Genomic DNA, 56,363 nt, shown 5'->3' on the forward strand with positions numbered 1-56,363 from the left:
CCCCCGCCGAGGGGCCGCGGCTCCCTCATGCGCCGCCCGGCCAGAGCCCGTCGTCCGTCAGCCCCAGCAGCTCGATCGCGTTGCGCCGTACGATCCGGTCGACCACGTCGGCGTCCAGGTGCCCCATCTGCGCCTCGCCGACCTGGCGGGACTCCGGCCAGGTGGAGTCGGAGTGGGGGTAATCGGTCTCGTAGAGCACGTTGCCGACGCCGATGGAGTCGAGGTTGCGCAGCCCGAAGGCGTCGTCGAAGAAGCAGCCGTAGACATGGTCGGCGAACAGCTCCGACGGCGGCCGGTGCACCTTGTCGGCGACCCCGCCCCAGCCCCGGTTCTCCTCCCAGACGACGTCGGCGCGCTCCAGGATGTACGGGATCCAGCCGATCTGGCCCTCGGCGTACATGACCTTCAGGTTCGGGAAGCGCTCGAACTTTCCGCTCATCAGCCAGTCGACCATCGAGAAGCAGCAGTTGGCGAAGGTGATGGTCGAGCCGACGGCGGGCGGCGCGTCGGCGGAGGTGGAGGGCATCCGGCTGCTGGAGCCGATGTGCATGGCGACGACCGTGCCGGTCTCGTCGCAGGCGGCGAGGAAGGGGTCCCAGGCGTCGGTGTGCACGGAGGGCAGCCCGAGGTGCGGGGGTATCTCGGAGAAGGCGACGGCCCGCACGCCGCGGGCCGCGTTGCGCCGGACCTCGGCGGCGGCCAGCTCGGCGTCCCACAGGGGGATGAGGGTGAGCGGGATCAGCCGCCCGCGCGCATCGGGCCCGCACCACTCCTCCACCATCCAGTCGTTGTACGCCCGCACGCCCAGCAGACCCAGCTCGTGGTCCTGCGCCTCGGTGAAGGTCTGCCCGCAAAAGCGCGGGAAGGTCGGGAAGCAGAGCGCCGACTGGACGTGGTTGACGTCCATGTCGGCGAGCCGGGCGGGCACGTCGTACGATCCCCGCCGCATCTGCTCGTAGGTGATGACCTCCAGTTTGATCTCGTCCCTGCTGTAGCCCACGGCGGTGTCGAGGCGGGTCAGGGGCCGCTGGAGGTCCTCGTACACCCACCAGTCGCCGATCGGACCGTCGTCGCCGGGCCGGCCCATGACGGGTTTGAACCGCCCGCCCAGGAAGGTCATTTCCTTCAGCGGCGCGCGGACTATGCGCGGTCCGATGTCCTGGTACTTCTTCGGGAGCCGGTCCTGCCACACCGTGGGCGGTTCCACCGTGTGGTCGTCGACGGAGATGATCAGGGGAAACGTCGTCTCGGTGTCCATGGCGCCCACGGTAGCGCCGATCTGACGGTCAGTCAGCTATGTCGGTGGGGCCATCGCCTTGCGAAGAGCGCGTGAGGACCTTGTGATATCCCGCGCGCCTGGCTGTGATCACCCCCTCCACGGCTGACGCATCTGCCATGAACAAGGCAAACTGACGGAGTTGTAAACAGGCCCTAGGGGGACGGCGATGGACGGGGACCCGCGAGTGCCGGAGCAGAGGCGTCCCGGTTCCGCGAACGATGCGGCGGAGCCGGCGGCCGCGCTGCGCTTCGGTGTGCTCGGTCCGGTGCGCGCGTGGCGCGGCGAGGAACAGCTGGCCACCGGCTCCCCCCAGCAACGCGCCCTGCTCGCCGCCCTGCTGCTGCGCGAGGGCCGTACGGCGACCGCGGCGGAGCTGATCGACGCCCTGTGGGGCGAGGAGCCGCCCTCGCAGGCGCTGGCGGCGCTGCGCACCTACGCCTCCCGGCTGCGCAAGATCCTCGATGCCGGGGTCCTGGTGAGCGAGTCCGGCGGCTACGCGGTGCGCGGCCTGACCGAGGGCGCGCTGGACCTCGGGGTGGCGCAGGAGCTGGCGGCGGAGGCGGAGAAGGCCCGCGGCGCCGGGGATCTGTGCCAGGCGCGGGAGCAGCTCGCGCGGGCACTGGCGCTGTGGGACGGCGAGGTTCTGGCCGGGGTTCCGGGGCCGTACGCGGAGGCCCAGCGGGTCCGCCTGGAGGAATGGCGCCTGCAACTCCTGGAATCCCGCCTCGACATGGACCTGGAGCAGGGCTGCCACGCGGAGGCGGTCTCGGAGCTGACGGCGCTTACGGCTGAGCACCCGCTGCGCGAGCGGCTGCGGGAGCTGCTGATGCTGGCGCTGTACCGCAGCGGCCGGCAGGCGGAGGCGCTGGCCGTGTACGCGGACACGCGCCGGCTGCTGGCGGACGAGCTCGGCGTCGACCCGCGCCCCGGCCTCAAGGAACTCCAGCAGCGCATCCTCCAGGCCGACCCGGCCCTCGCGGAGCCGTCGGCCCCTGCTGCCGAACCGGCGGCGGCCCCGGTCCGCCCGGCTCAACTGCCCGCCACGGTTCCGGACTTCACCGGCCGCGCCTCCTTCGTCTCGGAGCTCGGCGACGTCCTCGCCTCGGCCGAGGGCCGGGTGATGGCGGTGTCGGCGCTGGCGGGCATCGGCGGCGTGGGCAAGACGACGCTCGCGGTACATGTGGCGCACCGGGCGCGAGCGGCCTTCCCCGACGGGCAGCTCTACGTCGACCTGCAGGGCGCGGGCCCGCGCGCGGCGGAGCCGGAGACGGTGCTGGGCTCCTTCCTGCGGGCCCTCGGCACCGCCGACTCGGCGATCCCGGACTCCCTGGAGGAGCGGGCGGCGCTGTACCGCTCGGTGCTGGACGGCCGGCGGGTGCTGGTCCTGCTCGACAACGCCAAGGACGCGGCGCAGGTACGGCCGCTGCTGCCCGGCATGGAGGGCTGCGCGGCACTGGTGACGTCCCGGGTCCGCATGGTCGACCTCGCGGGCGCCCATCTCGTGGACCTGGACGTGATGTCCCCCGACGAGGCGCTGTCCCTGTTCACGAAGATCGTGGGCGAGGAACGGGTGGCGTCCGAGCGGGAGGCCGCGCTGGACGTGGTCGCCGCGTGCGGCTTCCTGCCGCTGGCGATCCGCATCGCGGCGTCCCGTCTTGCGGCCCGGCGCACGTGGACGGTGTCGGTGCTGGCGGCGAAGCTGGCGGACGAACGGCGCCGCCTCGACGAACTCCAGGCCGGCGACCTCGCGGTGAAGGCCACCTTCGAGCTGGGCTACGGCGCCCTGGACCCCGCCCAGGCCCGCGCGTTCCGGCTGCTGGGCCTGGCCGACGGCCCGGACATCTCGCTGGCCGCGGCGGCCGCGGTGCTGGACCTCCCGCCGGAGGACACCGAGGACCTCCTGGAGTCCCTCGTCGACACCTCCCTCCTGGAGTCGGCGGCCCCCGGCCGGTACCGGTACCACGACCTGGTGCGGCTCTACGCGCGTGCTTGTGCGGAACGGGACGAACAGCCACCGAGTGAGCGGGACGGGGCGTTGTCCAGACTGCTGGACTTCTACCTGTCCACAGCGGCTGCGATCTACGCGATCGAACGGCCCGGGGACCGCCTGGTGGATCATCTGGAGGCGACGGAACGCGAGGGCCTGCGCTTCGAGGAGGGCGCAGCCGCCCTGGACTGGCTCTACACCGAGGGCGAGTCCCTACTCGCCTGCGTACGGCAGTCCGTGGCCACGAAGCGGCTCCGGCGCGGGGTCGACCTGTTGTGGGCGGCGAAGGACCTGGCCGAGTCGGGCGCCAACGCACGGCAGTACGAGGCCACCGCCGTCGCGGTGTGCGAAGCCACGAAGGCCGCGGGGGACACCCGCGCGGAGGGCCGTGCGCGAACGACGCTCACCAACGTCCTGCTGGTTTCCGGCCGAATCCAGCAGGCGGCGGACGAGGCACGACTCGCCATGGACCGGGCGGCCACCGCCCAGGATGTCGCCGCGGGCAGCTGGGCGGCCAATGACCGGGGACTCATCTCGCTGCACCAGCACCGGTACGCAGACGGAAAGGTGTTCTTCGACCAGGCCATCGAGGGCTGGACCGCGGCGGGCAATCAATCGGGCGCGGCCACCACGCTGTTCAACCTCTCGCGGGCCCATCTGGCCATGGGCAACGTCACCAAGGCGGTCGACATCGCCCAGCACGGGCTCACCCTGCTGGCCGCGCTGGGCAGGACCATGCGGCTCGCCAACGGCCATTACGCCCTCGGCATGGCGCTGACCAAAGCCGACCGGCACGCGGACGCGCTCGACCAGTTCGGCGAGGCCCTGACCATCTTCGCGGACCACCGGCAGCGGCTCTGGGAAGGGACCACTCACTTCAGGGTCGCCGAGGCGCACATCGCCGCCCGCCGCCCGGCACAGGCGGCGCTCCACGCCGAACAGGCCCTTGCCATCGGGTGCATCGGTGGTGACCGGATGCGCGGCAATGTCCTCACCCTGCTGGGGCGTGCGCTGTCGACCCTCGGTCAGGTGGACCGGGCCAGGGCCTGCTGGCGCGAGGCGCTGAAACTCTTCGAGGAGAACAGCGTCCCCGAGGCCGACGAGGTACGCGTGCTGCTCAGGCCCGCCACCACGACCTGAACGGCCCACCCGGCGCTCGGCATGCGGGCGTTCAGCGTTCGTTTATCTCCGCCCGGCAGTCTCGTACCCGTCGGACCGTCGCGTCGGGGGGCAGACGGTCTGCAACGGAGCCGGTCACGCTAATGTGCGGCTCCGAACACCCGTCCGGCAACCCTCGGGGGAGTTACCGGGCGGGTGTTTGTCACTCAGCTTTCAGCGTTGCAGAGGAGTACGAGTCGATGAGCGAGCAGAAGGCCAAGCCCGTCAAGCCGACGGACAACCAGATGCCGGTCCCGCCCGCGGACGGGACCGTCGTCGCCGCGAAGGACAACCAGATGCCCGTCCCGCCCAAGGACGAGCAGATCGTCACCATGGACAACCAGATGCCGGCCCCGCCCGCTCTGGACCTGGACAACAAGTAGGCCTCATCGCACGGGGATCGGCCGCGGTGGCTCGGAGGGGGAGCCACCGCGGCCGACGTGTGTCCGGAGACTGCCGCGCGCGGCGCCGTCAGGCCCGCGCAATGGCGTGTCCCCACACCCTCTGCGCGTCGTTCCCCCTCCCGACACCCGGCCGTCGCACCCGGCCGCCACGCTCGGGTGTCATGGCATCCGAGCAGAGCGCGGCGGCGGGCGCCGGACAGCCGTCGGCGCTCGTGAAGTTCGTTCAGTTCGTCCCGCTGGGCGCGGTGGCCGTCGTGCTGCTCGACTCCGCCACGGACTTCTTCCCCGACGACCCGCTCATCGGGATCGTCACGCCGACGCGGCTCGCGCTGCTGCTTGGCATCGTCGCCCTGGTCGTGCCCGTACGGGGCAGGCCGCGGGCTCGGCTGCGGGACTTCCGGACCCGGCTGGATCCGCCCATCGGGCTGCTGGTCGCCGTGTCGGCCGCGACGACGGTCCGCGGCGGACACGCCACCGCTCCCCTGCGCGGCCTGCTCACCGTCATCGCCGGCTACTACCTGGTCGTCGCCGTGCGCCGCACCCAGCCCGAGTCGTGGCGGGCGATCGGCCTGCTCGCCCTGACCGGTGTCGCGGCCGCCGCGACCAGCGCCTTCTCCCAGGTGACCAACGAGACACCGACCGGCTTCTGCCGCACCGGACTGCTCACCGACATCGCCTGCGACGCGGGCGGCGACGGCGCCCTCATCCGCGCCACCGGCACCTTCTCCAACCCGAACCTGCTGGCCGCTTTTCTCGTGCTGCTGCTGCCGTTCGCCCTGCTCGCCACCGTGTGCGTGGACGAGCGCACGGCCCGTACGGCGATCGTCGTGCTCGTGGTCATCGGATACGGCGCCCTGCTGACCACGTTCTCGCGCGCCGGGTACGTCGCCGGCGCCGCCGGTCTCCTCGTCCTGGGCGGCGCCTACTGGCTGGCGCCCAGGATCGCCGACCGCGCGCAACGCCGGCTGTTCGCCGTCCTCGGCACCCTCGCCCTGCTGGGCGCGGCCGGCGTCATCTGGGCCGTGTCCCGGGCCGGCAACTCGCTGGGGGTGCGGGGCCAGGCGTGGGGGGCGGCGCTCGGGCCGGCCGCCGACAACCCGCTCGGCGTGGGACTGGGCCGCTCCGGCGTCGCCATATCCGCCACCGCTCCCGGCGGGCGGACCTTCGTCCACGCCCACAACCTGTGGCTCAACTGGCTGGTGGAGGCGGGCCCGCTCGGGCTTCTCGCCGTCACCGCCGTCGCCGTGGTCGCGGTGTCCTGCGCGGCCCGTGCCGCCCGCGCGAAGTCGGTGCTCGGCACGGTCGGCCTGGCGGCCCTGACCGGCTTCTTCCTGATGAGCATGATGGACCACCCGGCCAATCTGGACCGCATCGACGCCCTGCTCTGGTACGTCCTCGCGGTGGTCATGGCAGAGGCCCCGGCCACCTGGCGCAACCGCGCGGGCACCGTCCCGGCCGTGGTCCCGGCGCAGATCAAGCGCCCCCGCCACGGCCCGCAGCGCGTCGGTGCCACCGGCTGAGCGACCTGCTGAGCGAGGAGGACAGCCCGGCTCCTCAACTCCGCCCCCGCAGTTCCCCCTTGACCACCTTCCCGCCGGCGTTCCGCGGCAGTTCGCCCACGAACTCCACCAGCCGCGGCACCTTGTAGTTCGCCATCTCCCGCCGTGCCCAGGCGATCAGGTCGTCCCCGGTCAGCACGGCCCCCGGACGCCGTACGACGAACGCCTTCCCCGCCTCCCCCAGCCGCGCGTCCGGCACGCCGATCACCGCGACGTCCGCGACATCGGGGTGCAGGCCCAGCATCTGTTCGATCTCCGCCGGGTACGCGTTGAAGCCGCCGACGATGAACATGTCCTTGATGCGGTCGGTGATGCGCAGATTGCCGGTGTCGTCCAGGACGCCCACGTCCCCGGTGCGCAGCCAGCCGTCCTCCGTCAGCACCTCGGCCGTGGCCGCCGCGTCCTCGTAGTAGCCCCGCATGACGTTGAAGCCGCGCACCAGCACCTCGCCGGGTTCGCCGGTCGGTGCCTCGACGCGGACCTCCGTGCCCGGTATCGCGCGGCCCGACGTCGACGCGATGACCGTCGGGTCGTCGCCGCGCCGGCACATCGTCACGATGCCGCTGGCCTCGGAAAGGCCGTACGCCGTCAGGACCGTCTCCACCCCGAGTTCGCCGCGCAGGCGTTCCACCAGCCGCAACGGCACCACCGCCGCGCCGGTCACCACCAGCCGCAGCGCGGACAGGTCGTGCGCGTCGCGGGCCGGGTGGTCCAGCAGCGACTGGTGCAGGGTCGGCGGGCCCGGCAGCACCGAGACCCGTTCCGCCGCGATGTTGGCCAGTGCCGTGCCGACGTTGAAGACCGGCTGAGGGATCATCGTCGCGCCCCGCATCAGACAGGCGATCACCCCGGCCTTGTAGCCGAAGGTGTGGAAGAAGGGGTTCACGATGAGGTAGCGGTCGCCCTGCCTCAGGCCCGCCAGGTCGCTCCACACGTCGTACGCCCGCAGCGTCTGCGCGTGGGTGATCACCGCGCCCTTCGGGCGGCCCGTCGTACCGGACGTGAAGACGATGTCCGAGGCCCAGGAGCCCTCGACGGCCTCCGCACGCGCCCGCACCTCGGCCTCACCGACCCCGTCGCCGCTCGCCAGGAAGTCCTTCCAGGTACGGAAGTCCGCGGGGGCGTCGTCCGACAGCACCACCACCTGCTCCAGATCCGGCAGCCCCGGCCCCTCCGCGACCGCCCGCCGCAGCGACGCCACATACGACGTGCCCAGGAACGTGCCCGTCACGAACAGCAGCCGGGCCCGGCTCCGGCGCAGCACATCGGCCGCCTCCCCGCCCTTGAAGCGGGTGTTCAGCGGCACCAGCACCGCCCCGGCGGACACCGCGCCCAGCGCGGCCGTGATCCAGTCCAGCGTGTTCGGCGCCCAGATGGCGACCCGGTCGCCCGGCTCGATGCCGTTCGCGACACAGGCCGCGGCCGAGCGCTCGACGCGGGCGCCCAGTTCGGCGTACGAGATCCGGCTGCGACCCTCCACCACCGCCTCGACGTCCGCGTACCGTTCGGCGGCGGACCGCACGAGTTCCGGAATGCTGCCCCACTCCAAGTCACCGCGCACCACGGCCTCCAACCCTTCCCCACCTCTCAACTACGTTCGAGCCGGGGACACCCCTTTGCTGACTACCCGTCAGATTAGCTGTAGCCTGACGCCCTGTCAGCAGCCGCTTCAGCATGCGGAGGTGCGCGCAGCATGACCTCAGGCATCGGCCTCAAGGACGCCACCGCGATCGTCGGCATCGGGCAGACACCCTTCGCCAAGAACCTTCCCGACGACGAGAGAACCCTCGCCTGCCGTGCCGTCCTCGCCGCCCTCGACGACGCCGGCATCGCCCCCGGCGAGGTCGACGCCCTCGCCTCCTACACCATGGAGGAGACCGACGAGGTCGAGCTGGCGAAGGCCGTCGGCTTCGGCGACCTCACCTACTTCAGCAAGGTCGGCTACGGCGGCGGCGGTTCGTGCGCCACCGTCGCGCATCTGGCCGGCGCCATCGCCACCGGGCAGGCGTCGGTCGGCGTCGCCTGGCGGTCCCGCAAGCGGGGCAGCGGTCCACGGCCCTGGCGGAACACCACCGCCCAGCTCCCCACCCCGGCCCAGTGGACCAGGCCCTACGGCCTGCTTCGGCCCGTCGACGAGATCGCGATGCTCGCCCGCCGCTATATGCACGAGTACGGCGCGACCCGCGACCATCTGTTCAACGTCGCCCTCGCCTGCCGCAACCGGGCCAACCAGAACCCGGACGCGATCATGTACGAGCGGCCCCTGACCCGCGAGATGTACATGACCTCGCGCTGGATCAGCGAACCGCTCTGCCTCTTCGACAACTGCCTGGAGACGGACGGTGCGCTGGCGTGCGTGGTCGTCAGCCGCGAGCGCGCCCGCGACTGCCGGCACACCCCCGTCTACGTCCACTCCGCCGCCCAGGGCCTGCCCGCCCAGCACCACGGCATGGTCAACTACTGGAACGACGACCCGCTCACCGGCCCCGCCTGGACCGCCGCCCGCCATCTGTGGAAGCACGCCGACCTCACTCCACAGGATGTGGACGTCGCCCAGATCTACGACGCGTTCACCGCGCTCATACCGCTCTCGCTGGAGGGATACGGCTTCTGCGGGCGGGGCGAGGGCGGGGCGTTCACCGAGGGCGGCGCCCTGGAGATCGGCGGGCGGCTGCCGATGAACACCGGGGGCGGCGGGCTCAGCGAGGCCTATGTCCATGGCTTCAACCTCATCAACGAGGGCGTCAAACAGCTCCGCGGCACCAGCACCGCCCAGGTCCCCGGCGCCGCGACCTGTCTCGTCACCGCCGGCGAAGGCGTCCCCACCTCCGCGCTGCTCCTGAGGAGTTGATCGAAGGATGCTCTCCCCCGTCACCGACCCCGACGGCGCCCCCTTCTGGCAGTACGCCGCCCGGGGCGAGCTGCGTGTGCAGTCCTGCGCCGACTGCGGCGAACCCCGCTTCCCGCCCCGCCCGTGCTGCCCGCACTGCCAGTCCTTCGCGAGCGAGTGGCGCCTGATGAGCGGGCACGGCCGGATCTGGTCCTACGTCGTCCCCCACCCGCCCCTGCTGCCCGACTACGCCGCGCAGGCGCCGTACAACGTCGTCGTCGTCGAACTCGCCGACGCCCCCCGCATCCGCCTGGTCGGCAACCTGGTCACCGGCCCCGGCGCGGCCCTCGACTCCTTCGCCCCGGACCGGATCCGGATCGGCGCCAAGGTGCAGGCCGTCTTCGACGGCGCCGGGCTGCCGCAGTGGGTCCTGGAGCGGCCATGAGCCTCGACGTCACGACCGACAAGGACTCGGGTGTCGCCGTCGTCACCCTCGACCGGCCCGACCGGCTCAACGCCATCGACCTGGCCACGCGGGACGAACTCGTCGAGGCGTGGCGTCAATTGCGGTTCGACGACACCGTAAGGGCCGTCATCCTCACCGGTGCCGGGGAGCGGGCCTTCTGCACCGGCCTCGACCGAGACGCCGTCGTTCCCCAGCCCAACTCGCCCTACATGACCGACGATCCGCTGCTGCGGGTCGGGCCGAAGTCCAACGACCTGTGGAAGCCGGTCGTCGCCGCCGTGACCGGCATGGCCTGCGGAGGCGCCTTCTATCTGCTCGGCGAGGCGGACTTCCTGATCGCCGACCCGACCGCCACCTTCTTCGACCCGCACACCACCTACGGCATGGTCAGCGCCTACGAGTCGATGCTCATGGCGCTGCGCATGCCGTACGGAGAGGCCGCGCGGATGGCGCTCATGGGCAGCGCGGAGCGGCTGTCGGCGCGGCGGGCCCACGAGATCGGGCTGGTCTCGGAAGTCACCGCACCCGGCGGCGCGTTGGCCGCCGCCGTCGACTGCGCGGCCGTCCTCGCCGGGTATCCGGCGCAGGGGGTGCAGGGCACCGTGCGGGCGCTGTGGGCGGCCAGGGAGGCCGCCCTCACCCAGGCGTTCGCACAGGCACCGCATCTGATCGCCCTCGGGAACCTGCCGGGTGAGCGGCAGACGGAACTGTTCCGGACCCGGCGCCGCGACCACCGCCTGCGCTGAACTACCGCGCCTCGCGCGTCACGTCGTCCAAGGCGCAGGTGACACCGGCGGTGTTCGCGCCCGAGTCGGCGACGTAGGCGGCGGCCACGTCCAGGGTCTCCGTGGTGTCGGCCGCGACGTACGGGATGGCGGACGAACTGGTGCGCACGGGAGCGCCGTCGGGATCCTTGAAGACCACGTCGAACTCGTAGGTGTAGGTGGTGAGGGTGTCGGTGTTGGCGGCCTCGACGCGGGCGACGATGCCCCGGCTCGGGTCGTACACACAGCTGGTGATCTTCACATCGCTCGTGGGCTCCGCGGACGCGGTCGCGGACGAGCCGCCGCCCGACGACGACCCGGTGTCGTAGTCGTCATCGTCGTCGTAGTGATGCGTGCTGCCGCCCGAACTGCTCGACGAGCTGCTGGAGTTGCTGTCGTCGCACCCGCCGCCGTGCGAGCGCCGGGCTCCGGTCAGGGCGACCAGTACCACGGTGAACACGGCCAGAGCGCGGACATGGCGAAGCTTCACGGTGTTTCATCCCCCGGTGTCGTGATCGTGAGCACGTCACGCTAGCAGCGGTCGCATGGCGGCAAGCGCTCACCCGGCGTAACGTCTCGTGTAAGAGCGGTGAAGATGACCGCTCCCCTGGGACGGCCGCCGTCCGGGTCCCTTCCGTGCACCGGCACGACGGCCGTCACACAGCTCCGCCTAGGCGGTTCGCGCGGTGCCCGTGCCCTTCTCCGCGTCCAGCGCGTACACGCAGCGGTCCTTGCTGCACGCGTACACCACCCCGTCCTTCACCACGGGCGAGCCGGTGATCTCACCCCCCGTGGCGAGCTTCCATCTCAGCCGGCCGTCGTCGGCCTTCAGGGTGTACAGCAGATGGTCGGTGGAGCCGAAGTGGATCCTGCCCTCGGCCACCGACGGGGCGCCCACGAGGTCGCCGCCCGCCTGGAAGCGCCACTTCGGCGTCCCGGTGACCGCGTCCAGCGTGTACAGGCCCTTGCCGCTGCCGACGTGCACATGGCCCCCGGCCACCAGCACCGGTTCGATCGAGGACCGGGACTCGGTGGCGATGCGCCAGCGGTCGCGGCCGTCGGTGGCGTCCAGGGCGTAGACCGTGCCGAGGTAGTCGGCGAGGTACACACCGCCGCCGGTCACCGCCGGGCCCGGCACGAAAGCCGGCGGACACAGGAAGACCGCGGGAGCCTCGAAGTGCCAGCGCACATGCCCGCTCATCACGTCGAGCGCGAGCACGCGCGTGCCGGCGGAGACGTACACATGGCCGTCGTGGGCCTGCGCCACCCGCACCGGCACCCCGCCGCAGGAGGCGGCGTCGCCGATCGGGTACGACCAGCGCTCGTCGCCGGTGCGGGCGTCCAGGGCACGCAGCCGGGCGTCCTGCCACACGTACACCGTGCCGTCGTACAGCGCCGGCCCGGCCTCCGGGGACTCGAAGTCGGTCTGCGCGCCGGTCAGCTCCCAGAGCTTCTGGCCGTTGGACGCCTCCCAGGCCTGGACGCCGCCGCCGCGGGTGCCGGTGACGACGGTGCCGCGCTCGGCCTTCAGGGAGTACACCCAGGCGTCCGTCTGCAGCCGCCACAGGTCCGCGCCCTCGCGGCACTCCAGGGCGAACAGGGTCGGCCCGTCGGAGGCGTGGATACGGCCGTCGGCGACCGCCATGGACCAGGCGACGTCACGGGTCTTGAAACGGCGGCGGCCGGTGGCCACGTCCAGGGCGTGCACCTCGAAGGAGGTGACGTAGACGAGGTCGCCGTCGACGGCCGGGGTGCCCCAGACGTCGTTCGACATACGAAAACGCCAGGGCCGCCAGCCGGCCGCGTTCTCCGGCGGTGCGGGCGGCACGGCGGGGCCGACGGCCGGGTCGGTGCCGTTGACGCCGGGCCGGGGCTTGGACCAGGAGGCGACCAGCCCTGCCTCCGGAGGGGGCGCCTTCATGGCGGCGGCGCGGGCGTCTGCCACGCGCGGGCCGGGGCCGATGGGCACCGCGGCGCCCGCCAGGCGGACCGGGCCGGTGTCGGGGGCGCCGACCGGGACGGGCTGCGGGCCCGGGACCACGGGGTCGTGCGAGGGCGGGGGCGGCAGCGGCGCGGGGGCGACACGGCCACCGCTGCGGCCGGAGGCGGGCGAGGGCTTGGCCGCCGGGCGGCCGCCTCTGCGCGACTCGATCAAACCCACCGCACGCTCGGGCAGCCACGCGGACGCCGTACCGCTGTCGTCGGAGCCGGAGCCGAAGAGGTGGGGTGCGAGCTGGGACTGGAGGTCGGCCGGGTTGGGGCGGGCCGTGGCCTCCATCTGCATACAGGACTCGATCAGCGGACGCAGCTCGTCCGGGAGACCTTCGAGGTCCGGGCCCTCGCGCAGCAGCATGAAGACCGTCTCGACCGGGTTGGCGCCGTGGAACGGGGGGTGTCCGGTGGCGGCGAACACCAGCATCGAGCCCAGCGAGAAGACATCGCTCGCACCGGTCACGCTGCGGGAGTCCTTCGCCTGCTCCGGCGACATATAGGCGGGTGTGCCGACGGCGACGTTGGTCATCGTCAAACGCGTGTTCGACACACCGGATGCGATACCGAAGTCGATGACGCGGGGACCGTCCTCGACCACGAGCACATTGGACGGCTTCAGGTCGCGGTGCACGAGCCCGGCGCCGTGGATCGACTGGAGGGCCTCCGCCACGCCCGCCGCCAGCCAGCGCACCGCCTGGGCCGGCAGCGGCCCGCACTCGTTCACTATCTCTTCGAGCGAGGGCGCGGGTACGTACGCGGTGGCCAGCCACGGCACGGCGGCGCGCGGGTCCGCGTCGACGACCGCGGCCGTGTAGAAACCGGAGACCGCCCGCGCCGCCTCCACCTCACGCGTGAAGCGGACGCGGAACAGCTGGTCCTCGGCGAGCTCCGTACGGACCGTCTTGATCGCCACCCGCCGGCCCGAAGCCGAGCGCGCGAGATAGACCAGCCCCATGCCGCCGGCACCCAGCCGTCCGAGCACCTCGAACGGCCCGATCCTGCGCGGATCGTGCTGCGTCAGCTGATCCACCACTCTGCCTGCCACCTCCCCGTACGGGCCCCGTCCACCCACATATGTACGCGACCCCGTGCAGCGTCTCACCACCGCACCGCCTTGGCGGCACGCACCCCGATTCTTCCTGTCCGAGGGCGTGGTTGCGAACCCGAGGGCGGAACGGGGTGTCTTGGGACAAAACCACACTCCGGCGTCCACGGACAGCGCCGGTTCGCATAGTGGGACGCCGGATGCGGGCGTGCGGTCAGCGTTCCAGGACCGCGAACGAGGCCCCCTGGTCGTCGGTGACCACGGCCACCGTCCCGTACGACGTTTCGAAGGGCGGCACCTGCACCCGCCCGCCGAGCCTGTTCACCGTGCCGAGGATCCCAGCACAGTCCGCCACCCGGAAGTGGACCACGAAATGAGGCGGCATCATCGCCGGAAACACTTCCTCGACGGCCGCCCGCCCGAAGTCCGGCTCGGCGTCCGGCCCGAACAGGGCGTCGTGGAAGAGCCCGCCGTAGAAGGTGTTGGCGACCTCGGTGTCCCGGGCGTACAGCTCGGCCCAGGCGAAGGTGCCGATCTCGTGCCGGCGCCCGAATCCGGTGTGCCCGTCCGCCTGCCACAGGCCGAAGACCGCACCCTCGGGGTCGGTGACCAGCGCGGCGCTCCCCAGATCCGCCCCGACCGGCGTCGGCGAGGTGACCACCTGTCCCCCGGCGTCACGGATCCGCCCGGTCAGCCCCGCCGCGTCCGGGGTGGCGAAGTACACCGTCCACACGGTCGGCATCCGCCCGTCCGTCTTGCGGGAGAGCGCGGCGACGCGATCACCGTCCAGGAGGGCCCATACGGTGGAGTCGTACGCCTCCTCGAAGTTCCACCCGAAGAGCTCACCGTAGAAGCGCCTGCCCGCCGGCACGTCCGCGAGTTGTGCGTCGACCCAGCACGGAATGCCCTCCGTGTATCCCGTTCCGTTACCGGATGCCCTGTTTTCGGCCATGCGGCAAAAGTAGCGGCCTCCCCCTCACCCCGCAGACCAGGCACACCAGCCCCGAGCCCCTCGTGCACCCCATTTGCACTCGGCCGAATCGCGCTCCGATCACCCCTCGGTAAGCTGACGACATGACAGGACAAGTGCGTACCGTCGACGGCCGTGTGGCCGGCCGGCGTGGGCAGGCGACCCGGCAGAAGCTGCTCGACTGCCTCAGCGAGATGCTCAGCTCTTCCCCGTACCGGGACGTCAAAGTCATCGATGTGGCCCGGAAAGCGGGCACTTCGCCCGCGACCTTCTATCAGTACTTCCCGGACGTCGAGGGCGCCGTCCTGGAGATCGCCGAGCAAATGGCCGCCGAGGGCGCCTCCTTGACCGAACTGGTCGAGGACCGCAGCTGGGTCGGCAAGGCCGGCTGGCAGACGGCTCAGGAACTCGTCGACGGCTTCCTGGAGTTCTGGCGCCGCAACGACGCGATCCTCAGGGTCGTCGATCTCGGGGCGTCCGAGGGCGACAAACGCTTCTACAAGATCCGTATGAAGATCCTGAACTCCGTCAACAACTCCCTCGCGGAGGCGGTCACTCAGCTTCAGGCCAAGGGCAAGGTCGACAAGGACGTCAACCCGGCGGCCGTCGCGGGTTCGCTCGTCGCCATGCTCGCTGCGGTGGCCTCGCACCAGAAGGGGTTCCAGACCTGGGGTGTGAAGCAGGCCGAACTCAAGCCGAATCTGGCGCTGTTGGTGCACCTGGGTGTGACCGGCAGGAAGCCGACGAAGTAGCGCCGCTTCTCTCTTGAGTCATCAAGTCCTGTCTGGCGGGCGGTGGTCCACACACGTGGGCCACCGCCTGCTGCCCGTTCACGGCATGTCACCTCAGGCCGGCAGCGGCCGGTCGTTCACCACGTGCTTCATCACCAGCGTCGAGGTCAGCCGCTGCACCCCCGGCAGCGTGGCCAGCCGCTCGTCGTACAGCCGCTGATAGGCGGCGAGGTCCGCCGCGACCACCCGCAGCAGATAGTCCGGCTCCCCGAACAGCCGCTGCGCCTCCACCACGTGCGGGATGCCGGCCAGCGCACTCTCGAACTCGGCGACCGTGTCCCGGTCCTCCTGCCGCATGGAGACGAAGACCAGCGCCTCGAAGTTCAGCCCCACGGCGGCCGGCTCCACCACGGCCCGGTATCCGCTGATGGCGCCGGCCCGCTCCAGCTCCCGCAGCCGCCGGTGACACGGCGAGACGCTCAGCCGCACCCGCGCGGCCAGCTCGGTCACGGTCAGCCGCCCATCCTGCTGAAGCTCGGCAAGAATCTGTCTGTCCACGTCATCCATGAGGCAGATCTTCCCCCACAACCCCTGATCACGGGCAAACTTCGACAACACTTTCGGGCCATTCCCGCCTAATGTCCCCACCATGGACTCCGGACTGCTCCTCTCCTTCCTCGCCATCGACCTGCTGCTCGTCTGCGTGCCGGGCGCCGACTGGGCGTACGCGATATCCGCCGGGCTGCGCGACCGCACTCCGCTGACGGCGGTGGCGGGCCTGGTCACGGGGTACGCGCTGCACACCGTCCTCGCGGTGGCGGGCCTCGCGGTGCTGGTGGCGAGCGAGCCGAGTCTGCTCACCGCGCTGACCGCCGCCGGCGCCGCGTACCTGGTGGCTGGGGTGGGGCGTGCTGCGCCGTCCGGGCACGCCGGGCGAGGCCGAGGAGGCGGTGGCCGCGAGCCCGGCCCGCGCCTTCCTGCGTGGCGCCACGATCAGCGGCCTCAACCCCAAGGGCCTGCTGCTCTACCTGTCGGTGCTGCCGCAGTTCCTGCTGACGAAGGGCGACCACCTGCCGGTCCCCGCCCAGACCGCCGTCCTCGGCCTGCTCCACATGGTCTGCTGCGCCGCCGTCTACCTCACGGTCGGCCTCACCGCCCGAGCGGTCCTCGGCGCCCGCCCGACAGCGGCCCGCGCGGTCGCCCGCACCTCGGGCGCCGCGATGCTCGGAATCGGCGCGTTTCTGCTGGTCCAGCGGCTGGCGACGCTGTGACCTGCGGTCGGCTGCGGCAGGGATCGGTTATGGCTTGCGGACGATCCTGAACAGCCGGATCTCCCGCTCCACCCGTGCCTGATACGTCGCGTACGGCGGCCAGAACGCCAGTGCCGTCTTCCACACCGACGCCCGCTCCTCCCCCTCCAGCAGCCGGGCCGTGACGGGGATGTCGTGGCCCTTCCAGCTGACCTCGGCGTCGGGGTGGGCGAGGAGGTTGTGGGTCCAGGAGGGGTGGCCGGGGCGGCCGAAGTTGGAGCCGACCAGGATCCAGGAGCGGCCGTCCTCCTCGGGCATACAGGCCAGCGGCGTGCGGCGGGACGCTCCGCTGCGGGCGCCGGTGGAGGTGAGGATCACGCCGGGGAGCATCTGGGCGCTGAGCAGGACCTTGCCGCGGGTGAGGCGGTGCACGGCGCGGTCGAGGGCGGGGATGACATGGGGGGCGACCTTGGCGAAGCCGCGCGTGGAGGAGACCTTCTGAACGAGACGGACGCCGATCACACCGCCACCTCCTGGGTGTCGAAGAGCCGGGCCGTGTCGGCCGCGTGGGCGCGGAGCCGGTGGACGGGGCCGAAGAGGAGTTCGTCGCCTGCGGCTCGCTTGAAGTACAGGTGCGCCTCGTGTTCCCAGGTGAAACCTATGCCGCCGTGCAGTTGGACGGCCTCGGCGGCGGCGGTGCGGAGGGCTTGTAGGGCCTGTGCGAGGGCGAGGCGCACCGCGGGGGGTGGCGTGATGTGTTGTTTCGCGGCTGCGGGTTCGTTGTGGCTGGTCGCGCAGTTCCCCGCGCCCCTTTGGGGCGTTGCCCCTCGGGGCGTCGTTGTTGACCACGCCGCGTAATACGCCGCCGAACGCGCTGCCTCCACCTCCACGTAGATGTCCGCCAACCTGTGTTTCACCGCCTGGAAGGAGCCGATCGGGCGGCCGAACTGCTCTCGGCCGCCCACGTACTCCACCGTTCGCTCCAGTGCGCGGTCGGCGGCGCCGACGGCCTCGCAGGCGAGTACGGCGGCGGCCAGGTCCCCTGCGCCCGCCAGCGCTGTCAGGGCGTCCGCGTTCTCTTCGCCCAGCAACTCGGCGTCCACGTCGCGCAGTTGTAGGCGCGCTTGGGGACGGGTGGCATCCAGTGCTGTCTGGCGTGTGCGTACGACGCCTGCCGCCTCCCCCGGTACCAGGAACAGCAGCGTCCGGGACCGCGCGAACCCCCCGGCGTGCGCGGCGACCACCAGCAGTCCGGCGCTGTGGCCATCCAGTACCTGGTCGACCTGCCCGTACAGCCGCCAGCCGTCCTCCGTCCGCCGCGCCTGCACGCCCCCGGCGCGCCCGCCGCCGGCCCAGGTGCCGCCGTTGCCGCCGGTGAGGGCGAGGGCGGTGGCGAGGGCGGGGCCGGGGACGGCGAGGGCGGCGGTGAGGGTGCCGGTGGCGAGGCGGGGCAGCAGTTCGGCGCGCTGGGCTTCGGTGCCGAGCGCGGCGATCAGCGGGGCCGCGAGGACGGTCGTGGCCAGCAGTGGAGAGGGGGCCAGCGCGCGGCCCGTCTCCTCGCAGGCCAGGGCGAGTTCGGTCGCCGAGCAGCCGACACCGCCGTACGCCTCGGGCAGGGCGAGCCCGGGCAGGCCGAGCTGTCCGGCGAGGGCGGTCCACAGGGCGGGGTCGTGTCCGGCGGGGGTGTCGAGGGCCGCGCGCAGCTCCCGGGGTCCGCAGCGGCTGTTCAGCAGCTCGCGCAGGGTGCGGCGGATCTCGTCCTGCTCGGGGGTGAAGCTGGCGTCCATGGGCTCTTCCCTCCGGCTCTTCCCCTCAGATCTGACGGGGCGTCATATTAGGAGGGCCGTAGCGAGATGCACAGAGGTTGGGAGGCCTCGCATGACTTCCGGGAGCCGGAAAGTCGCCGTCGTCGGAGTGGCCCTGTCCGACTGCGGCCGGGTGGACGACGCGACGCCGTACGCCCTGCACGCCCAGGCGGCCCGCCGGGCACTGGCCGACGCGGGGCTCGGCCGCGAGGTGGTGGACGGCTTCGCGTCCGCCGGCCTCGGCACGCTCGCCCCCGTCGAGGTGGCCGAGTATCTGGGCCTGCGTCCGACCTGGGTCGACTCCACCTCCGTCGGCGGCGCCACCTGGGAGGTCATGGCCGCGCACGCGGCGGACGCGATAGCGGCGGGCCACGCCAAGGCGGTGCTGTTGGTCTACGGCTCGACGGCCCGCGCCGACATCAAGGCGGGCCGGCGGACCGGGAACCTGTCCTTCGGCTCCCGGGGGCCCCTGCAGTTCGAGGTCCCCTACGGCCACACCCTCATCGCCAAGTACGCCATGGCCGCCCGTCGCCACATGGTCGAACACGGCACGACGATCGAGCAGTTGGCGCAGGTGGCCGTGCAGACGCGGGCGAACGCCGCCCTGAACCCCGAAGCCATGTTCCGCGACCCGATCACCGTGGACGACGTCCTGTCGGGTCCGATGATCGCGGATCCCTTCACCAAGCTGCACTGCTGCATCCGCTCCGACGGCGGCGCGGCGGTGCTGCTGGTCGCCGAGGAACTCGTACGGGACTGCCGTACGGCACCCGTGTGGGTCCTCGGGTCCGGGGAGCACGTCTCGCACTCCGCGATGTCCGAGTGGCCCGACTTCACGACCGGCCCGGCGGCGGTCAGCGGACGGCTCGCCTTCGAGCGGGCGGGGGTGCGGCCCGGCGAGATCGACTTCGCGGAGATCTACGACGCCTTCACCTATATGACGCTGGTGACGCTGGAGGACCTCGGCTTCTGCGCGAAGGGCGAGGGCGGGGCGTTCGTGGAGAAGGGGCGGCTGCTGGTGCGGGGCGGTGAGCTGCCGGTGAACACGGACGGGGGCGGCCTCTCCGCCCAGCATCCCGGGATGCGGGGGCTGTTTCTGCTGGTGGAGGCGGTACGGCAGCTGCGCGGGGAGGGCGCGGATCGTCAGGTGTGGGGGCCGGGAGGGCCCGGTGAGCTGCCCCGTCTGGGGGTGGCCTCGGCCACGGGGGGATGGTTCTGCTCGTCGGGGACGTTGGTACTGGGGAGGGATTGAGACGTACGTCGACCCGACCGGGAGGAACCGGCATGGCACTGACCCGCGAAGAGCGTGAAGAGTTCCTGGCCGAACCCCACATCGCCGCGCTGTCCGTCGACGCGGGCGCGGGACGCGCACCGCTGACCGTGCCGATCTGGTACCAGTACGAACCCGGCGGCGACCTGTGGATCATGACCGGCCTAGACTCCCGCAAGAACCAGCTGATCCAGGCGGCGGGCCGGCTGACCCTGATGGTCGACCGGCTCGAACCGACGATCCGGTACGTGTCGGTGGAGGGCCCGGTCGTCAGCACCACCGCCGCCACCCTGGAACGGCTCCGGGAGCTCTCCGCCCGCTATCTCCCGGCCGACAAGGTCGACGGCTATGTCGACTTCGCCTGGAAGAACCACGGCGAGCAGGTCGTCCTCCAGGTGCGGCCCGAGCGGTGGGTGTCGTCCGACCTCGGTCAGGTGTGAGCCGGCGCCGCACGTGACAATCGGGGTATGGGAACGGATCTTCATGACTTGCTGAGGTCGCTGCGCGTCTGGGACATCGACCTGCCCTCCTTCGACCCGGCCGCCACCCCCGCCGACCCCCTCGCCCTCTTCACGACCTGGTTCGCGGAGGCGGTCGCGGCCGGGCAGGTGGAGCCGCACACGATGTCGCTGGCGACGGCGGACGCGGAGGGCCTGCCGGACGTACGGACCGTGATGCTGCACGGAGCCGACACGTCCGGCTGGTCCTTCGCGACGCACGCGGGCAGCACCAAGGGCCGCCAGCTCACGGCCCGCCCGTACGCGGCCCTCGGCTTCTACTGGCCCGCCCAGGGCCGCCAGGTCCGGCTGCGCGGCCCCGTGACGACGGCTCCGTCCACCGATTCCCAGGCCGACCTGCACGCCCGCTCGACCGGCGCCCTGGCGGCGGCACTGACCGGCCGCCAGAGCGAAGTCCTGGGCTCCCTGGAGGAGTTGGCCCGCGAGTCACAGGCGGCCTGGGAACGGGCCCAACGCGAACCGGATGCCCCGGTCCCGTCGTGGACGCTGTACCGCCTACGCCCGGAAGAGGTCGAGTTCTTCCAGGGAGACGCGGCCCGCCGCCACGTACGGCTCTTGTACCGCCGTACGGAAATGGGGTGGACAAAAGAACTCCGCTGGCCCTGACCCACCCAGGGGCGCGGGGCTGTTGTCGATTTGCGGCTACCGCCGCGTGGGCGCGACCAGCCACGACGAACCCGCGCCCGACCGACGACCTATCGCACCGCAGGTGTGGGCAACGGCAACGGATTAACGGCCCTCTCCCGCGCCGCCGGAGCGGCCTTGCACGTAACATCCCGCACCGGCAGCTTCCCGGTCGTCAAATACGTCGTCGCCGTCTTGTCCGCACAGGACTTGCTGCCGTAGATGCCGTGTCCGACGCCTCCGAGGACGGTGACCATCTTCGCGCCCTTCATGGCACGGCGCATGCCCTGCCCGCTGGCCAGCGGGGTCTGGGAGTCCCACTCGTTCTGCAGGATCAGCGCGCCGACCTTGTTGTTCACGGTCGTGGCGGGCTCGCTGCCCTTCTTCCAGAAGGCGCACGGCGTGATGTTGGAGCCGATGTCGCCGTACAGCGGGTACTGGGCCTTGTTGCGGATCGCGTCGCCGCGGTACTGCTCCGGGTCGCGGGGCCAGTTGCGGGTGTCGGCGCAGACGACGGACCAGAAGCCGGCGCTGCCGTTGTCGTCGGGCACGGCGCGGGCGAACGACGGCGGTACGGGGCTGGGCGTGCTGTCCTTCCGCTTCCCGGCCGTAGGCCGACCCTCCGCGGCCTTCTTCAGCTCGACGATCGACTCGGCGGCCTCGCGCACGCTGAAGAACGTGGCCCGGCTGCCGGCGCGGATGGCCTCGCCGTTGAGCAGCGTGCCGTCGAGGTCGATCGGCTTCTTGTCGGCCTGGGCGACCAGGTCGTAGAAGGTCTTGCGGACCGCCTCGGGGGTCTTGCCCAGCTTGTACGTGGAGTCGCGCCGGGCGGTCCACTCGGTCCACCGCTTGAAGGCGGGCTCGGTGCCCTCCGCCCAGATCTGGATCATGCCGCGCCAGGCCCGGGCCGGGTCGACGGAGCTGTCCAGGATGATCCGGTCGGAGCGGCGGGGGAACATCTGCGTGTAGAGGGCGCCGAGGTAGGTGCCGTACGAGTACCCCAGGTAGGAGATCTTCTTCTCGCCGAGCACGGCCCGGATGACGTCCATGTCGCGGACGGTGTTGCGGCTGGTGATGTGGCGCAGCTTGTCGCCCTGCTTGGCCTCGCACTTCTCGGCGACGGTGCGCGCCCGCTTCACGTCCTCGGCGAACGTCTTGTCCGTGTAGCCCTGTTCCCACTGCTGGTCGTCCTCCGTCAGACCGCAGCCGACGGGGGAGGACGTGCCGATGCCGCGCGGGTCGAAGCCGATGAGGTCGTACTTGGCCTTCACGCTCTTCGGCAGTTCGGTCGCCATCATCAGCGGCATGTCCAGGCCGGGACCGCCGGGGCCGCCGGGGTTGAGCAGCAGCACCCCGCGACGCTCGGCGCTGGTGCTGGTCTTGATCCGCGAGATCGCGAGATCGAGCTTTTTGCCGTCGGGGCGGCGGTAGTCGAGCGGCACCTTGATGGTGGCGCACTGGAAGTTCGCCGGCATCTCTCTGTCGCAGCGGTGCCAGGACGGGTTCTGCCGCAGGTACTGGCCCAGGGGATCGGCCGCGGCGGACGCCGTGGCCGGTGCGAGCACGGGGACGAGGGTGGCGACGACGCTGGCCGCCAGGACGGTGGCTATTCGGCTGCTTCGCACGTGGGGGGTCCTCGGGGTGGTTGCGGATGAGTCGCATCAACCCTTTCGTGCGGTGGAGTTGGGCGAATCCATCCATGAGGCAGATCTGCTCCGTCCATGGATGGACGGCCGGGTCCGCCGGATGGTCCCCGAGTCGCACAACCGGGAACGGCCCGACACCGTCTGGCTCAGGAGGGCTACCGCCCGGGGGCCGGCGCCCCGCGGAAGTCGTAGGCGGCGAAGTCGGCCACCGCCCGGTATCCGATGCGCTGGTAGAGGCTGTTGCTCGTCCGGTTGTCGAGGTCGGTGAAGAGCAGCACCTCGCGCACTCCGGTGGTGAGCACGGCCCGGGTGACCGCCGCGGTGACGGCGCCCGCGTAGCCGCGTCCGCGCAGCGGGGCCGGGGTGTAGACGGGGGCGACCCGGACCTGCCCGGCGACCACGGGTGAAACGCCGGCCATGGCGAGCGGGGTGCCGTCCTCGCCCTCCCAGAGGGTGACGCCGCCGTAGGAGATCCGTGAGTCGGCCCACGCGCCGGGGTCACGCGCAGCGACATGACCGGCGGCCTCGACGAACTCGGCGTGCCAGCGCATCAGCAGCTCCCGGTCCTCCTTGCCCGCGACCCGCGCACGGCCCGCCGGGACGGGTTGCGGAACGGTCAGGTTGCCGAGCCGGTACAGGCGTTGCCGCTGTCTGACCGTGCCCCGGGCACCCGTGTGCCGGCGCCAGGCGGCGCTGAAGGACTCGGCGGTTTCGCGGGCCGCGATGACACCGGGGACCGCGTGGCCGAGGCCGACGAGATGGGCGGCGAGGGAGTCGGCCTCCTCGGGGGCGAGGGGGGTGACGTTCAGGTGGTAGGGCGGGGTACGGAAGTAGGCGGCCCGTACCTGTCCGTCCAGTTCCAGCGCGCCGAAGACGGGTGGTTCGTCGCCGTACGCACGCGGCCCGTTCGTGCGCAGCGTCTCGGTCACCGTCAGGGCGACGGTGTGCAGATCCGGGCGTGAACGCAGGAAGCCGCCGGCGTGGGCGAGGAAGGCGGTGAGGTCCTGGGTGCAGTACCAGTCGTCCGGGCGCATGGCTCATGATCCCGCAGGCGGGACGGAGTTGTGCACGGATTTCCGCCGCAGGCACCAACCCGACACAAGAGGGCGTGCTCAGGCAGGGGTTGACGGGCCCGGGGTTCACCTGGGTGCCGGTCTACGGGTTGACGTCGGGGTCCGTGGCCAGCCGGGCGTGCATGTGCATGTCCCGGTACGCGTCGTGCCGCTCCGCCTCCCACATGGCGTCCCGCAAGGTCCCCTCGTAGCGGAAGCCGCAGCGCTCGGCGATACGGCAGGAGGAGTCGTGGCCGACGGCGTGGTCGAGTTCCAGGCGGTGCAGGCCGAGTTCGGGGAAGGCCCAGCGGGTGGCGAGGGTGAGCGCGTGGGTGGCCACGCCGCGGCCCCGGGCCTCGGGGAGCACCCAGTAGCCGACGCGGGCGCAGCTCATGACCCGGTTGATGACGTTGACGCCGACGTGCCCGAGGGGTGCGCCGGTCGTGGCGTCGGTGACGCAGTACGCCGCCGAGGTGCCGTCCTTCGTGTTCTGAACGGCGGTGCGCAGGGAGTCGCGGGCGCTGTCGAGGTCGGTGGTGATGCGCAGCGGGGTGTTCCAGCGCCGGAACTCCGGGTCGGTGCGCCCCCGGAACCAGGCGTCGACGTCGGCCTCGGAGTCCGCGTCCCAGGCGCGCAGCAGCAGGCCGTACCCGCGCAGTTCGGGGAGGGGATGGGGGTGGGGGTGGTGTGGTCCGCCGGCGATGGTCATGGGCTCATTCAAACCACCCGACGATCAACTCGGCACCGCTTCCGGCCGGAACACCGGCACCCCGTCCCGGAAGACGACCTGAAGTCCCATCCCGGCCCGCAGCAGCCCGGGGTCCGCGCACTCGACGACCTCGGTCATCATGCGGGGCCCTTCGGCGAGATCGACGACGGCGGCGACGTACGGCGTCCGCTGCCCGAAGGGCGGCAGGTCGTTGCGGTGCACTACGGACCAGGTGTAGAGGGTGGCCCGGCCGCCGACGGATTCCCAGACGACGTCCTCGCTCCAGCAGTGGGGGCAGAACTCGCGGGGGTAGTGGTGGGCGCGTCCGCAGCCGTGACAGCGGCGGATCAGCAGCCGCCCGTCCGCGGCCGCGTCCCAGTAGGTACGGGTGAAGGCGTCGGCCTCCGGAAGGTCGTAGCGCGACTCGCTCATCGAAGCAGCCTCACCTTTCGAACCCCGGCCGGGTCAGAACAGCCCCAGCGCGCCGTCCACCGACCACGACTGCCAGGACATCCCGAACAACGCGACCACCGAGATCAGCGCCATCATCGAGTTCTGCCCCTGCTCGGCCCAGTCGTGGATCATCAGGACGAAATAGAGAAGGTTGAGCAGCAGCCCGCCGACGAGGGCGAGCGGAGTCAGGAACCCGAGGACGAGCCCGAGTCCGAGGGCGAGTTCCGCGTAGAGCACGACGTACGCCATGGTCCGCGGCCGGGGTTTGACGACGACGTCGAAGCCTGAACGTACGGCGTTCCAGCGGTGCTTGGCGGCCACGCCGGCCGCCCAGGAGATCCCCGCCCCCTCGAACCAGCTCTTCTTGTCCTTGTGCCGCCAGCTCTCCAGCCACCAGAGCCCGAGACCTATGCGGAGCACGGCCAGCCATTCCGCACCTGTGAGCCAGATCGCGTCCATGGATCTGACGGTACGTCAGATAAAGGGGACCTGACAATCGCCTGTGCACCCGCGATGAGCCCGACAGAATTGTCGGCAATTTCATCGGCGGCCACCAAGGACTCCGACACGTCCCACACGGTCTCCGCCAACCTCGCCGCCGCGCACACCCTCGGCGACGAGGTCGACCATCTCTACTACTGGGACGAAGGCCACGGTGCCGACGCGGACCCGGGCGACTTCATCGAGTCGATCGCGAAGATCTCTCAGCACGAGCCGGTGAACGGGCAGAGCCCTACGGTGCGGGCTCGTAGGTGACGGTGGTCGCCGGGCAGGCCTCCGCGAGCTGGGTGAGGGCTTCGCGTTCGACGGCGTCGGCGGTCAGGCCCCAGCGGAGCTTCGTGGAGATCCACTCGGCGGCGTACCGGCAGGCGACCTCGACGGTCGGCGGCAGCCACTCGGCCGGGTCCTGGTCGGCCTTGCTGCGGTTCGAGGCCGCGGAGACGGCGACGAGGGACGGGTTGACGGCGAGGTCGTTGGCGTACGACTCCCGCCGCCCGGCGGTCCATTGGGACGCCCCGGAGTCCCAGGCCTCGGCCAGCGGCACCATGTGGTCGACGTCCAGGGCGGACGCCGAGGTGAGCCACTTCGAGTCGTAGTACGACCACCAGCGTCCGCCCGAGAGCTTGCAGCCGGGCAGGATCTCCGGCCGGTCCACCGCCTCGGCGAGCAGCACCTCCGCACGGGTGTTGCAGCCGTCGTTCGGGATCCGGCCGGCGTTCCAGTGCTTGAAGCTCGTGCGCTCGTAGCCGTCCCGCACCTCCGCGGCGACCGGGAGGAGCTGCACCGAGGTGGCGATCGGGACCGTGTACGTCTCGAGGGAACGCTCCTGCGCCTGAGCCGGGGCGGGTGCCGCGAGGGACACGAGAAGGAGTGCGGCCGTCAACGCGGCTCGTCTGATGTTCTTGATCACGCATCGTAGGATTGACCGCCTATAGCTCGTTCGAGGGATTCGGCTCGAACGGATGCGCCATATGGATGCGTCAGTTCACCGGACAGGTGTGCCTTGGGCCACCTGATGGGGGTAACGGCGCGAGGTGGGCGCCCGGTCCGCTCACGGGCGCCCTCTCCCCCGCACCGCTCACGCCGCCGTCTTGACCCCCGCGCCCTCCCGCACGGTGTCCGCCACGACCCGCCGCTTCCGCGCCGGGATGCCCATCAGCGGGTTGGCCACGCCCCACGCCGCGCCCTTGCAGACGAGTTCCTTGTACTTGGCGGCCAGTCGTCCCGTCAGCGCCGCGCCGACGGCGCGGTCGTCGGCGGTGACGTACTGGATGAGGCCTTCCTTGCGGCCCAGCGAGATGCACTGGTTGAAGTAGCGCGGCGTCGTGGTCGGCATCTTCCCGCCGGTCAGGCGGGCCGCGATGGCGTCTGCGGCCTGCCACGCGGTCGGGACACCCGAGGCGCACGACATCCGCAGCGGCTTGCCGCCGGGGCCCATCACCATGGCCGCGTCGCCGATGGCGTACACCTCGGGGTGGGAGACCGAGCGCATGGTCGGGTCGGCGACGATCTGGCCCGTGCCGGTGATCTCCAGGGTGGTGGCCCGCGCGATCGGGTGGACGGCGAACCCGGCGGTCCAGATGGTCACCGCGGCCGGGACGGCCGTACCGTCCGCGGTGGTGACATGGTCCGCCTCGACGGCTGCGACGGCGGTGTCCTCGTGGACCGTGATGCCGAGGTTGTCGACGACCTTCCGCAGATGCCGGCGTCCCTTGGGCGAGAGCCAGTCACCGAGGCCGCCACGCACGGCGAGGGCGACGTCGAGGTCCGGGCGGGCCTCGGCGATCTCGGTCGCGGCCTCCACACCGGTGAGGCCGCCGCCGACCACGACCACGGGCTGTCCGGCGCCCAGACCGGCGAGACGTTCGCGCAGGCGCAGTGCTCCGGGACGGCTGGCGATCTCGTAGGCGTGCTCGGCCGTGCCGGGGACCCCGTGGTCGTTCCAGCCGCTGCCGAGGGCGTACACGAGGGTGTCGTACTCCAGCTCCTCGGCCTCGGCGTCGGCGCCGGCCCCGTCCGCGGCGACCACGGTGACCGTCCTACGGTCGACATCGACGCCCGTGACCTTCCCGAGCTTCAGTGCGACGCCGGTCCCCGCGAACATCTCGCTGAACGGCCGGGGCTTGAGCGACTGGCCGACCGCGAGCTGGTGCAACCGGACGCGCTCGACGAAGTCGGGCTCGGCGTTGACGAGGGTGATGGCGACATCCTCGTGGTGCAGTCGCCGGGCGAGACGCCCGGCGGCGGTGGCTCCGGTGTAGCCGGCTCCGATGACGACGATGCGGTGCTGCATGTCCGTACTCCTGTCCTGGGCGGATTCGCGGGATTCGCGGGATTCGTGGAATCGCGAACTCGCGGATCGTGGATTCGCCCCTTGAACCGAGCGGCCCACCGATTCCTGACAGGTCTGCGATGTGAAGCAGCTCACATCGCCGGGCGGGGTCAGTACGCGCTCATCAGCAACGGCTCCCCGTGGTCCTCGGCCGCCCACACCCTCGTCGCCCGTTCGAGCTTGTCGGGGTTGACCTGGTTGCGGAACCCGGCGATCCCCTCGGCCGTGATCTCCAGGCACATGACGCCGATGACCCGGCCGTCGAGGACCGCCACGACCGCGGGGTCGCCGTTGGCGAACGAGCCGTAGATCTGCGGCGAGCCGCCGGTCAGCGCACGCTTCGCCGCGCTCGGCTTGAACAGACCCCGCATGAACTTCGCGACCGCGAGAGCACCCTCGAACGCCTTCGCGCGGGCCGGGACCTTCCCACCGCCGTCGCCGATCGAGAGGGAGTCCTGGGTGAGCAGCCGCACGAGCGGCTCGGTCCGGCCACTGGTGGCGGCCGCGAGGAACTCCTCCACGATCCGCCGGGCGGCGTCCTCGTCCACCTCGGTGCGGGCCCTGCCCTGCGCCACATGCTTCTTCGCACGGTGGAAGATCTGCTGGCTGGCCGCCTCGGTGATGTCGAGGATCTCGGCGATCTCCGCGTGCCGGTACTCGAATGCCTCCCGCAGCACATACACCGCCCGCTCATTGGGGGACAGCCGCTCCAACAGGACGAGTACGGCGTACGACACCGATTCGCGCTGTTCCGCTGTGTCGGCCGGGCCGAGCATCGGGTCCCCGGCGAGCAGCGGCTCGGGCAGCCATTGGCCCACGTAGGTCTCGCGCCGCGCGCGGGCCGAAGTGAGCTGGTTGAGGCACAGGTTGGTGAGCACCTTCGTCAGCCAGGCCTCGGGGACCTCGATCCGTCCGACATCGGCGGACTGCCAGCGCAGGAAGGTCTCCTGCACGGCGTCCTCCGCCTCGCTCGCCGAGCCGAGGAGACGATAGGCGATGGCCTCCAGGCGGGGCCTGGACGCTTCGAACCGGTCGACGTCGTTCATGGTCAGGGCCATGACGCCGGATCCTAACTCGCCGGCCGGCCACCGCATCAGGGCGGCATGTCCGGACTCGCGCCAAGTCCACCCCACCCCCACAACCAGGAGGCCTACGTCACGCATCGCACCCACGCCTCCCACAGCCGTGATCGATCCGCAACCAATTCCGGGCTTGACCGAGACCCATCAACCCGCCACGTGATTACGCTCCGGACCATGGCCGACACCCCCCGACACGTCCCACCCCCGGACAGTCCCGAAGTTGAGCGCCCCGCCACGGAGCACCCCGTCACCGACCGCCCCGTCTATGTCATAGGCGGCGGGCCAGGCGGACTCTCCGTCGCACACGCCCTGCGCGCCCGGGGGCTGCGTGCCGTCGTGCTGGAGAAGTCGGACCGGGTCGGGGCCTCCTGGCGGCGGCACTACGACCGCCTCCATCTGCACACCACCCGGCGGCTGTCCGCCCTGCCCGGGCTGCCGATGCCGCGCCGCTTCGGGCGCTGGGTCGCCCGCGACGACATCGTGCGGTACCTGGAGAAGTACGCCGAGCACCACGACCTGGAGATCGTCACCGGCGTCGAGGTCTCCCGCGTCGAGCCCGCGCCCGACGGCTCCGGCTGGCTGCTGCGCGCCACCGGCGGACGCGAACTGACCGGCGCCGCCGTCGTCGTGGCCACCGGGCACAACCACACACCGCGCATTCCGCACTGGCCCGGCCGCGACACCTACACCGGCGAGTTCCTGCACGCCGGCGAGTACCGCAACCCGGCCCCGTACGCCGGCCGCGACGTCCTCGTCGTCGGCGTCGGCAACACCGGTGCCGAGATAGCCGTGGACCTTGTCGAGGGCGGCGCCTCCCGGGTACGCCTCGCCGTACGGACCGTGCCGCACATCGTGCGCCGCTCCACCGCCGGCTGGGCGGCCCAGTTCACCAGCATTCTGGTACGGCGGCTGCCGGTCCGCCTCGTCGACCGGCTCGCCCGCCCCATGGCGAAACTGAGCGTGCCGGACCTGTCGGAGAAGGGGCTGCCGCGCCCCGACAGCGGGCTCTACAGCCGGGTCGGGCAAGGGGCGATCCCGGTTCTCGACGTCGGCCTCATCGACGCCGTGCGCAAGGGGCGGATCGAGATCGTGGCCGCCGTCGACAGCTTCGAGGACGGCAAGGTCGTCCTGGCCGACGGAACGCGCGTCTCGCCGGACGTCGTCATCGCGGCCACCGGGTACGTCCGTGCGCTGGAGAACCTCGTCGGCCATCTCGGCGTCCTCGACGAGCACGGCAAACCGGTCGCCCGGGGCCGCCGCGCCCCTGCCGACGCCCCCGGCCTGTACTTCACCGGCTTCACCAATCCCATCAGCGGCAACCTCCGCGAGATGGCGATCGACGCACAGAAGATCGCCAAGGCCATCGCCGGTGACCACGACGACCGGCGACGGGCCTCCCGGCTGCCGGTGACGTAGCCGCCCTCAACTCTCTTCCGCAGATCTCCTGTTACTTGTGAGTCATAAGTTGCGGGAGATCTCTGTACCGCGCCCTCGTGCGGAGTCAGAATGTGAGCCCTGTTCAGCTTTTCGGCTCCACTCTCCGGCTCCACTCCCTCTCGCTACGACGGAGGACGCACGTGGCACGCGAAAGACAACTCTCCCGCCGCTCCCTGCTCGGCGGCGCCGCCGCCACCGCCGGCGCCGCGGCCCTCACCGCCGCCGGCCCGGCCTCGGCCGCCGGGGCGCATCGCCAGGCCGACGTCGCGATCGTCGGCGCCGGGCTCGCCGGACTCACCGCGGCCCGCGACCTGGTGGCCGCCGGCAAGTCGGTCGTCGTCCTGGAGGCACGCGACCGGGTCGGCGGCCGGGTGCTCGGCCTGAACCTGGCGGGCGGCGGCGTCACCGAGGGCGGCGGCGAGTTCATCGGCCCCACCCAGGACCGCATCCGGGCCCTCGCCGACTCTCTCGGCGTACAGACCTTCGCCACCTACAACACGGGGAACAACCTCCTCTACAAGGACGGCAAGAAGACCCCGTACGCCACCGACGGCATCCTCGGCTCCGTCCCGCCCATCGACGCGGCCGGGCTCGCCAACGCCGCGATCGTGCAGGCCAAGCTCGACGACCTGGCCAAGCAGATCCCGGTCGACGCGCCCTGGACCGCCGCCAAGGCCGACGAATGGGACCGGCAGACCTTCGAGACCTGGCTGCGCGCCAACGCCGTGATCCCGTCGGCCAAGTTCCTCTTCGACGTGGCCTGCACGTCGATCTTCTCGGCCGAACCGCGTGAACTCTCCTTCCTGTTCGTCCTCTTCTACATCGCCGCCGCAGGCAACTCCTCCACCCCCGGCACCCTGGAGCGCCTCACCGAGACCGCGGGCGGCGCCCAGGAACTGCGCTTCGTCGGCGGCTCCCAGCTGGTGCCGATCAAGCTCGCCGCCACGCTCGGCGACCGGGTGGTGCTGAGCGCCCCGGTACGCACGATCGCCAGGTCCGGCGCCGACCACGTCGTGACGGCCGACGGCATCACGGTCACCGCCAGGAAGGTGATCGTCGCCGTACCCCCGCCCATCGCGGCCCGCATCACCTACGACCCCCTGCTGCCGGCCGCCCGCGACCAGCTCACCCAGCGGCTGCCGATGGCCTCGGTCGGCAAGGCCATCGCCATCTACGACACCCCCTTCTGGCGTGCCGACGGCCTCAACGGCCAGGTCGTCAGCGACACCGGCGTGATCAGCTCCACCTTCGACAACTCCCCGCCGGACGCCTCCTTCGGCGCGCTGATGGGCTTCATCGAGGCCGACGAGGCCCGCAGGCTGGACGCGGCGAGCGAGGCCGAGGTGCGGGCGGCGGTGCTGAAGGACTACACGACGTACTTCGGCGCGAAAGCGGCCTCCCCCACCTCCTTCGTGCTGCAACGCTGGAACAACGAGGCCTACACCCGCGGCGGCCCCGTCTCCATCGCCGCACCCGGCGTCCTGACCCAGTACGGCCCCGCCCTGCGCGAGCCGGTCGGCGGCATCCACTGGGCCGGGACGGAGACCTCCACGTACTGGATGGGCTTCATGGACGGGGCGGTGCGGTCGGGCGAGCGGGTGGCGAAGGAGGTGCTGGCGGTGCTGTGAGGCGCCGCCGGGCAGGGTCCTCGCGCAGGGCTCCGCGAGGGCGCGGCGTGTGTCCGCGCCCAACTTTGCGTGCACAACCGTTCCTGACTGAGCGTCAGTTCCTTTAATCTGACACTGCGTCAGTTAATCGCTGTCACACAGGAGCGGGCGGACCGATGCTTGGATCAACCCACGGCACCCTCACCACCGACTCCCGCCGGGCCCGGGTCATCGCCTGTGGCGAGCAACCCGGGCCCGCCGTCCACGGCCGGCCCGCCGAGGTCGACGATCTCGACGTCAGCGGCCGTCCCCTGTATTGCGACGTCCCCGATCTGGACCGTCTCTTCCGGCCGGAGTCGGTCGCCGTGATCGGCGCCTCCGACGCCGAGGGGCGGCCCAACACCGGTGTCACCCGCCAGCTGATCGCCTGGTCCGAACGGGTCGGCGCCCGGCTCCATCCGGTGCACCCGAGCCGTACGGCCGTCTTCGGCATCCCCTGCTCCCCTTCCGTCGCCGACCTGCCCGAGCAGGTCGATCTCGCCGTGCTGCTGGTCGCCGACCCCCTTCCGGTGATCGAGGAACTGGCCGAGACCAAGGTGAAGTTCGCCGTCGTCTTCGCGTCCGGGTTCGCCGAGACCGGCGAGGAGGGAGCCGCCGCGCAGGACCGGCTCACCGCCGCCGTCGAGCGGTCCGGGATGCGGCTCCTTGGCCCCAACACCAACCTCAACGCCTTCGAGCGGTTCCGTGACGACCTCGACGGCCCCGCGATCGCCCTCATCACCCAGTCCGGCCACCAGGGCCGCCCCGTCTTCGCCCTCCAGGAACTCGGCATCCGCCTCTCCCACTGGGCACCCACCGGCAACGAGGCCGACCTGGAGTGCGCCGACTTCATCTCCTACTTCGCCGAGCGGCCCGAGGTCGGCGCCATCGCCGCTTACGTCGAGGGCCTCAAGGACGGCCGTGCCTTCCTGCTCGCCGCCGACCGTGCCGCCCGCCGCGGTGTGCCGGTCGTCGCGGTCAAGGTGGGCCGCACCGAGACCGGCGCCCGCACGGCCGCCTCACACACCGGCAAGCTGACCGGAGCCGACGCGGTGGTGGACGCGGCGATGCGGCAGTACGGCGTGATCCGTGTGGACGGACTCGACGAACTCCAGGACACCGCCGCCCTGTTGGCTCGCGCCCGGCCGCCCGGCGCCGAGGGCGTCGTCGTCTATTCGATCTCGGGCGGCACGGGCGCGCACTTCGCCGACCTGGCGACGGAGGCGGGACTGCGGCTGCCGGAGCTGTCGGAGGTCAAGCAGGCCGAGCTGCACCAGTGGATACCCGAGTATCTGAGCGTGGCCAACCCGGTCGACAACGGCGGTCATCCCGTCGGCGACCACCGCGGCCGGAAAATCATCGACGCGATCCTCGACGACCCTGCGGTGGGGGTGCTGATCTGCCCGATCACCGGGCCCTTCCCACCCCTGAGCGACCGGCTCGTGCGGGACCTGGTGGACGCCGCCGAGCGCACGGACAAACTGGTCTGCGTGGTGTGGGGTTCGCCCGTCGGCACCGAGCCGGCCTACCGCGAGGTCCTGCTCGGCTCCTCGCGCGTGGCCACCTTCCGCACGGTCGCGAACTGCATCACCGCCGTGCGCGCCTACCTCGACCACCACCGCTTCGTCAGCGGCTACCGCTCCCCCTTCGACGAGGCCGCGCGCACCCCCTCGCCGTCCTACCGCAAGGCGCAGGCACTGATGCGCCCGGGACAGCAGTTGAGCGAACACTCGGCGAAGCAGCTGTTGCGGGCGTACGGGATCCGTGTCCCGCGCGAGCAGTTGGTGACCAGCGCGGCGGCGGCCGTACGGGCCGCGGGGCTGGTGGGCTACCCGGTGGTGATGAAGGCGTCCGGCGCACGGATCGCCCACAAGACCGAGCTCGGCCTGGTCAAGATCGGGCTGACCTCCGCCAGTCAGGTCCGCGACGCCTACCGCGAGCTGACCGACATCGCCCGCTACGAGGACGTCTCCCTGGACGGCGTCCTGGTCTGCCAGATGGTCGAGCGGGGCGTCGAGATGGTCGTGGGCGCCGCGCACGACGAGCTGTTCGGACCGACGGTGACGGTCGGGCTGGGCGGGGTGCTCGTGGAGGTGCTGAACGACACGGCCGTACGCGTGCCGCCCTTCGGGGAGGAGCAGGCCCGGGACATGTGCGCCGAACTGCGCGGGCGGGCCCTCTTCGACGGGGTCAGGGGGCGGCCCCCGGCGGACCTCGACGCGCTCGTGGAAGTCGTCCTGCGGGTGCAGCGCATGGTCCTGGAGCTCGGGGACGATGTCGCGGAGCTCGACATCAACCCGCTGATGGTGCTGCCCAGGGGGCAGGGCGCGGTGGCGCTGGACGCGTTGGTGGTGTGTCGCTGAGATGAATACCGATGGTGCAGTGAACATGCCCGGTTCCCCCCGTGTGCCCGGAAATTGCGCTGATCCATTGATACGGCACGCCACTGACAATCAGGTCTGCCGGATCACCCTCAACCGTCCCGAAGCCCTCAACGCCATCACCCCTGACCAGCGCGAACACCTCATCCAGCTGCTTGCCGAGGCCTCCGCGGACCCCGGGGTGCGAGCCGTGGTGCTGACCGGCGCCGGGCGGGGATTCTGCGCCGGGGCGGATCTCCGGGGCGGGGCGGCGGGCGGTGAACGGGTCCCCGGCGATGTCGCCCGCACGATCCGGCTCGGCGCCCAGCGGCTGATCGCGGCCGTGCTGGACTGCGAGAAGCCGGTGATCGCGGCCGTCAACGGCACCGCGGCCGGCATCGGCGCGCATCTGGCGCTCGCCTGCGACCTCGTACTGGCCGCGGAGTCCGCACGGTTCATCGAGGTGTTCGTGCGACGCGGCCTGGTCCCGGACGGTGGCGGCGCCTACCTCCTGCCGCGCCTCATCGGCCCCCACCGGGCCAAGGAGCTGATGTTCTTCGGCGACGCGGTCTCCGCCGCGGACGCGGAGCGGCTGGGCCTGGTCAACCGGGTCGTCGCGGACGGGGAGTTGGAAAAGACGGCCCGCGAGTGGGCCGAACGCCTCGCCACCGGCCCGACCCGGGCGCTCGCCCTCACCAAGCAGCTCGTCAACGCCTCCCTGGACACCGACCGCACCACGGCCTTCGCCGCGGAGGCGGCCGCGCAGGAGATCAATATGACGACGCAGGACGCGCGGGAGGGCGTGGCGAGTTTCGTGGAGCGCAGAAGCGCCGAGTTCAGGGGCCGCTGACGTCAGCGCCCAGGAGCGCCGGGTTCACGGCCGCTGACGTCGGCTCGGCCCCGCATCAGGCCCTCGCACAGCCCTTCCAATCTGACGAACCGTCAGTTTCAATGGATGGCATGATGGGACACGCAGGGATGGCGGCCGCCGCCGTCCGCTATCTGAGGTCGGCCGACGCACCGCCCGTTCAGGCGCTGCCGCGCCCGGCGCTGCGCTGTGTCGGCGAGGACGAGCGCGCGCCGATCCCGCAGGACGAGTTCCGGCGGGTGCTCGGCAACTTCGCCACCGGTGTGGTCGTCGTGACGGCACCGGCCGGCGCCGAGGCCCCGCACGCCCCCGCCGGCTTCGCCTGCCAGTCCTTCTCTTCCCTCTCCCTCGACCCGCCGCTGGTCGCCTTCATGGTCGGCCGTACGTCGACGACCTGGCCGCGCATCGCCCGCGCGGGCGTCTTCTGCGTGAACGTACTGAGCGCCGGCCAGGGCGAGCTGTGCCGCGCCTTCGCGGTGAGCGGGGCGGACAAGTTCGCCGGCGTGACCTACGACGCCGCCCCCGCGTCCGGCTCCCCCCGCCTCACCGGCACGCTCGCGTGGATCGACTGCACGATCCACGCGGTGCACACGGGCGGCGACCACCTCATCGTCGTAGGACGTGTGGACGCGCTCGGGGTCGGCGACGGGGACGAGCCGCCGCTGCTGTTCCACAAGGGTCGGTTCCTCTAGCCGCTTCCTGCCGCAGGCAGTGTTCGAAAGGGATCGGTGTCGGCGGGCTGGAATAGGCTCACCGCATGGTGCAGAGCAGTGCGGAAGACGTCGACGGGTATCTGGCCGAGGTGCCCGAGGAGCGCAGGGATGCCCTGACCAGGCTGCGGCAGCTGTGCCGGGCCGAGCTCAAGGCGTTCGACGAGGTCATGGCGTACGGCATGCCCGCCTACACGCGGGAGGGCACCGCCGAGATCGCCTTCGCCAGTCAGAAGCAGTACATCTCCTTCTATCTCATGCGCAGCGATGTCCGGGAGGCGTTCGAGGAACGGCTGAGCGGGCAGGACATGGGCAAGGGTTGCCTGCGCTTCCGCAAGCCGGGGGACGTCGATTTCGATCTGGTGCGAGACCTGCTGAGGGCTGTCGCGGCCGCCCCGGGCAAGATCTGCTGACGGCAGGGCGCACCGCAGGGCCTCAGGCCGCCATCCCGACCGGTGCCGGCCGCCGCCGGATCACCAGCGCCATGAGCGCCGCCGCCGCGCACAGCGCCCCGGACGCGTACCAGACCATGTCGTAGCTGCCGAAGACGTCCCGCGCGACCCCGCCCAGGAAGGCGACCAGCGCGGCGCCGACCTGGTGGGAGGCGAGGACCCAGCCGAAGACGATCGCGCTGTCGTCGCCGTACTGCTCACGGCACAGGGCGACGGTCGGCGGGACGGTGGCGACCCAGTCGAGGCCGTAGAAGACGATGAAGAACAGCATCGGCGGGTGGACGCTCGGCGCGAGCAGCATCGGCAGGAAGAGCAGCGAGATGCCGCGCAGGGCGTAGTAGACCGCGAGCAGGCGGCGCGGTTCGAAGCGGTCGGTGAGCCAGCCGGAGAAGATCGTGCCGACGACGTCGAAGACGCCGATGACCGCGAGCAGCGAGGCGGCGGCCGTGATGGGCATGCCGTGGTCGTGGGCGGCGGGCACGAAGTGGGTCTGGATGAGGCCGTTGGTGGAGGCTCCGCAGATCGCGAACGTGCCGGCCAGCAGCCAGAAGGGGCCGGTGCGGGCCGCCGAGAAGAGCACCGTCACGGCCCGGCGGGCGGCGCCCTGTGCGGGCGGCGGCTTCGGCACGAACTCCTTCGAGCCGTACGGCGCCACGCCCACGTCGGCCGGGTGGTCGCGCAGCAGCAGCCACACGAAGGGGACGACCACGAGGGCCGCGAGGGCGACCGTGACGACGGCCGGGCGCCAGCTGTGCTCCTCGACCATCCAGGACAGCAGCGGCAGGAAGATCAGCTGGCCGGAGGCCGAGGCGGCGGTGAGGATGCCGGTGACCAGGCCGCGCCGCTCGGTGAACCAGCGGTTGGTGACCGTGGCGGCGAAGGCCAGCGCCATCGAACCGGTGCCGAGCCCCACCAGCAGGCCCCAGCACAGCAGCAGTTGCCAGGCCGCCGTCATCCAGTACGTCAGACCCGAGCCGACCGCGATCAGCATCAGGGCCGCCGCCACGACCCTGCGTATGCCGAAACGGTCCATCAGCGCGGCCGCGAAGGGGGCGGTGAGGCCGTAGAGCGCGAGGTTGATGGAGACCGCGGCCCCGATCGTGCCGCGCGACCAGCCGAACTGGTCGTTGAGCGGGTCGATCAGCAGTCCCGGCAGGGAGCGGAAGGCGGCGGCGCCGAGGATCGTCACGAAGGCGACGGCGGCGACGAACCAGGCGCGGTGGATACGGGGACGACGACGCGGCCTCGTCGGGGACGTGGCCGCGGTGGCGGCGGTCGCGGTCGCGGTGGCGGTGGTCGCGGTGGCGGGAGTTGTCTGCGTCACGACAACGAGCTTGAGGCCTGGGCCGCTCCCGATCCATTGGCCCGGAGGACAGTGTTCGTTAGGATCGGGCCATGAGCAGTGAGCCGGAGCACCGTACGCCGACCGATTCCCGCGCACCGTCGGATTCCCGTCCGCCGACCGATTCCCCTGTACCGTCGGATTCCCGTCCGCCGACCGATTCCCCTGTACCGTCGGATTCCCGTCCGCCGACGGATCTCCGCGCACCGGCAGATACCCGTCCGCCGTCTGATCTCCGTCCGCACCGCGTGGTCGTGCTCGCGCTGGACGGGTTGCTCCCCTTCGAGCTGGGCATCCCGCACCGGATCTTCGGCCGCCCCAAGGACACCCGTGGGCGGCACCTGTACGAGGTCGTGACCTGCTCGATCCGGCCGCCGGGCCCCGTGCGGACGGACGCCGACTTCGCCATCCAGGTCGAGCACGGCCCCGAGGCGCTGGCCACCGCCGACACCGTGATCATCCCGGCGTCGTACGAGCTCGGCCCGGTCTTCGAGGAGGGCGTGCTGACCGAGGAGCTGGCCGCCGCGCTCGCCCGCATCCGCCCCGGCACCCGGCTCGCCTCCATCTGCACCGGCGTGTACGTCCTCGCCGCGGCCGGCCGGCTCGACGGGCGCCCGGCGACCACGCACTGGGCCGACGCCGAGCGCTTCCAGCGGCTGTTCCCTCAGATCGACGTCGACGCGGACGTGCTCTTCATCGACGACGGCGACGTGCTGACCTCGGCCGGGGTCGCGGCCGGGATCGACCTGTGTCTGCACATGGTGCGCCGTGACCACGGCACGGCGATCGCCACCGAGGTGGCCCGCCGTACCGTCGTACCGCCCCATCGCGACGGCGGTCAGGCGCAGTACATCCACCGCCCGGTCCCCGACCCGCAGCAGTCGTCCACGACCACGGCACGTGCCTGGGCCCTGGGCCGGCTCCACGAACCCATCCAGCTGCGGGACATGGCCGACCAGGAGTCCATGTCGGTGCGCACCTTCACCCGCCGGTTCCGTGAGGAGGTCGGCGTCAGCCCCGGCCAGTGGCTCACCCAGCAGCGGATCGAACGCGCCCGGCACCTGCTGGAGTCCACCGACCTCTCCGTCGACCAGGTGGCCGGTGCCGCGGGCTTCGGCACGGCCCAGTCGATGCGCCAGCACCTACAGGCGGCACTCGGGGTCACGCCCACCAGCTATCGGCGCACCTTCCGCGCCGCCGGCAAGGCCGACCGTCAGGCCGCCGACCGCGTCTGAGACGTCCCGCCGGGCCTCGCCCCACCAGCCGAGCAGGGTGAGCAGCAGGGTCAGCGACACCCCGGCCAGGACGGCCGTGGACGGCGCGACCACCTGGAGCAGGCCGCCCGCGAGGGAGCCCGTCGCCGCGTAGCCCGCGCCGGCGGCCGCGTACAGCACGGAGTATCCGGCGGCCAGGGCACGCTGCGGCAGGGCCTCGCGCAGGGACAGGTTGCGGGTGATCAGCGCGCCGGACTGGAGCACGCCCGCGAGGACGAGGGCGGTCGAGATCCCGGCCGCGCCCGGTATCAGCGCGACCAGCGCCACGAACACCGACATGCCGCTGATCAGCACGGCACTGCGCGTGCGCAGCCGCCCCGGCCACGACCGCAGGCCGTACAGGAACGCCCCGAGTCCCGCCCCGACGGCCATGCCCGCCAGCATCGGGCCGGACCAGCCCACGCCGATGCCGCGCTGCTCCACCAGCGCCGGCAGGGTGAGTTCGGTCAGGCCGAGCAGGGTGATGCTGGCCGCGCCGGTGACGTACACCGGCCAGGCCCGCAGCAGTACGCGGGTCTTCACCCGGCCCGTGTCCTCGTCCTGTTCGCCGCCGGCCCAGCCCGCGGGCAGCAGCCAGTGGCCCGCTATCGACGACGCCATGCAGGCCGCCGCGAGGAGCAGCGGCACCCGGGGTGCCACGCCGAGGGCCAGCCCGGCGACGGCGACCGGGGAGACGGCCCACACCCCGGACATCAGCATCGACTCGGCGGACAGCGCCTGCGCCACGGCACGTTCGGGGACCAGCGACGTCAGCAGCGCGCGCTGCCCTCCGGCGGCCGCGGAGGGTGCGGCCCCGGCCAGGAACGCGAACGCGCCCAGTACCACGGGGGGCGAGCCGGCGAAGATGCCGAGCCCGGTGAACCCCAGCACCCCGCCCGCGAGCCCGACGACCAGATGACGCCGGCCGCGAGCCGGGTCCAGCCGCATCCCGAGGACCGGAGCGCCGATGATCTCGCCGAGCACATAAGCCGCCGCGAGTGTCGCGCCCAAGGTGTAGCCGCCGGGCCGCTCCCGCACCAGGAACACCAGCGCCAACGGCGTCATGGCGACCGGCATACGAGCGGCGACGGCGGTGCAGGCCCAGATCAGCACCTGCTTGGAGGCGACGTCTCGATAGGTCATGCAGATGACGGTAAGTGCCCCCACCGACAACACGGCAGCGGTTTTCCGGGCCTGTGGAAAACCCCGTCAGGAGACCTCCGAGAACCCGCCGGAAGACCTTCCGGGAACCCACCACGAGACCTCGGAAAACCTGCCAGGGGACCCCGGAACCCCGCCAGGAGACCGCAGAATCCCCAAGGACCCCTCAGAAGGTCAGCACCCCCCGCGCCACCTTCCCCGCCTCCGCGTCCACCGCCGCCCGCTCGAACTCCTCCACCGGATACGTCTGTGTCACGAGCTCGTCCAGCATGAGCCGCCCGGCCCGGTACAGCTCGGCGTACAGCGCGATGTCCCGCTGCGGCCGCGACGACCCGTACCGGCAGCCGAGAATCGACTTGTCCAGGTACATCGAGGACACCAGGAAGGACGCCTCGGCGGTGGCCGCCGGCACCCCGAGCAGTACGGCCTGCCCATGACGGTCCAGCAGATCGACGGCTGCCCGGATCAGCTCGACGCGCCCCACGCACTCGAAGGCGTGGTCGGCCCCGGTCGGCAGCAGGTCCCGTACTCCCTCCACCGAGGTCAGGAAGTCCGTCGCCCCGAACTGCCGCGCCACCGCCTCCTTCGCCGGATTGGCGTCCACCGCGACGATCCGCAGCGCCCCCGCGATCCGCGCCCCCTGGATGACATTGAGTCCTATCCCGCCGGCGCCGATCACGACCACCCGGTCCCCGCGGTCGACCCGGGCCCGGTTCAGCACGGCCCCCACCCCGGTCAGCACCCCGCACCCGATCAACGCGGCCGACGGCAGCGGAATGTCCTTCGGGATCCGCACCACCTGCACGGCCTTCACCACGGTCCGTTCCGCGAAGGCGGAGTTGGACGCGAACTGGAACACGGCCTGCTCACCGCGCCGGAACGGCCTTCCCGGCCGCCCTATGGCCTGCCGGCACATGGTCGGCCGCCCCCGGTCGCACTCGGCACACGCACCGCAGTTGGCGAGAGTGGAAAGCGCCACATGGTCCCCGGGTTCGACATGGGTGACGCCCACACCGACGGCCTCCACCACTCCGGCCCCCTCATGGCCCAACACCACAGGAACCGGGAAAGGTATGGTCCCGTCCACCACCGACAGATCGCTGTGGCACAAGCCTGCCGCCGAGATGGCCACGAGTACCTCGCCCGGCCCCGGATCCCGTACCTCCAGGTCGTCCACGACCTCGACCCGCTTGCCGTCGAACATCACTGCGCGCATCAGACGACTCCCTTGGGCTCCCTGGGCAGACCGAGCACCCGCTCGGCGATGATCGTGCGCTGTACCTGGTCCGAACCCCCGTAGATCGTGTCGGCACGGGAGAAGAGGAACAGATGCTGGCCGGCGTCGAGTTCGTACGGCGTCGAGGGCGCCCACTCCTGGGGCCCCACGCTCGCCGACGCGCCGCGCACCTGCATCGCCAGCTCCCCGAGCCGCTGATGCCAGCCGCCCCACAGCAGCTTGGCCACGCTCGGCGCTCCCGCGTCACCCGAACTCCCCAGTGTGCGCAGGGCGTTCCACCGCATCACCCGCAACTCGGCCCACTGCCGCACCAGACGGTCCCGTACGACGGGGTCCTCCACGGCACCGGACCGCACCGCGGCCCCCACGACCCGCGCCAGCTCTCCCGCGAACCCGATCTGCTGGGCGAGGGTGGACACCCCCCGCTCGAACCCGAGCAGACTCATCGCGACCTGCCACCCGGCGCCCTCGCCCCCTACGACATGCTCCGCGCGCGCACCGTCGAAGAAGACCTCATTGAACTCGCTCGTGCCGGTCATCTGCCGGATCGGCCGCACCTCGACGCGCCCCGGCTGGTCCATCGGGACGAGCAGGAAGCTCAGTCCGTGATGCCGACGCGACTCCGGCTCGGTGCGCGCCAGCACGAAGCACCAGTCCGCTTCATGGGCGAGGGAGGTCCAGATCTTCTGCCCGGTGACGCGGTACGCCCCGTCCGAGCCCCGTTCGGCCTTCGTCCGCACCCCGGCGAGGTCCGACCCCGCTCCGGGCTCGCTGTACCCCTGGCACCACAGCTCCTCCCCGAGCGCGATGGCCGGAAGGAACCGCGTCTTCTGCTCCGCGCTCCCGTGCGCGAGCAGCGTCGGCGCCAGCAGCTTCTCCCCGATGTGCCCGGACCGCGCAGGCGCCCCCGACCGCGCGTATTCCTCCGCCCACACCACTTGCCGGGTGAGCGACGCGATCCGGTTCCCGTACCCGCCCTCACCCCACCCGAGCCCGATCCACCCGGCTTTGCCGAGGGTCTGTTCCCAGGCCCGCCGCTCCAGCCCTCCTGCGGCGTGCTCGGCGAGCCAGGCCCTGACCTCCGTACGAAACACGTCATCCTCAGCGCTGAACCCAAAGTCCACTGACGTCTCCTCTGATCGCCGGTCAGGGGCACCGCCCCAGGGGCGCGGGGTCGTATCGATATGCGGCTCCGCCGCGCGGGCGCGACCAGCCACCACCGACCCGCAGCCGCCCCACGACATACCGCCAGCTATTGGGCGTTCGGCCGGTCCCCTGCCCGCGCGGCCCTCTCCATCCCCTCCACCCGAGCCAACATCGGCATCGGATCCACCCCCACCGACCCCGGCAGCACCTCCGCGATCCGCTCAGGCGTCCAGGAGCCGTCGGCATAGGCTGAGCGCAGCTCGCGCGGCTGCGCCCACACCGCGATCTTCGGCCCGGCGACGGTGTACACCTGCCCCGTCACCCCGAACTCCCGAGCCGAGTCCGACAGCAGATACACCACGAGCGCGGCCACGTCCTCCGGCTCCCCGATCTCCGCGAGCTCCATGGGCACGTTGGCCGACATCCGCGTACGGGCGACCGGCGCGACGGCGTTCGCGGTCACCCCGTACTTGTGCAGCCCCAGCGCGGCGCTGCGCACGAGCGAGATGATCCCGCCCTTGGCCGCGCTGTAGTTGGCCTGTGAGACCGACCCCTGATGGTTGCCGCTGGTGAACCCGATCAGGGTCCCGGTCCGCTGTTTGCGCATCACGGCCGACGCGGCCCGGAACACGGTGAACGTCCCCTTCAGATGGGTGGCGACCACCGGGTCCCACTCCTCCTCGGACATGTTGAACAGCATCCGCTCGCGCAGGATCCCGGCGACGCACACGACCCCGTCGAGCCGCCCGTACGACGACAGCGCGACGTCCACGACCCGCTGTCCGCCCGCCATGGTGGACACGTCGTCGGCGACGGCGACCGCTTCGCCGCCCGCCGCCTCGATCTCCTTGACGACGGCCTCGGCGACCTCGCTGGTGGGCGAGCCCCCGTCCACGGCCACGCCGTAGTCGTTGACGACGACCCGCGCCCCTTCGGCGGCGGCCGCGAGCGCCACCGCCCGTCCGATGCCCCGCCCGGCGCCCGTGACGGCGACGACCCTGCCTGCCAAGAAGTTCCCCACGCCCCGGCCCCTTCCCGCAGTTTCTGACGGTCCGTTAGATTCGACTTGATTCTACGACCCGTCAGATACGCGGAGACAAGCCCCGGGGAGGGACTCATGTCACTGCCGGACGCGTTCCACGAGATCGCCAAGCGCGTGAACAACTGGGGGCGTTGGGGCGCCGACGACGAGATCGGCACCCTGAACCTCATCACCGACGAGGTCGTCCGCGAGGCGGCCGCCTGCGTCCGCACCGGGCGTCGCGTCCCGCTCGCCCTGCCCCTGCAACAGGACGGGGTGCAGACCGGGATGATCCCCGGACGCGTCAACCCGCTGCACACGATGGTGCAGATCAACCAGGAGCTGTTCGGTCCCGGAACCGTCGCGTGCAGCGACGACGCCGTGACCATGGGCCTCCAGGCGGCCACCCACTGGGACGCGCTCACCCATGTCTCGCACTCGGGCCGGCTCTACAACGGCCGCCCCGCCGGCACCATCACCGCGCACGGCGGCGCCCAGTTCAGCGGCATCGACAAGGCGCGGCACATCGTCTCGCGCGGAGTGCTGCTGGATGTGGCACGCGCGCGTGGCGTCGACCGGCTGGACGGCGGTCACGCGGTGACCCCGGAGGATCTGGAGGCCGCCGAGGAACTCGCGGGCACGCGCGTGCGTGCGGGCGACATCGCGCTCGTACGGACGGGGCAGATCCAGGTCCTTCTCGCCGGCGACAAGCACGCGTACGGCTATCCCTCGCCCGGTCTGTCGATCCGCACGCCGGAGTGGTTCCACGCGCGTGACGTGGCGGCCGTCGCCAACGACACCCTCACGTTTGAGATATTTCCGCCCGAGACAGAGGATTTGTGGCTGCCCGTGCATGCCCTCGACCTGGTGGAGATGGGGATGCTCCAGGGGCAGAACTGGAATCTCGAAGAGTTGTCCACAGCCTGTGGACAAGAGGGCCGCTATGCGTTTCTGCTGTCGGCGATGCCGGAGCCCTTCGTCGGCGGCACGGGGACGCCCGTCGCGCCCGTGGCGGTGCTCTGACGTCCGGTGAGGCCGGTTGGCGGCGCGGCTCCCCCAGCCTTCGGCCGCGCCCGGACGGGAAGCACCCCATCCGCCCCGGGCACGACACTGCGCGCCGCCATCCGACTCCGGCGTACCCACCCCATCGATCTCCCCCGACCCCGAACGAGACCGACGCCGATTCACGACCCACGCTCGGCAAGGGCTTCCGTCACCGAAGTCCTCGTCGTCCCCTCACGGCGAATCGCTGACCACAAGCGTGATCAACCGGACACGCGGCGTCAACACCCACTCGGGGATTTGTTACTTACGCCCTATTTCTCGACGACGCGCACAGAAGCATGCCCGGGCGCATCCGCACATACCCGAGCTGAGCGGACAGCGCTTTCTGCAACCGTGCACCGGATCCGCCGGAGTTGAAACGCCGTGCGCCCGTCACACCGCCTCGTACGCGAGCCCTTCGTACGCCGAGGAGCCGCTGCCGTAGGCCGCGGTGGCGCCCTGCGCGTCGGAGTCGCGGTCCAGTTCGCACCAGATCCGCTTGCCGCCGCCCTCGGAGCACCAGCCCCACCGGTCCGCGAGACCGTCGACGAGAGCGAGGCCCCGGCCGCCCGTCGAGTCGCCGTCGACGCAGCGGGGCACGGGCGCACGGCCGCTGCGGTCGGCCACCTCCAGGCGGACGGTGGCGGCATCCTGGGCCGCTCCGGGCAGGGACAGGCGCAGCACGGCCGGACAGCCGGTGTGCACCACGGCGTTGGTGACCAGTTCGGACACGAGCAGGATCAGGGTCTCCGCGAGCGGCTCGTCGGCGCCTATCCCGGACCCGGCGAGCCGGGAACGGGCCCACCGCCGGGCTCGCCCCACCTCAGCGGGGTCGGGCCGGATCTCCAGCTGCACTTGAAGCACCTGCACCGCTCACACCATCCGAACCGGCGGACACAAAGCCCCGCGCCTCACGAGGGCCACGATCAGAGCCATTCTTTTCATGACCAGATCAATGGCCGGAGCCAGGGTCACGGAACGTGAATCCCTTAGCTGACAGCATGGTTGACGTACAGTCACCCCAACAAGCGCTTCGGGCATATTCCAGCGTGAAGGAGTACCCGTGCGGCATACTGTGCGACGCTTGTCGCGGGGAGTCGAACAGGCCGGGGCCGACCGCCCTCGCGCCTTGCGAGCAGCGGCGCGCACCGCCGGATCCGGAGCCGCCTCAAGGGCAACTCCGGCATGGCTCGTGCTCGGAACCACTCGCATCTCACACAAGGTACCGGAGCGGACGGCCGACTCCAGGCCGTGACGAGTCACGCGTAGGACACAACCCGATATCAACGCTCCGTAATTCCGGTATGCCACAATCCGCGACATCCGCGCGAAGGCCGTTGGCGATGTCGCAGACCAGGACCCCTCAGGCCGTCTCGGCGAAAAGTTCGGCAGCCAGTCGCTCCTCACTCTCCGTAGCCTCGCTCGTACGGTGTGTTCGCACCCATGCGCGCTTCAGATGCAGATGGACCTCGAACTCCCAGGTGAATCCCATGCCGCCGTGCACCTGGAGACAGTCGCGGGCACCGCGCACGGCGGCGTCGTCGGCGAGCAGCCGCGCGGTGTCGATGTCGGCCGGGTCGGCGGTGACGGCGGCGGCGTAGACGGCGGCGCGGGCGGTCTCGGTGCGCACCAGCATCTCGGCGCAGAGGTGCTTCACCGCCTGGAAGGCTCCGATCGGGCGCCCGAACTGCTCACGGGTCCGGGCGTGTTGCGCGGCGAGTTCGCACGCGCGTGTGGCGCTGCCCAGTTGTTCGGCGGCGGTGAGGAGCACGGCGACGGGGTCGGCGCCGGGTGCTTCGGGCGCCCGGTCCGCGGGGGTGCCGGGAATCCGGTGCAGCGGGGTCAGCGGATCGACCGACCGCAGCGGCACGGCCCCGGCCGCGTCGCCCCGTACGACGTCCGCCACCGTCAGCCACTCCACCAGCCCGCACCCGCCGACGTCCGTCACGACCGTCTCCCCGGTGGCCGCGCCCGGCACCTCGCCCGCCGCGAGATGGGTGGCCACGAGCGGCCCCGGCAGCAGGACCCGCCCTGCCTCCTCGAAGGCCAACACCGCCTCGGGCAGCCCGAGTCCGACGCCGCCCGCCGGCTCGGTCAGCCGGAGCGCGAAGAACCCGGCCGCGCCGAGCTCCCGCCACAGCCCCTTCTCCGGTCGCCCCGGTTCCCCGACGGCGGCCCTGAGCTCCCGAGGGCCGAATCGCCGCGCCAGCAGCTCCCGTACACCGGCCCGCAACGCCCGCTGGTCCTCGGTCAGTTGGAAACGCATCCGTCACCGCTCCTTCGGCAGCCCGAGAATCCGCTCGCCCACGATGTTCCGCTGGATCTGCGAGGTGCCGGCCGCGATGGTGTACGACAGCGAGGACAGCCGGTCGGGCATCCACGGGCGGTCGAGGTCCAGCGAGGCGGGCCCCAGCACGTCCGCGGCGGCGTCGAAGAGCTCCTGACGGGCGTGCGAGTACCTCAGTTTGAAAACCGAACCCCCGACGCCGGGTATGCCGCCGGTGGCCTCCGACTCGCTCACGTTCCACTGCGTCAGCCGCCACAGCGCCCGGAACTCGGCGTTCAGCCGCCCGAGCCTGCGGCGCAGCACGGGGTCGTCCCAGCGGCCGTTCCCGTGGGCCTCGGCGGCGAGTTCGCGCAGCACGCGGCGGCAGGCGACCACCTCGCCCACGAAGGCCGTGCCGCGTTCGAAGGACAGGGTCACCATCGTCACGCGCCAGCCGTCGTTCTCAGCGCCGACCCGGTTGGCGACCGGCACCCGCACCTCGTCGAGGAACATCTCGGCGAACTCGGTGGTGCCGGCGAGGGTCTTCAGCGGCCGTACGGTGATGCCAGGCGCATCCATGGGCATGGCGAGCCAGCTGATGCCGCGGTGCTTGGGGGCGTCGGCGTCGGTGCGCACCAACAGCTCGCACCAGTCGGCGACTTCGGCGTGGGAGGTCCAGATCTTGGACCCGCTGACCACGTAGTCGTCGCCGTCCCTACGCGCGCGCGTGCGTAGCGCCGCGAGGTCGGACCCGGCGTCCGGTTCGCTGAAGCCCTGGCACCAGACCTCCTCACCGCGCAGGATCGGCGGCAGCCAGCGCGCCCGCTGTTCGTCGGTGCCCTCGGCGGCGATGGTCGGCCCGGCGTGCAGCAACCCGACGAAGCCCGCGCCCACGTAGGGGGCGCCCGCCTTCTCGGTCTCCTCCAGGAAGATCAGCCGCAGGGTCGGGGAGGCGTCCCAGTGGACGTCGCCGTAGCCGGCGTCGTGCAGTGTGCGCTGCCAGCCGAGGTCGTAGGCGCGGCGCCCCGGCCAGTCCTCGGGGGACGGCTTCGGCGGCAGCGTGGGCAGCGCCTTGGCCAGCCACTCCCGCAGCCGCGCCCGGAACTCCTCCTCTTCGGGCGTGTACGTGAGATTCATCCACCACCTGCCTGACGGTCCGTCAGATTCTCCCGCAGGCTAGCCCCGCACCCCTGGACCGACAAGGCGTCGAGCTCTACGCTCTCCGCACGATCTGACACATCGTCAGCAATAGGGGGCCGTCGTGAACGACACCGCACACGCACTGAGTTCCTCGCGCACCCTCTGGGACCTGCTCGTCCGCCGCGCCGATCTCACCCCCGACCGCCCCGTCCTCCTCCAGGACGAGCGCTCCCTGTCCTTCGGAGCTCTACGCGCGCGTGCCGAGCGCGTCGCGGCCGGCCTGTACGACATGGGCGTACGCCCCGGCACGGTCGTCGCCTGGCAGCTGCCCACCCGTATCGAGACGGCCCTGCTGTCCTTCGCGCTGGCGCGCCTCGGCGCCGTGCAGTCGCCGGTCATCCCCTTCTACCGGGACCGCGAAGTCGGCTTCGCGCTGCGGGAGTCGAAGGCGGAGTTCTTCGCGGTGCCGGGCGTGTGGCGGGGCTTCGACCACACCGAGATGGCGCGGCGCCTGGGCGCGAAGGGGATCTTCGAGGCGTACGGCACCCTGCCCGACGGCGATCCGGCCGTCCTGCCCCCGCCGCCCGCCGAGGGCACCTCGGTGCGCTGGATCTACTGGACCTCGGGGACGACCTCCGACCCCAAGGGCGTCCTGCACACCGACCGCTCGCTGATCGCGGGCGGCTCCTGCCTCGGGCACGCCCTGCGCCCCACGTCCGCCGACGTCGGCTCCATCGCCTTCCCCTACGCCCACATAGGCGGCCCCGACTACATGGTGATGGTCCTGCTGTACGGCTTCCCGGCGGTGCTGTTCGAGCAGTTCGCGATGCCCGACGCGCTCGCGGGGTACCGCAGGCACGGCGTCACGATCGCGGGCGGCTCGACGGCCTTCTACTCGATGTTCCTGGCCGAGCAGCGCAGGCAGCCGGACGGCGGGAAGGCCGTCCCGACGCTGCGGCTGCTGGCGGGCGGCGGGGCGCCGAAGCCGCCGGAGGTCTATCACGCGGTGGTCCGCGAGATGGGTGTGCAACTGACGCACGGATACGGGATGACCGAGGTGCCGATGATCACGATGGGGGCGCCGGACGACACCGCGGAGAACCTGGCGACGACCGAGGGGCGGCCGCCGCGGGGCATGGAGATCCGGATCGTCGAGGGCGAGGTGCGGCTGCGCGGGGAGGCGGTGTGCCGGGGCTACCTGGATCCGGCGCAGACGGCTGCGGCCTTCGACGAGGACGGCTTTCTGCGCACCGGTGACCTCGGGCGGCTGACCGACAGCGGGCATCTGGTGCTGACCGGCCGTCTGAAGGACGTCATCATCCGCAAGGGCGAGAACGTCTCGGCGAAGGAGATCGAGGATCTGCTGCACCGGCATCCGGCCGTCGGGGACGTCGCGGTGATCGGGCTGCCGGACCCCGAGCGCGGCGAGCGGGTCTGCGTGGTCGTGGAACAGCCGGCCGGCGCCGGGGAGCTGACCCTGGAGGCGGTGACGTCGTATCTGCGCGGGGAAGGGCTGTCGACGCACAAGCTGCCGGAGCAGCTGGAGGTGGTGGACGCCCTTCCGCGCAACGAGACCCTGCGGAAGGTGCTCAAGTACAAGCTCAGGGAGCGGTACTCGGGCCGGGCATAGCTCTACTCGGGGACGGTGAAGTAGCGGGCGAAGGCCGTGACGACCTCGCCCTCCGCCACCTTTCCGTCGCCGTCCGTGTCGAGGGTGCCGGCGGCCGCCTGGGCCATCTCCCGCGGCACACCGAGGCAGACCAGCACGCGCGCGGTGTCGGTGACGGTGGCGGCCCCGTCGCCGTCGGGGTCGGCCACGGCGAGGGCGGCGTGCAGGAAGGGGCGGGCGATCTCGGCGAACCGGTCGGGGTTGTCGCGCAGGCGCTTGACCGCGCCGTTCACGAACTCCTCGCGGGTGATCCGCTGGTCGCCGTCGCGGTCCGCTATCCCGGCCATGCCCTGCCAGAACGCCTCGGCACCGATGTACAGGGCCTGCCCCTTGTCGGAGCGGGCGGTGGTGCCGAACTCCGCGAGCAGCGCCTTGGCCGCCCCCACGAAGTCCTCCCGGTCGATGTAGCCGTTGCCGTCCTGGTCGAAGGTGGCGAACCGGGCCGCGATCCTGCGCTCGTACTCGCTGCTGACCATGTCTTTTCGGGCCGCCTCACGTCGTCGGGTTCATCTGCCACGGAGCGTACGACGCCGAGGGGCGTCCGGGCGCGGGAAAGGGGCCGTTGTGCCAAGACCGGGGGAATTTTGGGACAACGATGTGGCACAGACGTGCGGAAAAGGCGTACGCCGGGGGGTGCTCAGGCGGACAGCGGGTCGGCCTCGCCCTTGACAGCCGTCGCCAGGTCGGGGTGCACGTCGAAGAGCCGTCGCACCCCCAGCGCGCCGAGGACCCGGTTCACGTGCGACCCCTCCGCCGCGCCCTGCGCCGGGAGTATCAGCCGCAGGCTGCCCTGGCAGGAGCGGATCAGCCGGCGGGCGGCTATGAGCACGCCGACGCCGCTGGAGTCGCAGAACAGGACCTCGGAGAGATCGAGGACAAGGCTGTGCCGTCCCTCGGCCACCACGTCGTGGATGTGCTGGCGCAATCCGGGCGAGGTCACCAGATCCAGCTCGCCCGACACCTGGAGCACGGCCCAGTCGCCCCGCTCGCCGCCGGTCACTTTGAACGTCACCACCATGCCCCTCGCTCGCTGAAACGGAAGCGACACCTACGCTTCCTTGCAGCGCGGCTGCCCAGCGGCTGTTCCCTGAAACTCCCTCCAGAAAACGGTCACCGATCAGGAAAGGCTTGTTTCCATCGCATTCGATCCTGTTCGATCGTGTCTGATCACAGGGTGACCGGGTAGCCGAGCGATGCGAGCCTCCCCTCCCGCGTGCGAGGGGGCCTCTATCACGAGTGCGAGGTGTGTCACCAGCCATGGCTCTACAAGGGGCGCACATTGCGACAAAGGGGCGTGCGCGTGAGACCGTGCCGACTACATTCGGGGAGACGGCACACGCACGCTGGACAGGGAAGAACCGGTGAGGGGGGCCTGATGGCGAAGAAGGACGCACCGCCCCGCTGGGACCGCAAGATGCAGCAGCGCCTGGCCCGCGGCGAGGCGGCCGCCCTCGGCGAGCTCTACGACCGGTTCGCCTCGCTGGTGCACGGCCTCGCCCACACCGTGCTGGGCGACGAGCGCGCCGCCGATCACCTGACCCGCGACGTCTTCGCCCATGTCTGGGAGCACCCGGACACCTACGACCCCAAGCAGGGCCCGCTGCGCTCCTGGGTCGCCACACTCACCCACCGCCTCGCCGTGCAGCGGCTGCGCGCCACCGAGACCGCCGCCCTCGCCGAGGCCGGCCAGGGCGGCTCCACGGAGGAACTGGAGCGCAAGGTGCGGCACGCCTCGGTCGCCGCCCGCGCCGACTACATCGTCCAGTCCATGCCCGTACCGCTGCGCGCCGCCCTGGAGCTGGCCTACTTCCAGCGCCGCGACTACCGCCAGACCGCCGCCGACCTCGGCGTCACCGAGGACGAGGCCCGCCGCCGGCTGCGTCTGGGCCTGCAACTGCTGTCCACCGCCCACGACGCCGGAACCGCCCCGGGCGCCCCGCCGGGATACGGGGGTGCGGCGTGACCGAGCCCGGACGCTTCGAGCCGTACGACAAAGACGACGACAAGCCGTACGACGACAAGCCGTACGGCGACTCTCCCGACTTTCCGCACGGCGACTTTCCGCACGGCGAATCTCCACATGGCGACGGACATCACAAGGACCCGGAGGACAACGGCCCCGCGGACGGCACCCGCGCGGCGGACGGCATGAACAGCAGCGGCAACGGCGACGACCAGCACCCCACGACGAAGCCGACCCCGGACCGGCCGCCGCGCATACCCCTGCCCCGCGCCTCCGTCGAGGACACCGGACGTCCGCTGCCCGACGCGGTGCCGAGTCCCGCCCCGCTCGTCCTGGACCACCGCGTGCTGAAGTCACTGCTCGGCGCGTGGGCGCTGGCCGCCTGCTCGCCCCAGGAGACGGCGGCCGTGGAGGAGCACCTCGGCGACTGCGGCTCCTGCGCGGACGAGGCGCTGCGGCTGCGCGAGGCCGTCGGCCTGCTGCATCCCGCCGAGAGCCTCGACCTCGACCCGTCGCTGCGCGCCCGCGTCCTGGCGGGCTGCCTGGAGCGGCGCCCGCCGCGCGTCCCGGTGCCCGCGTGGGCGGCGCCGTACGACGCCGAGACGGCCCGGCTCGACGCCCTGCTCCAGGACTTCGGGGACGCCGAGTGGCACGCGCCCGTGCGGCTGCGGTGGTTCCGTGGGGACGAGCCGACGAGCCGTCGTACGACCGTCGCCGGGGTCATCGCGCATCTGCTGACGGTGGACGGGCTGGTCGCGGTGGCGCTCGGCCTCGCGGACCCGATGGGCGAGGTGGCCGCGGACCGGGCGACCCCGTCCGGGCGCACGGAGGCGTACTGGCGGGCCTCGCACTACCCGCCGACGCGCGCGGTACGCACACCCTGGCGGGAGCAGACCCACGACCTGGTCCGCACCGTGTCCTTCACGGGCGGCGGCACCGGCGGACTGTCCGTGCCCTACGGCGACTTCGAGCTGCCGCTGCACGACGCGATGCTGGACCGCGCCTTCGAGACCTGGGTGCACGCCGAGGACATCGCCGACGCGGTGGACTACCCGTACGAGCCGCCGACCGGCAACGACCTGCACCCCATGGTCGACCTGGCGGCCCGCATGCTCCCCACGGTGCTGTCGGCCCGCCGCCAGGCCGGCCTCGCCGCCCCGCCGCCCGGTCCGCACCGCCACCTCGTGCCGGCCGGCGAGCCCGGCCGGAGCCTGCGGCTGGAGATCGAGGGGTCGGGCGGCGGCGAGTGGCTGATCCCGCTGGACTCCCCGGCGGCGGTGGGCTCCGCGGAGCACGAGGTGGCCCATGTGGCGCTGGACGGCGCGGAGTTCTGCCGGCTGGCCGCAGGCCATGTGTCGCCGGAGGAGGCTGCTGCGGGGCAGGTCGGTGACCGTACCGCGATCAGAGATGTGCTGTTCGCGGCGGCGAGCTTGAGCCGGATGTAAGGGGCGGTTGCCGGTGCGTCGGCGGCTGCGGGTGCGTGGGGGCTGGTCGCGCAGTTCCCCGCGCCCCTTGAGGTACGTGCACTGAACGCGCCCTTCAGGGGCGCGGGGAACTGCGCGAGCAACCACGAAAAACCCGCAGCCGCCCCGAAACAGTCGGCCCCGAGCTACTAGGCGAACACGACCGTCCGCCGCCCGTTCAGCAGAATCCGCCGCTCCGCATGCCACTTCACGGCCCGCGCCAGCGCCTGGCACTCCACATCCCGCCCGATCGCCACCAGCTGATCCGGCGTGACGCCATGCCCCACCCGCTCGACCTCCTGCTCGATGATCGGCCCTTCATCGAGATCCGCCGTCACATAGTGCGCCGTCGCCCCGATCAGCTTCACACCCCGCGTGTGCGCCTGGTGATACGGTTTCGCACCCTTGAAGCTCGGCAGGAACGAGTGGTGGATGTTGATGATCCGCCCGCTCAGCTGCTTGCACAGGTCGTCCGAGAGGACCTGCATATAGCGGGCCAGCACGACCAGCTCCACGTTCTCCCCGCGCACGATCTCCAGGACCTGCGCCTCGGCCTCGGGCTTGTTGTCCTTGGTCACCGGGATGTGGTGGAAGGGGATGTCGTACGACCCCACGAGCTCGGCGAAGTCGGTGTGGTTGGACACCACGGCGGCGATCTCCACCGGCAGCGCCCCGATCCTGGCGCGGAACAACAGGTCGTTCAGGCAGTGCCCGAACTTGCTGACCATCAGCAGGACCCGCATCTTCTCCTCGGCCCGGTGGATCTGCCACTCCATCTGGAAGGAGTCACCGATCGCCGCGAAGCTCGCCCGCAGCTTGTCCACCGTCACCGGCGCCTCCGCCGAGAAGTGGACGCGCATGAAGAACAGTCCCGTGTCGTGGTCGCCGAACTGCTGGCTGTCCTCGATGTTGCAGCCGGTCATGAAGAGGTAGCTCGACACGGCGTGCACGATGCCCTGCTTGTCCGGGCAGGACAGCGTCAGGACGTACTGTTCGGCGGGGACCGCGGCTCGGGTGGACTGCTCGTTCATGCAGCACAGGGTCCCATATCCCGGGCCCCCGCCGGGCAGCCGTCCCGCTACCCGGACCGCCCGCCGGGCACCGGCGGGACCGTCACGCGGAGCGCGTCATGATCCGCAGCACCTCGAGTGTGCGCGGCGGAGCCTCCGGGTCCTCGCCGTCGGCCATCGCCATCCGCACGTGCGCGTCCCGCGCCGCCCGCACCGCCTCCGGCCACTGCTGGTTCTCCATATAGGCGGAGACCGGCGCGTCCGGGCCGACCTGGTGCATGATCCGCAGCACCCGCAGCACGGCGGTGTCGACGAGCGCCGCCTCCTGCGAGTCCCGGAATATCGTGCCGACGTACTTCTCGGCGGACCAGTTGTCCAGCCAGGTGTCCTCGACCAGGCGGTACACGGCGTCGGTCACGTCGCCGTACCCGTCGACCCCGGCGAGCCAGACGTCCCGCTGGAAGACCGGGTCGGAGAGCATGTGCAGCGCGGAGCGCACATTGCTGCGCCAGCGCCACCACGGCATGTCGTTGAGTGGCATGCCGCCCATGGTGGATGAGCGACGGCCGCGACGGGAAGAGCTATCCGAACCTTGCACGGTCACCGATCGTACGTTCTTGTTCATTCGCGCCTCACCCGCCCCCGTAATTCACCTTCTGGTCACCCCTGGATAACCAAGGGTCACGCGCAGGTTTGTTGTGTGGCGGAATCGTGCTTGACCATGACCGGCAGGCCACGCATGCGCAGCACTCTCCTCCCCATGATCACCAATCGGCCCGTCAGAGCAGCGGCTCGCTCTGCGGCAGCACTGGTGGCGTGTGCGTCACTCGCCGTCGGATGCGGTGTCATCCCCGGTACCACGGGGGGTTCCGGGGATGACACGATCACCGTGATGACCTGGGCCCCGCAGGGCACCAAGGCGACCAACAAGCCCGGCATGCCGGCCTTCGCGCAGGCCTACGCGCGCTGGGTCAACGCCCACGGCGGGCTCGGCGGCCGCGACCTGAAGGTCATCACCTGCAACGACCACAACGACAGCGTGTCCGCGGCCAGGTGCGCCGACCGCGCGGCCGAGGAGAACGTCGTCGCGGTCATCGGCTCCTACAGCCAGTACGGCGACACCTTCCTGCCCTCCCTGGAGGGCGCCGGCATCCCGTACATAGGCGGCTACGGCGTCACCAACGCCGAGTTCACCAGCCCGCTCTCCTATCCCGTCAACGGCGGCCAGCCCACCCTCCTGGCGGGCCTCGGCCGGGAGCTGGCCCGCGGCTGCGGCCCCGTCGCGCTGGTCCGGCCCGACACCATCGCGGGCGACGAGCTGCCGCCGCTGCTCAACTCCGGCCTCCGCTCGGGCGGGCACTCCGCCCCCGCCGACCAGCTGGCCGACGAGGACGCGACCGCGTACGACACGCAGTCGGTGCGGGCGCTGGACTACTCCGCCGCCGCCGACCCGACGTCCGAGAAGGGCTGTGTGGTGCCCGCTCTCGGCGACCGAACCAGCACCTTCATGGACTCCTTCCGGCGCGCCCGCGAGGACTACCCCTCGGTGCGCACGGCCACCGTCCTCGGCAGCGTCGACCAGACCGTGATCAACGCCACCGGCGGGGCGTCGACGTACGACGGGTCCTACATCACCGGCTGGTACCCGGTCGCGAGCGACCCGCGCTGGGACCCGATGAAGAAGGTCATCAGCGAGCAGGCCTTCGGCGACAACCGCATCGACCCCGCGGACGCCGGCGTGCAGACGACGTGGATCGCGTACACGGTGTTCAAGCGGGTCGTCGAGTCGCTCGGCGACGGCGCGGTGACCGCCGACTCGGTGCGCGGCGCCCTGAACGAGGGCCTGAAGGTCTCCACGGGCGGCCTGACGCCGACCCTCCAGTGGAAGTTCCAGGACGTGCTCGCCTCCGTCGGCTTCCCCCGGCTGGTCAACCGCGCCGTGACGCTCCAGGTCGTCCGGGACGGCCGGCTGGTGGCGGCCCGCAAGGGCTTCATCGACGTGACGAAGACGCTCCAGGCCGCCGACCTGAACTGACCGCCCGACAGTCCGACCCGGGCTACAGCTGGGTCGGCTGGCGCTCGGTCAGGCCGTACTTCTCGGCGATCGAGTTCCACAGCCCGGCGGCCGTCTTCTTCTGCTCGCTGGCGGTGCCGCTCGCCCGGTTGCCGGCCTGGGTCTGGCCGGTGGAGCGGGCCTGGCCCTTCTTGCACAGCTTCTTGTTGCCGGACACCTGGTCGGCCCACGCCGCGTAGTGGTTGTCGGCGGAGGCCGACGCCTGCCACGCCTTGTTCAGCGCGGCGGTCAGCGCGGCGTGGTTCGGCAGCTGGTCGACGGAGAGCTTGGACAGGTCGGTCACCAGCTGGTTGCGCTGCCGGGCCGCGTCCCGCAGGTCCTGGGCGGCCTTGCCGAGGTTGTCGCAGGACTTCACGGCGTCCACCGCGTTGATCACGGACGTACGGCTGTCGCCGCTGTCGGCGAGCAGCTTGTCCAGGGCGACCGCCTGCTGCTCGGCCGGGTCGGCGGACGGCGAGGCGGAGTCCTCGGTCGCCGGGGCCGTGGCGGAGACGGGCTGGTTGTCGTCGCCCTTGTCGTCGTCCCCGCCCCCGCCGGCGAGCAGCGCGCCCGCGCCGATGCCGAGGGCGGCGATACCGACGCCGACGACGGCGATGAGCGGCACCCGCGATCGGTTACGACCGCCCGGGCCACCGCCGTCGTCACCCACGTCGTGCCCGCCGGGCGGGAAGAAC

At 71.6% G+C, this 56,363-nt stretch carries 52 protein-coding genes and 1 pseudogene (1 of these 53 cut by a window edge); 24 read left to right on the forward strand and 29 right to left on the reverse strand.

Features of this window, described 5'->3' with window-relative positions:
* Positions 1-25: 25 nt before the first annotated feature.
* Positions 26-1,258, reverse strand: a complete 1,233-nt coding sequence (locus ACFPQ9_RS43915) for an amidohydrolase family protein (RefSeq protein WP_380865988.1) — start codon at positions 1,256-1,258, stop codon at positions 26-28.
* A 187-nt stretch (positions 1,259-1,445) separates the two neighbouring features.
* Here ACFPQ9_RS43915 and afsR point away from each other — a divergent pair, with 187 nt between their 5' ends.
* From afsR to ACFPQ9_RS43930, 3 genes are all read left to right on the forward strand, one after another.
* Positions 1,446-4,406 carry an SARP-family global regulator AfsR gene (gene afsR, locus ACFPQ9_RS43920; protein ID WP_380865991.1) on the forward strand — a complete coding sequence of 987 codons (2,961 nt, stop codon included), beginning with the start codon at positions 1,446-1,448 and terminating at the stop codon, positions 4,404-4,406.
* Between the two features lie 218 nt (positions 4,407-4,624).
* A complete protein-coding gene (afsS, locus tag ACFPQ9_RS43925; protein WP_380865992.1) occupies positions 4,625-4,807 on the forward strand; it encodes a regulatory protein AfsS in 183 nt (60 codons plus the stop codon).
* A gap of 182 nt (positions 4,808-4,989) precedes the next feature.
* Positions 4,990-6,348: an O-antigen ligase family protein gene (locus ACFPQ9_RS43930; RefSeq protein ID WP_380865994.1), complete on the forward strand. Its 1,359-nt coding sequence runs from the start codon at positions 4,990-4,992 to the stop codon at positions 6,346-6,348.
* 34 nt (positions 6,349-6,382) lie between these two features.
* Here ACFPQ9_RS43930 and ACFPQ9_RS43935 read toward each other — a convergent pair whose 3' ends face one another.
* Positions 6,383-7,948 carry a FadD3 family acyl-CoA ligase gene (locus tag ACFPQ9_RS43935; RefSeq protein ID WP_380865996.1) on the reverse strand — a complete coding sequence of 522 codons (1,566 nt, stop codon included), beginning with the start codon at positions 7,946-7,948 and terminating at the stop codon, positions 6,383-6,385.
* Between the two features lie 132 nt (positions 7,949-8,080).
* Between ACFPQ9_RS43935 and ACFPQ9_RS43940 the strand changes: the two genes are divergently transcribed.
* From ACFPQ9_RS43940 to ACFPQ9_RS43950, 3 genes are read left to right on the forward strand one after another with little or no spacing between them, the layout of a single operon-like run.
* A complete protein-coding gene (locus ACFPQ9_RS43940) occupies positions 8,081-9,238 on the forward strand; it encodes a lipid-transfer protein (RefSeq protein ID WP_380865998.1) in 1,158 nt (385 codons plus the stop codon).
* Positions 9,239-9,245: 7 nt separating this feature from the next.
* Positions 9,246-9,662: a Zn-ribbon domain-containing OB-fold protein gene (locus ACFPQ9_RS43945; protein ID WP_380866000.1), complete on the forward strand. Its 417-nt coding sequence runs from the start codon at positions 9,246-9,248 to the stop codon at positions 9,660-9,662.
* The gene (locus ACFPQ9_RS43950; protein ID WP_380866001.1) at positions 9,659-10,429 is read left to right on the forward strand and encodes an enoyl-CoA hydratase/isomerase family protein; all 771 of its coding nucleotides are present in this window, start codon (positions 9,659-9,661) and stop codon (positions 10,427-10,429) included. The genes ACFPQ9_RS43945 and ACFPQ9_RS43950 overlap by 4 nt, the downstream gene beginning before the upstream one ends.
* A gap of 1 nt (position 10,430) precedes the next feature.
* On the opposite strand, the gene ACFPQ9_RS43955 is transcribed toward ACFPQ9_RS43950, so the two are convergent.
* From ACFPQ9_RS43955 to kbpA, 3 genes are all read right to left on the reverse strand, one after another.
* Entirely contained in the window at positions 10,431-10,937 is a 507-nt protein-coding gene (locus ACFPQ9_RS43955) for a hypothetical protein (RefSeq protein WP_380866003.1), read from the reverse strand.
* Between the two features lie 180 nt (positions 10,938-11,117).
* Positions 11,118-13,472 carry a protein serine/threonine kinase AfsK gene (gene afsK / locus ACFPQ9_RS43960; protein WP_380866005.1) on the reverse strand — a complete coding sequence of 785 codons (2,355 nt, stop codon included), beginning with the start codon at positions 13,470-13,472 and terminating at the stop codon, positions 11,118-11,120.
* A 226-nt stretch (positions 13,473-13,698) separates the two neighbouring features.
* Positions 13,699-14,436 carry an AfsK-binding protein KbpA gene (gene kbpA / locus ACFPQ9_RS43965; RefSeq protein WP_380866006.1) on the reverse strand — a complete coding sequence of 246 codons (738 nt, stop codon included), beginning with the start codon at positions 14,434-14,436 and terminating at the stop codon, positions 13,699-13,701.
* A 122-nt stretch (positions 14,437-14,558) separates the two neighbouring features.
* On the opposite strand from kbpA, the gene ACFPQ9_RS43970 reads away from it, so the two are divergent.
* Positions 14,559-15,206, forward strand: coding sequence for a TetR family transcriptional regulator (locus ACFPQ9_RS43970; RefSeq protein WP_380866008.1), 648 nt, complete (start codon positions 14,559-14,561; stop codon positions 15,204-15,206).
* Positions 15,207-15,299: 93 nt separating this feature from the next.
* On the opposite strand, the gene ACFPQ9_RS43975 is transcribed toward ACFPQ9_RS43970, so the two are convergent.
* Positions 15,300-15,752: an Lrp/AsnC family transcriptional regulator gene (locus ACFPQ9_RS43975; protein ID WP_380866010.1), complete on the reverse strand. Its 453-nt coding sequence runs from the start codon at positions 15,750-15,752 to the stop codon at positions 15,300-15,302.
* A gap of 82 nt (positions 15,753-15,834) precedes the next feature.
* Between ACFPQ9_RS43975 and ACFPQ9_RS43980 the strand changes: the two are divergent.
* Positions 15,835-16,456, forward strand: a pseudogene (locus tag ACFPQ9_RS43980) (LysE family translocator).
* A 27-nt stretch (positions 16,457-16,483) separates the two neighbouring features.
* Here ACFPQ9_RS43980 and ACFPQ9_RS43985 read toward each other — a convergent pair.
* Positions 16,484-16,957, reverse strand: coding sequence for a nitroreductase/quinone reductase family protein (locus ACFPQ9_RS43985; RefSeq protein WP_380866012.1), 474 nt, complete (start codon positions 16,955-16,957; stop codon positions 16,484-16,486).
* On the reverse strand, positions 16,954-18,222 hold the full coding sequence (locus ACFPQ9_RS43990) for an acyl-CoA dehydrogenase family protein (RefSeq protein ID WP_380866014.1): 1,269 nt from the start codon (positions 18,220-18,222) through the stop codon (positions 16,954-16,956). The genes ACFPQ9_RS43985 and ACFPQ9_RS43990 overlap by 4 nt, the downstream gene beginning before the upstream one ends.
* A 91-nt stretch (positions 18,223-18,313) precedes the next feature.
* On the opposite strand from ACFPQ9_RS43990, the gene ACFPQ9_RS43995 reads away from it, so the two are divergent.
* From ACFPQ9_RS43995 to ACFPQ9_RS44005, 3 genes are read left to right on the forward strand one after another with little or no spacing between them, the layout of a single operon-like run.
* A complete protein-coding gene (locus ACFPQ9_RS43995; RefSeq protein ID WP_380866016.1) occupies positions 18,314-19,492 on the forward strand; it encodes a thiolase C-terminal domain-containing protein in 1,179 nt (392 codons plus the stop codon).
* A gap of 32 nt (positions 19,493-19,524) precedes the next feature.
* Positions 19,525-19,950 (forward strand): pyridoxamine 5'-phosphate oxidase family protein, encoded by a 426-nt coding sequence (locus tag ACFPQ9_RS44000; protein ID WP_380866018.1) that lies wholly within the window; start codon positions 19,525-19,527, stop codon positions 19,948-19,950.
* Between the two features lie 27 nt (positions 19,951-19,977).
* The gene (locus ACFPQ9_RS44005; protein ID WP_380866019.1) at positions 19,978-20,634 is read left to right on the forward strand and encodes a pyridoxine/pyridoxamine 5'-phosphate oxidase; all 657 of its coding nucleotides are present in this window, start codon (positions 19,978-19,980) and stop codon (positions 20,632-20,634) included.
* A gap of 89 nt (positions 20,635-20,723) precedes the next feature.
* Here the strand turns inward: ACFPQ9_RS44005 and ACFPQ9_RS44010 are convergent, their stop codons facing one another.
* The 5 genes from ACFPQ9_RS44010 to ACFPQ9_RS44030 form a co-directional block, all read right to left on the reverse strand.
* On the reverse strand, positions 20,724-22,277 hold the full coding sequence (locus ACFPQ9_RS44010; protein ID WP_380866021.1) for an alpha/beta hydrolase: 1,554 nt from the start codon (positions 22,275-22,277) through the stop codon (positions 20,724-20,726).
* A gap of 176 nt (positions 22,278-22,453) precedes the next feature.
* Positions 22,454-23,332: a GNAT family N-acetyltransferase gene (locus tag ACFPQ9_RS44015; RefSeq protein ID WP_380866023.1), complete on the reverse strand. Its 879-nt coding sequence runs from the start codon at positions 23,330-23,332 to the stop codon at positions 22,454-22,456.
* Between the two features lie 121 nt (positions 23,333-23,453).
* Positions 23,454-24,059, reverse strand: a complete 606-nt coding sequence (locus ACFPQ9_RS44020) for a GNAT family N-acetyltransferase (protein WP_380866025.1) — start codon at positions 24,057-24,059, stop codon at positions 23,454-23,456.
* A gap of 24 nt (positions 24,060-24,083) precedes the next feature.
* Positions 24,084-24,491, reverse strand: a complete 408-nt coding sequence (locus tag ACFPQ9_RS44025) for a Zn-ribbon domain-containing OB-fold protein (RefSeq protein ID WP_380866027.1) — start codon at positions 24,489-24,491, stop codon at positions 24,084-24,086.
* Between the two features lie 33 nt (positions 24,492-24,524).
* A complete protein-coding gene (locus ACFPQ9_RS44030; protein WP_380866029.1) occupies positions 24,525-24,971 on the reverse strand; it encodes a DoxX family protein in 447 nt (148 codons plus the stop codon).
* Between the two features lie 69 nt (positions 24,972-25,040).
* On the opposite strand from ACFPQ9_RS44030, the gene ACFPQ9_RS44035 reads away from it, so the two are divergent.
* Entirely contained in the window at positions 25,041-25,268 is a 228-nt protein-coding gene (locus ACFPQ9_RS44035; protein ID WP_380866030.1) for a hypothetical protein, read from the forward strand.
* On the opposite strand, the gene ACFPQ9_RS44040 is transcribed toward ACFPQ9_RS44035, so the two are convergent.
* The 3 genes from ACFPQ9_RS44040 to sigJ form a co-directional block, all read right to left on the reverse strand.
* Complete coding sequence (locus tag ACFPQ9_RS44040) at positions 25,246-25,923, reverse strand: HNH endonuclease family protein (protein WP_380866032.1); 678 nt, start codon at positions 25,921-25,923, stop codon at positions 25,246-25,248. The genes ACFPQ9_RS44035 and ACFPQ9_RS44040 overlap by 23 nt on opposite strands.
* 168 nt (positions 25,924-26,091) lie before the next feature.
* The gene (locus tag ACFPQ9_RS44045; protein ID WP_380866034.1) at positions 26,092-27,306 is read right to left on the reverse strand and encodes an NAD(P)/FAD-dependent oxidoreductase; all 1,215 of its coding nucleotides are present in this window, start codon (positions 27,304-27,306) and stop codon (positions 26,092-26,094) included.
* A gap of 149 nt (positions 27,307-27,455) precedes the next feature.
* Positions 27,456-28,403, reverse strand: coding sequence for an RNA polymerase sigma factor SigJ (gene sigJ / locus ACFPQ9_RS44050; RefSeq protein ID WP_380866036.1), 948 nt, complete (start codon positions 28,401-28,403; stop codon positions 27,456-27,458).
* 198 nt (positions 28,404-28,601) lie between these two features.
* Between sigJ and ACFPQ9_RS44055 the strand changes: the two genes are divergently transcribed.
* The 6 genes from ACFPQ9_RS44055 (at position 28,602) to ACFPQ9_RS44080 (ending at position 35,861) form a co-directional block, all read left to right on the forward strand.
* On the forward strand, positions 28,602-29,843 hold the full coding sequence (locus tag ACFPQ9_RS44055) for a flavin-containing monooxygenase (protein WP_380866037.1): 1,242 nt from the start codon (positions 28,602-28,604) through the stop codon (positions 29,841-29,843).
* A gap of 161 nt (positions 29,844-30,004) precedes the next feature.
* Complete coding sequence (locus tag ACFPQ9_RS44060; RefSeq protein WP_380866039.1) at positions 30,005-31,492, forward strand: flavin monoamine oxidase family protein; 1,488 nt, start codon at positions 30,005-30,007, stop codon at positions 31,490-31,492.
* A 155-nt stretch (positions 31,493-31,647) separates the two neighbouring features.
* Entirely contained in the window at positions 31,648-33,873 is a 2,226-nt protein-coding gene (locus ACFPQ9_RS44065; protein WP_380866043.1) for an acetate--CoA ligase family protein, read from the forward strand.
* 25 nt (positions 33,874-33,898) lie between these two features.
* Entirely contained in the window at positions 33,899-34,720 is an 822-nt protein-coding gene (locus tag ACFPQ9_RS44070; RefSeq protein WP_380866045.1) for an enoyl-CoA hydratase/isomerase family protein, read from the forward strand.
* Positions 34,721-34,833: 113 nt separating this feature from the next.
* Positions 34,834-35,430 (forward strand): flavin reductase family protein, encoded by a 597-nt coding sequence (locus ACFPQ9_RS44075; protein WP_380866090.1) that lies wholly within the window; start codon positions 34,834-34,836, stop codon positions 35,428-35,430.
* 65 nt (positions 35,431-35,495) lie between these two features.
* Positions 35,496-35,861 carry an iron chaperone gene (locus ACFPQ9_RS44080; RefSeq protein ID WP_380866047.1) on the forward strand — a complete coding sequence of 122 codons (366 nt, stop codon included), beginning with the start codon at positions 35,496-35,498 and terminating at the stop codon, positions 35,859-35,861.
* A gap of 22 nt (positions 35,862-35,883) precedes the next feature.
* Here ACFPQ9_RS44080 and ACFPQ9_RS44085 read toward each other — a convergent pair whose 3' ends face one another.
* Positions 35,884-37,224, reverse strand: a complete 1,341-nt coding sequence (locus ACFPQ9_RS44085) for an MFS transporter (RefSeq protein WP_380866048.1) — start codon at positions 37,222-37,224, stop codon at positions 35,884-35,886.
* A gap of 266 nt (positions 37,225-37,490) precedes the next feature.
* On the opposite strand from ACFPQ9_RS44085, the gene ACFPQ9_RS44090 reads away from it, so the two are divergent.
* Positions 37,491-38,477, forward strand: coding sequence for a GlxA family transcriptional regulator (locus ACFPQ9_RS44090; RefSeq protein ID WP_380866050.1), 987 nt, complete (start codon positions 37,491-37,493; stop codon positions 38,475-38,477).
* On the opposite strand, the gene ACFPQ9_RS44095 is transcribed toward ACFPQ9_RS44090, so the two are convergent.
* The 4 genes from ACFPQ9_RS44095 to ACFPQ9_RS44110 all read right to left on the reverse strand — a co-directional run bounded on the left by ACFPQ9_RS44095 (position 38,385) and on the right by ACFPQ9_RS44110 (position 43,060).
* Positions 38,385-39,638, reverse strand: a complete 1,254-nt coding sequence (locus ACFPQ9_RS44095; RefSeq protein WP_380866052.1) for an MFS transporter — start codon at positions 39,636-39,638, stop codon at positions 38,385-38,387. The two genes, ACFPQ9_RS44090 and ACFPQ9_RS44095, sit on opposite strands and share 93 nt — an antisense overlap.
* Positions 39,639-39,822: 184 nt before the next feature.
* A complete protein-coding gene (locus tag ACFPQ9_RS44100; RefSeq protein ID WP_380866054.1) occupies positions 39,823-40,872 on the reverse strand; it encodes an alcohol dehydrogenase catalytic domain-containing protein in 1,050 nt (349 codons plus the stop codon).
* Complete coding sequence (locus tag ACFPQ9_RS44105) at positions 40,872-42,017, reverse strand: acyl-CoA dehydrogenase family protein (RefSeq protein ID WP_380866056.1); 1,146 nt, start codon at positions 42,015-42,017, stop codon at positions 40,872-40,874. The genes ACFPQ9_RS44100 and ACFPQ9_RS44105 overlap by 1 nt, the downstream gene beginning before the upstream one ends.
* A gap of 128 nt (positions 42,018-42,145) precedes the next feature.
* Positions 42,146-43,060 (reverse strand): SDR family NAD(P)-dependent oxidoreductase, encoded by a 915-nt coding sequence (locus ACFPQ9_RS44110; protein WP_380866058.1) that lies wholly within the window; start codon positions 43,058-43,060, stop codon positions 42,146-42,148.
* A 96-nt stretch (positions 43,061-43,156) separates the two neighbouring features.
* On the opposite strand from ACFPQ9_RS44110, the gene ACFPQ9_RS44115 reads away from it, so the two are divergent.
* Positions 43,157-44,083: a cyclase family protein gene (locus ACFPQ9_RS44115; protein ID WP_380866059.1), complete on the forward strand. Its 927-nt coding sequence runs from the start codon at positions 43,157-43,159 to the stop codon at positions 44,081-44,083.
* Between the two features lie 414 nt (positions 44,084-44,497).
* On the opposite strand, the gene ACFPQ9_RS44120 is transcribed toward ACFPQ9_RS44115, so the two are convergent.
* From ACFPQ9_RS44120 to ACFPQ9_RS44130, 3 genes are all read right to left on the reverse strand, one after another.
* Complete coding sequence (locus ACFPQ9_RS44120) at positions 44,498-44,959, reverse strand: ATP-binding protein (protein WP_380866091.1); 462 nt, start codon at positions 44,957-44,959, stop codon at positions 44,498-44,500.
* A gap of 508 nt (positions 44,960-45,467) precedes the next feature.
* Positions 45,468-46,370, reverse strand: coding sequence for an acyl-CoA dehydrogenase family protein (locus tag ACFPQ9_RS44125; RefSeq protein ID WP_380866061.1), 903 nt, complete (start codon positions 46,368-46,370; stop codon positions 45,468-45,470).
* Between the two features lie 3 nt (positions 46,371-46,373).
* A complete protein-coding gene (locus tag ACFPQ9_RS44130) occupies positions 46,374-47,507 on the reverse strand; it encodes an acyl-CoA dehydrogenase (protein ID WP_380866063.1) in 1,134 nt (377 codons plus the stop codon).
* 124 nt (positions 47,508-47,631) lie between these two features.
* On the opposite strand from ACFPQ9_RS44130, the gene ACFPQ9_RS44135 reads away from it, so the two are divergent.
* Complete coding sequence (locus tag ACFPQ9_RS44135; RefSeq protein ID WP_380866065.1) at positions 47,632-49,140, forward strand: class I adenylate-forming enzyme family protein; 1,509 nt, start codon at positions 47,632-47,634, stop codon at positions 49,138-49,140.
* Between the two features lie 2 nt (positions 49,141-49,142).
* Here ACFPQ9_RS44135 and ACFPQ9_RS44140 read toward each other — a convergent pair whose 3' ends face one another.
* Together ACFPQ9_RS44140 and ACFPQ9_RS44145 are read right to left on the reverse strand one after the other, a co-directional pair.
* Complete coding sequence (locus ACFPQ9_RS44140) at positions 49,143-49,655, reverse strand: EF-hand domain-containing protein (protein WP_380866066.1); 513 nt, start codon at positions 49,653-49,655, stop codon at positions 49,143-49,145.
* Between the two features lie 161 nt (positions 49,656-49,816).
* A complete protein-coding gene (locus ACFPQ9_RS44145; protein ID WP_380866093.1) occupies positions 49,817-50,197 on the reverse strand; it encodes an STAS domain-containing protein in 381 nt (126 codons plus the stop codon).
* Between the two features lie 357 nt (positions 50,198-50,554).
* Between ACFPQ9_RS44145 and ACFPQ9_RS44150 the strand changes: the two genes are divergently transcribed.
* Positions 50,555-51,142, forward strand: coding sequence for a sigma-70 family RNA polymerase sigma factor (locus ACFPQ9_RS44150; RefSeq protein WP_380866067.1), 588 nt, complete (start codon positions 50,555-50,557; stop codon positions 51,140-51,142).
* The gene (locus tag ACFPQ9_RS44155; RefSeq protein WP_380866069.1) at positions 51,139-52,587 is read left to right on the forward strand and encodes a zf-HC2 domain-containing protein; all 1,449 of its coding nucleotides are present in this window, start codon (positions 51,139-51,141) and stop codon (positions 52,585-52,587) included. Before ACFPQ9_RS44150 ends, ACFPQ9_RS44155 begins: the two co-directional genes overlap by 4 nt.
* Before the next feature lie 167 nt (positions 52,588-52,754).
* On the opposite strand, the gene purU is transcribed toward ACFPQ9_RS44155, so the two are convergent.
* Positions 52,755-53,636, reverse strand: a complete 882-nt coding sequence (purU, locus tag ACFPQ9_RS44160) for a formyltetrahydrofolate deformylase (protein WP_380866071.1) — start codon at positions 53,634-53,636, stop codon at positions 52,755-52,757.
* 82 nt (positions 53,637-53,718) lie between these two features.
* Complete coding sequence (locus tag ACFPQ9_RS44165; RefSeq protein ID WP_380866073.1) at positions 53,719-54,219, reverse strand: SCO4402 family protein; 501 nt, start codon at positions 54,217-54,219, stop codon at positions 53,719-53,721.
* 117 nt (positions 54,220-54,336) lie between these two features.
* Between ACFPQ9_RS44165 and ACFPQ9_RS44170 the strand changes: the two genes are divergently transcribed.
* Complete coding sequence (locus ACFPQ9_RS44170) at positions 54,337-55,650, forward strand: ABC transporter substrate-binding protein (RefSeq protein ID WP_380866074.1); 1,314 nt, start codon at positions 54,337-54,339, stop codon at positions 55,648-55,650.
* A gap of 22 nt (positions 55,651-55,672) precedes the next feature.
* Here the strand turns inward: ACFPQ9_RS44170 and ACFPQ9_RS44175 are convergent, their stop codons facing one another.
* Positions 55,673-56,363 carry the final stretch of a hypothetical protein gene (locus ACFPQ9_RS44175; protein WP_380866076.1) on the reverse strand. 1,193 nt of this gene lie beyond the right edge of the window, so 691 of the gene's 1,884 nt are visible here — the last part of the coding sequence; its start codon lies off the right edge, out of view — the gene reads right to left on this strand; it ends in the stop codon at positions 55,673-55,675.

Origin of the sequence: Streptomyces coerulescens (genome assembly GCF_042657965.1) — a bacterium.
Lineage (GTDB): Bacteria > Actinomycetota > Actinomycetes > Streptomycetales > Streptomycetaceae > Streptomyces > Streptomyces coerulescens.

Coding starts and splice junctions, on each gene's coding strand:
- ACFPQ9_RS43990 (WP_380866014.1), bottom strand. CDS start 18,222: ATGGACGCCAGCTTCACCCCCGAGCAGGACGAGATCCGCCGCACCCTG.
- ACFPQ9_RS44065 (WP_380866043.1), top strand. CDS start 31,648: ATGCTTGGATCAACCCACGGCACCCTCACCACCGACTCCCGCCGGGCC.
- afsS (WP_380865992.1), top strand. CDS start 4,625: ATGAGCGAGCAGAAGGCCAAGCCCGTCAAGCCGACGGACAACCAGATG.
- ACFPQ9_RS44000 (WP_380866018.1), top strand. CDS start 19,525: ATGGCACTGACCCGCGAAGAGCGTGAAGAGTTCCTGGCCGAACCCCAC.
- ACFPQ9_RS44130 (WP_380866063.1), bottom strand. CDS start 47,507: ATGAATCTCACGTACACGCCCGAAGAGGAGGAGTTCCGGGCGCGGCTG.
- ACFPQ9_RS44145 (WP_380866093.1), bottom strand. CDS start 50,197: ATGGTGGTGACGTTCAAAGTGACCGGCGGCGAGCGGGGCGACTGGGCC.
- afsR (WP_380865991.1), top strand. CDS start 1,446: ATGGACGGGGACCCGCGAGTGCCGGAGCAGAGGCGTCCCGGTTCCGCG.
- ACFPQ9_RS44025 (WP_380866027.1), bottom strand. CDS start 24,491: ATGAGCGAGTCGCGCTACGACCTTCCGGAGGCCGACGCCTTCACCCGT.
- ACFPQ9_RS43995 (WP_380866016.1), top strand. CDS start 18,314: ATGACTTCCGGGAGCCGGAAAGTCGCCGTCGTCGGAGTGGCCCTGTCC.
- ACFPQ9_RS44080 (WP_380866047.1), top strand. CDS start 35,496: ATGGTGCAGAGCAGTGCGGAAGACGTCGACGGGTATCTGGCCGAGGTG.
- ACFPQ9_RS44125 (WP_380866061.1), bottom strand. CDS start 46,370: ATGCGTTTCCAACTGACCGAGGACCAGCGGGCGTTGCGGGCCGGTGTA.
- ACFPQ9_RS44100 (WP_380866054.1), bottom strand. CDS start 40,872: ATGCGCGCAGTGATGTTCGACGGCAAGCGGGTCGAGGTCGTGGACGAC.
- ACFPQ9_RS44115 (WP_380866059.1), top strand. CDS start 43,157: ATGTCACTGCCGGACGCGTTCCACGAGATCGCCAAGCGCGTGAACAAC.
- ACFPQ9_RS44015 (WP_380866023.1), bottom strand. CDS start 23,332: ATGCGCCCGGACGACTGGTACTGCACCCAGGACCTCACCGCCTTCCTC.
- ACFPQ9_RS44150 (WP_380866067.1), top strand. CDS start 50,555: ATGGCGAAGAAGGACGCACCGCCCCGCTGGGACCGCAAGATGCAGCAG.
- ACFPQ9_RS44075 (WP_380866090.1), top strand. CDS start 34,834: ATGGGACACGCAGGGATGGCGGCCGCCGCCGTCCGCTATCTGAGGTCG.
- ACFPQ9_RS44005 (WP_380866019.1), top strand. CDS start 19,978: ATGGGAACGGATCTTCATGACTTGCTGAGGTCGCTGCGCGTCTGGGAC.
- ACFPQ9_RS44070 (WP_380866045.1), top strand. CDS start 33,899: ATGCCCGGTTCCCCCCGTGTGCCCGGAAATTGCGCTGATCCATTGATA.
- ACFPQ9_RS43930 (WP_380865994.1), top strand. CDS start 4,990: ATGGCATCCGAGCAGAGCGCGGCGGCGGGCGCCGGACAGCCGTCGGCG.
- ACFPQ9_RS43945 (WP_380866000.1), top strand. CDS start 9,246: ATGCTCTCCCCCGTCACCGACCCCGACGGCGCCCCCTTCTGGCAGTAC.
- ACFPQ9_RS44170 (WP_380866074.1), top strand. CDS start 54,337: ATGACCGGCAGGCCACGCATGCGCAGCACTCTCCTCCCCATGATCACC.
- purU (WP_380866071.1), bottom strand. CDS start 53,636: ATGAACGAGCAGTCCACCCGAGCCGCGGTCCCCGCCGAACAGTACGTC.
- ACFPQ9_RS44055 (WP_380866037.1), top strand. CDS start 28,602: ATGGCCGACACCCCCCGACACGTCCCACCCCCGGACAGTCCCGAAGTT.
- ACFPQ9_RS44020 (WP_380866025.1), bottom strand. CDS start 24,059: ATGACCATCGCCGGCGGACCACACCACCCCCACCCCCATCCCCTCCCC.
- ACFPQ9_RS43940 (WP_380865998.1), top strand. CDS start 8,081: ATGACCTCAGGCATCGGCCTCAAGGACGCCACCGCGATCGTCGGCATC.
- sigJ (WP_380866036.1), bottom strand. CDS start 28,403: ATGGCCCTGACCATGAACGACGTCGACCGGTTCGAAGCGTCCAGGCCC.
- ACFPQ9_RS44140 (WP_380866066.1), bottom strand. CDS start 49,655: ATGGTCAGCAGCGAGTACGAGCGCAGGATCGCGGCCCGGTTCGCCACC.
- ACFPQ9_RS44045 (WP_380866034.1), bottom strand. CDS start 27,306: ATGCAGCACCGCATCGTCGTCATCGGAGCCGGCTACACCGGAGCCACC.
- ACFPQ9_RS44095 (WP_380866052.1), bottom strand. CDS start 39,638: ATGACCTATCGAGACGTCGCCTCCAAGCAGGTGCTGATCTGGGCCTGC.
- ACFPQ9_RS43950 (WP_380866001.1), top strand. CDS start 9,659: ATGAGCCTCGACGTCACGACCGACAAGGACTCGGGTGTCGCCGTCGTC.
- ACFPQ9_RS44030 (WP_380866029.1), bottom strand. CDS start 24,971: ATGGACGCGATCTGGCTCACAGGTGCGGAATGGCTGGCCGTGCTCCGC.
- ACFPQ9_RS43915 (WP_380865988.1), bottom strand. CDS start 1,258: ATGGACACCGAGACGACGTTTCCCCTGATCATCTCCGTCGACGACCAC.
- ACFPQ9_RS43975 (WP_380866010.1), bottom strand. CDS start 15,752: ATGGATGACGTGGACAGACAGATTCTTGCCGAGCTTCAGCAGGATGGG.
- kbpA (WP_380866006.1), bottom strand. CDS start 14,436: ATGGCCGAAAACAGGGCATCCGGTAACGGAACGGGATACACGGAGGGC.
- ACFPQ9_RS43970 (WP_380866008.1), top strand. CDS start 14,559: ATGACAGGACAAGTGCGTACCGTCGACGGCCGTGTGGCCGGCCGGCGT.